The sequence below is a fragment of the Pseudomonas fluorescens genome (assembly GCF_003732425.1).
GTDB lineage: Bacteria > Pseudomonadota > Gammaproteobacteria > Pseudomonadales > Pseudomonadaceae > Aquipseudomonas > Aquipseudomonas fluorescens_BE.
Map to the genome: position 1 here is coordinate 139,602 of NZ_MOBX01000001.1, position 57,671 is coordinate 197,272.

Annotated in this window: 52 protein-coding genes (2 of these 52 cut by a window edge); 24 read left to right on the forward strand and 28 right to left on the reverse strand. The window is 60.4% G+C overall.

Features of this window, described 5'->3' with window-relative positions; genetic code table 11:
- Window positions 1-817, reverse strand: the 5' portion of a protein-coding gene (locus BK670_RS00710; RefSeq protein WP_123448234.1) for a DUF6515 family protein. The gene continues 248 nt to the left of window position 1, outside the view; the window shows 817 of its 1,065 coding nt (coding positions 1-817); it begins with the start codon at window positions 815-817; its stop codon lies beyond the left edge, outside the window.
- A gap of 448 nt (window positions 818-1,265) precedes the next feature.
- Between BK670_RS00710 and BK670_RS00715 the strand changes: the two genes are divergently transcribed.
- Complete coding sequence (locus tag BK670_RS00715; RefSeq protein ID WP_007909658.1) at window positions 1,266-1,745, forward strand: Lrp/AsnC family transcriptional regulator; 480 nt, start codon at window positions 1,266-1,268, stop codon at window positions 1,743-1,745.
- Between the two features lie 188 nt (window positions 1,746-1,933).
- Complete coding sequence (locus tag BK670_RS00720) at window positions 1,934-2,143, forward strand: DUF2788 domain-containing protein (protein ID WP_003228500.1); 210 nt, start codon at window positions 1,934-1,936, stop codon at window positions 2,141-2,143.
- Here the strand turns inward: BK670_RS00720 and BK670_RS00725 are convergent.
- The 4 genes from BK670_RS00725 to BK670_RS00740 form a co-directional block, all read right to left on the reverse strand.
- Window positions 2,138-2,773 (reverse strand): pseudouridine synthase, encoded by a 636-nt coding sequence (locus BK670_RS00725; protein ID WP_123448235.1) that lies wholly within the window; start codon window positions 2,771-2,773, stop codon window positions 2,138-2,140. The genes BK670_RS00720 and BK670_RS00725 overlap by 6 nt on opposite strands.
- A 72-nt stretch (window positions 2,774-2,845) precedes the next feature.
- Window positions 2,846-4,345, reverse strand: a complete 1,500-nt coding sequence (gene amn / locus BK670_RS00730; protein WP_185036711.1) for an AMP nucleosidase — start codon at window positions 4,343-4,345, stop codon at window positions 2,846-2,848.
- A gap of 170 nt (window positions 4,346-4,515) precedes the next feature.
- Window positions 4,516-6,165 carry an acyl-CoA dehydrogenase family protein gene (locus BK670_RS00735; protein WP_123448236.1) on the reverse strand — a complete coding sequence of 550 codons (1,650 nt, stop codon included), beginning with the start codon at window positions 6,163-6,165 and terminating at the stop codon, window positions 4,516-4,518.
- A gap of 95 nt (window positions 6,166-6,260) precedes the next feature.
- Window positions 6,261-8,615, reverse strand: a complete 2,355-nt coding sequence (locus tag BK670_RS00740; protein ID WP_123448237.1) for a hybrid sensor histidine kinase/response regulator — start codon at window positions 8,613-8,615, stop codon at window positions 6,261-6,263.
- A 444-nt stretch (window positions 8,616-9,059) separates the two neighbouring features.
- Between BK670_RS00740 and BK670_RS00745 the strand changes: the two genes are divergently transcribed.
- The 4 genes from BK670_RS00745 (at window position 9,060) to BK670_RS00760 (ending at window position 12,578) form a co-directional block, all read left to right on the forward strand.
- Window positions 9,060-9,857: a hydroxymethylpyrimidine/phosphomethylpyrimidine kinase gene (locus BK670_RS00745; RefSeq protein WP_007909650.1), complete on the forward strand. Its 798-nt coding sequence runs from the start codon at window positions 9,060-9,062 to the stop codon at window positions 9,855-9,857.
- Window positions 9,858-9,875: 18 nt separating this feature from the next.
- Window positions 9,876-10,499 (forward strand): thiamine phosphate synthase, encoded by a 624-nt coding sequence (gene thiE, locus BK670_RS00750; protein WP_123448238.1) that lies wholly within the window; start codon window positions 9,876-9,878, stop codon window positions 10,497-10,499.
- 15 nt (window positions 10,500-10,514) lie between these two features.
- Window positions 10,515-11,798, forward strand: coding sequence for a glutamate-1-semialdehyde 2,1-aminomutase (hemL, locus tag BK670_RS00755; RefSeq protein ID WP_123448239.1), 1,284 nt, complete (start codon window positions 10,515-10,517; stop codon window positions 11,796-11,798).
- A 225-nt stretch (window positions 11,799-12,023) separates the two neighbouring features.
- The gene (locus tag BK670_RS00760; RefSeq protein ID WP_003228518.1) at window positions 12,024-12,578 is read left to right on the forward strand and encodes a tetratricopeptide repeat protein; all 555 of its coding nucleotides are present in this window, start codon (window positions 12,024-12,026) and stop codon (window positions 12,576-12,578) included.
- A 166-nt stretch (window positions 12,579-12,744) separates the two neighbouring features.
- Here BK670_RS00760 and BK670_RS00765 read toward each other — a convergent pair whose 3' ends face one another.
- Entirely contained in the window at window positions 12,745-13,074 is a 330-nt protein-coding gene (locus BK670_RS00765) for a DUF1820 family protein (protein ID WP_003185742.1), read from the reverse strand.
- A 133-nt stretch (window positions 13,075-13,207) separates the two neighbouring features.
- On the opposite strand from BK670_RS00765, the gene miaB reads away from it, so the two are divergent.
- The 5 genes from miaB to lnt all read left to right on the forward strand — a co-directional run bounded on the left by miaB (window position 13,208) and on the right by lnt (window position 18,654).
- The gene (gene miaB, locus BK670_RS00770; protein WP_123448240.1) at window positions 13,208-14,536 is read left to right on the forward strand and encodes a tRNA (N6-isopentenyl adenosine(37)-C2)-methylthiotransferase MiaB; all 1,329 of its coding nucleotides are present in this window, start codon (window positions 13,208-13,210) and stop codon (window positions 14,534-14,536) included.
- Between the two features lie 246 nt (window positions 14,537-14,782).
- Window positions 14,783-15,781 (forward strand): PhoH family protein, encoded by a 999-nt coding sequence (locus BK670_RS00775; protein ID WP_123448241.1) that lies wholly within the window; start codon window positions 14,783-14,785, stop codon window positions 15,779-15,781.
- Window positions 15,774-16,268, forward strand: a complete 495-nt coding sequence (gene ybeY, locus BK670_RS00780; protein ID WP_123448242.1) for an rRNA maturation RNase YbeY — start codon at window positions 15,774-15,776, stop codon at window positions 16,266-16,268. The genes BK670_RS00775 and ybeY overlap by 8 nt, the downstream gene beginning before the upstream one ends.
- 5 nt (window positions 16,269-16,273) lie before the next feature.
- On the forward strand, window positions 16,274-17,113 hold the full coding sequence (locus BK670_RS00785; protein ID WP_007909641.1) for an HlyC/CorC family transporter: 840 nt from the start codon (window positions 16,274-16,276) through the stop codon (window positions 17,111-17,113).
- A 17-nt stretch (window positions 17,114-17,130) separates the two neighbouring features.
- Complete coding sequence (gene lnt, locus BK670_RS00790) at window positions 17,131-18,654, forward strand: apolipoprotein N-acyltransferase (RefSeq protein WP_123448243.1); 1,524 nt, start codon at window positions 17,131-17,133, stop codon at window positions 18,652-18,654.
- Window positions 18,655-18,833: 179 nt separating this feature from the next.
- Here the strand turns inward: lnt and BK670_RS00795 are convergent, their stop codons facing one another.
- A complete protein-coding gene (locus tag BK670_RS00795; protein ID WP_123448244.1) occupies window positions 18,834-19,595 on the reverse strand; it encodes a YdcF family protein in 762 nt (253 codons plus the stop codon).
- Between the two features lie 104 nt (window positions 19,596-19,699).
- Window positions 19,700-20,023 carry a hypothetical protein gene (locus BK670_RS00800; RefSeq protein WP_123448245.1) on the reverse strand — a complete coding sequence of 108 codons (324 nt, stop codon included), beginning with the start codon at window positions 20,021-20,023 and terminating at the stop codon, window positions 19,700-19,702.
- A 255-nt stretch (window positions 20,024-20,278) separates the two neighbouring features.
- Here BK670_RS00800 and leuS point away from each other — a divergent pair, with 255 nt between their 5' ends.
- The 5 genes from leuS (at window position 20,279) to BK670_RS00830 (ending at window position 26,410) form a co-directional block, all read left to right on the forward strand.
- Window positions 20,279-22,885: a leucine--tRNA ligase gene (leuS, locus tag BK670_RS00805; protein WP_123448246.1), complete on the forward strand. Its 2,607-nt coding sequence runs from the start codon at window positions 20,279-20,281 to the stop codon at window positions 22,883-22,885.
- A gap of 87 nt (window positions 22,886-22,972) precedes the next feature.
- The gene (locus tag BK670_RS00810; RefSeq protein ID WP_123448247.1) at window positions 22,973-23,578 is read left to right on the forward strand and encodes an LPS-assembly lipoprotein LptE; all 606 of its coding nucleotides are present in this window, start codon (window positions 22,973-22,975) and stop codon (window positions 23,576-23,578) included.
- A gap of 39 nt (window positions 23,579-23,617) precedes the next feature.
- Window positions 23,618-24,655: a DNA polymerase III subunit delta gene (gene holA / locus BK670_RS00815; RefSeq protein ID WP_123448248.1), complete on the forward strand. Its 1,038-nt coding sequence runs from the start codon at window positions 23,618-23,620 to the stop codon at window positions 24,653-24,655.
- A 207-nt stretch (window positions 24,656-24,862) separates the two neighbouring features.
- Complete coding sequence (arfA, locus tag BK670_RS00825) at window positions 24,863-25,027, forward strand: alternative ribosome rescue factor ArfA (protein ID WP_016986126.1); 165 nt, start codon at window positions 24,863-24,865, stop codon at window positions 25,025-25,027.
- 60 nt (window positions 25,028-25,087) lie between these two features.
- The gene (locus BK670_RS00830; protein WP_123448250.1) at window positions 25,088-26,410 is read left to right on the forward strand and encodes a lytic murein transglycosylase; all 1,323 of its coding nucleotides are present in this window, start codon (window positions 25,088-25,090) and stop codon (window positions 26,408-26,410) included.
- Window positions 26,411-26,536: 126 nt separating this feature from the next.
- Here BK670_RS00830 and BK670_RS00835 read toward each other — a convergent pair whose 3' ends face one another.
- From BK670_RS00835 to BK670_RS00895, 13 genes are all read right to left on the reverse strand, one after another.
- Window positions 26,537-27,487 (reverse strand): S66 peptidase family protein, encoded by a 951-nt coding sequence (locus tag BK670_RS00835; RefSeq protein WP_123448251.1) that lies wholly within the window; start codon window positions 27,485-27,487, stop codon window positions 26,537-26,539.
- 173 nt (window positions 27,488-27,660) lie between these two features.
- A complete protein-coding gene (gene lipA / locus BK670_RS00840; RefSeq protein WP_160768663.1) occupies window positions 27,661-28,659 on the reverse strand; it encodes a lipoyl synthase in 999 nt (332 codons plus the stop codon).
- A 25-nt stretch (window positions 28,660-28,684) separates the two neighbouring features.
- Window positions 28,685-29,332: a lipoyl(octanoyl) transferase LipB gene (lipB, locus tag BK670_RS00845; protein WP_123448252.1), complete on the reverse strand. Its 648-nt coding sequence runs from the start codon at window positions 29,330-29,332 to the stop codon at window positions 28,685-28,687.
- Window positions 29,332-29,607, reverse strand: coding sequence for a DUF493 domain-containing protein (locus BK670_RS00850; RefSeq protein ID WP_123448253.1), 276 nt, complete (start codon window positions 29,605-29,607; stop codon window positions 29,332-29,334). Before BK670_RS00850 ends, lipB begins: the two co-directional genes overlap by 1 nt.
- Before the next feature lie 85 nt (window positions 29,608-29,692).
- The gene (locus BK670_RS00855; protein WP_016986121.1) at window positions 29,693-30,850 is read right to left on the reverse strand and encodes a D-alanyl-D-alanine carboxypeptidase family protein; all 1,158 of its coding nucleotides are present in this window, start codon (window positions 30,848-30,850) and stop codon (window positions 29,693-29,695) included.
- Window positions 30,851-31,037: 187 nt separating this feature from the next.
- Window positions 31,038-32,048: a septal ring lytic transglycosylase RlpA family protein gene (locus tag BK670_RS00860; protein WP_123448254.1), complete on the reverse strand. Its 1,011-nt coding sequence runs from the start codon at window positions 32,046-32,048 to the stop codon at window positions 31,038-31,040.
- The gene (mltB, locus tag BK670_RS00865; RefSeq protein ID WP_123448255.1) at window positions 32,048-33,058 is read right to left on the reverse strand and encodes a lytic murein transglycosylase B; all 1,011 of its coding nucleotides are present in this window, start codon (window positions 33,056-33,058) and stop codon (window positions 32,048-32,050) included. Before mltB ends, BK670_RS00860 begins: the two co-directional genes overlap by 1 nt.
- A 17-nt stretch (window positions 33,059-33,075) precedes the next feature.
- Entirely contained in the window at window positions 33,076-34,179 is a 1,104-nt protein-coding gene (rodA, locus tag BK670_RS00870; RefSeq protein WP_052229404.1) for a rod shape-determining protein RodA, read from the reverse strand.
- A gap of 31 nt (window positions 34,180-34,210) precedes the next feature.
- Window positions 34,211-36,106, reverse strand: coding sequence for a penicillin-binding protein 2 (gene mrdA / locus BK670_RS00875; protein WP_123448256.1), 1,896 nt, complete (start codon window positions 36,104-36,106; stop codon window positions 34,211-34,213).
- A 10-nt stretch (window positions 36,107-36,116) separates the two neighbouring features.
- Complete coding sequence (gene rlmH / locus BK670_RS00880; protein WP_009051038.1) at window positions 36,117-36,584, reverse strand: 23S rRNA (pseudouridine(1915)-N(3))-methyltransferase RlmH; 468 nt, start codon at window positions 36,582-36,584, stop codon at window positions 36,117-36,119.
- A 9-nt stretch (window positions 36,585-36,593) separates the two neighbouring features.
- Window positions 36,594-37,088 carry a ribosome silencing factor gene (rsfS, locus tag BK670_RS00885; protein ID WP_016986117.1) on the reverse strand — a complete coding sequence of 165 codons (495 nt, stop codon included), beginning with the start codon at window positions 37,086-37,088 and terminating at the stop codon, window positions 36,594-36,596.
- Window positions 37,089-37,160: 72 nt separating this feature from the next.
- Window positions 37,161-37,883, reverse strand: coding sequence for a nicotinate-nucleotide adenylyltransferase (nadD, locus tag BK670_RS00890; RefSeq protein WP_123448257.1), 723 nt, complete (start codon window positions 37,881-37,883; stop codon window positions 37,161-37,163).
- Window positions 37,852-39,123 (reverse strand): glutamate-5-semialdehyde dehydrogenase, encoded by a 1,272-nt coding sequence (locus tag BK670_RS00895; RefSeq protein ID WP_123448320.1) that lies wholly within the window; start codon window positions 39,121-39,123, stop codon window positions 37,852-37,854. The genes nadD and BK670_RS00895 overlap by 32 nt, the downstream gene beginning before the upstream one ends.
- Window positions 39,124-39,300: 177 nt before the next feature.
- Here BK670_RS00895 and BK670_RS00900 point away from each other — a divergent pair, with 177 nt between their 5' ends.
- The 4 genes from BK670_RS00900 (at window position 39,301) to BK670_RS00915 (ending at window position 47,434) form a co-directional block, all read left to right on the forward strand.
- Window positions 39,301-39,996 carry a DNA-3-methyladenine glycosylase gene (locus BK670_RS00900; protein ID WP_123448258.1) on the forward strand — a complete coding sequence of 232 codons (696 nt, stop codon included), beginning with the start codon at window positions 39,301-39,303 and terminating at the stop codon, window positions 39,994-39,996.
- A gap of 69 nt (window positions 39,997-40,065) precedes the next feature.
- Entirely contained in the window at window positions 40,066-41,382 is a 1,317-nt protein-coding gene (locus BK670_RS00905) for a bifunctional DedA family/phosphatase PAP2 family protein (RefSeq protein ID WP_123448259.1), read from the forward strand.
- 553 nt (window positions 41,383-41,935) lie between these two features.
- Window positions 41,936-43,795, forward strand: coding sequence for a hypothetical protein (locus tag BK670_RS00910; protein ID WP_259697508.1), 1,860 nt, complete (start codon window positions 41,936-41,938; stop codon window positions 43,793-43,795).
- 117 nt (window positions 43,796-43,912) lie between these two features.
- A complete protein-coding gene (locus BK670_RS00915) occupies window positions 43,913-47,434 on the forward strand; it encodes a calcium-binding protein (protein WP_259697509.1) in 3,522 nt (1,173 codons plus the stop codon).
- Between the two features lie 136 nt (window positions 47,435-47,570).
- Here BK670_RS00915 and BK670_RS00920 read toward each other — a convergent pair whose 3' ends face one another.
- From BK670_RS00920 to BK670_RS00930, 3 genes are read right to left on the reverse strand one after another with little or no spacing between them, the layout of a single operon-like run.
- Window positions 47,571-48,161, reverse strand: a complete 591-nt coding sequence (locus BK670_RS00920; protein WP_123448260.1) for an LON peptidase substrate-binding domain-containing protein — start codon at window positions 48,159-48,161, stop codon at window positions 47,571-47,573.
- Window positions 48,162-48,171: 10 nt separating this feature from the next.
- On the reverse strand, window positions 48,172-48,888 hold the full coding sequence (locus tag BK670_RS00925) for an LrgB family protein (protein WP_007958637.1): 717 nt from the start codon (window positions 48,886-48,888) through the stop codon (window positions 48,172-48,174).
- A complete protein-coding gene (locus tag BK670_RS00930; RefSeq protein WP_123448261.1) occupies window positions 48,888-49,250 on the reverse strand; it encodes a CidA/LrgA family protein in 363 nt (120 codons plus the stop codon). Before BK670_RS00930 ends, BK670_RS00925 begins: the two co-directional genes overlap by 1 nt.
- Before the next feature lie 194 nt (window positions 49,251-49,444).
- Here BK670_RS00930 and BK670_RS00935 point away from each other — a divergent pair, with 194 nt between their 5' ends.
- From BK670_RS00935 to BK670_RS00945, 3 genes are all read left to right on the forward strand, one after another.
- The gene (locus BK670_RS00935; RefSeq protein ID WP_007909575.1) at window positions 49,445-49,900 is read left to right on the forward strand and encodes a MaoC family dehydratase; all 456 of its coding nucleotides are present in this window, start codon (window positions 49,445-49,447) and stop codon (window positions 49,898-49,900) included.
- Between the two features lie 112 nt (window positions 49,901-50,012).
- Window positions 50,013-51,740, forward strand: a complete 1,728-nt coding sequence (locus tag BK670_RS00940) for a C13 family peptidase (RefSeq protein WP_123448262.1) — start codon at window positions 50,013-50,015, stop codon at window positions 51,738-51,740.
- Between the two features lie 27 nt (window positions 51,741-51,767).
- Window positions 51,768-52,409 (forward strand): oxidoreductase, encoded by a 642-nt coding sequence (locus tag BK670_RS00945; protein ID WP_034153753.1) that lies wholly within the window; start codon window positions 51,768-51,770, stop codon window positions 52,407-52,409.
- 166 nt (window positions 52,410-52,575) lie between these two features.
- Here the strand turns inward: BK670_RS00945 and BK670_RS00950 are convergent, their stop codons facing one another.
- From BK670_RS00950 to BK670_RS00965, 4 genes are all read right to left on the reverse strand, one after another.
- On the reverse strand, window positions 52,576-52,860 hold the full coding sequence (locus BK670_RS00950; RefSeq protein WP_123448263.1) for a YceK/YidQ family lipoprotein: 285 nt from the start codon (window positions 52,858-52,860) through the stop codon (window positions 52,576-52,578).
- Entirely contained in the window at window positions 52,853-53,500 is a 648-nt protein-coding gene (ubiX, locus tag BK670_RS00955) for a flavin prenyltransferase UbiX (protein WP_007909567.1), read from the reverse strand. Before ubiX ends, BK670_RS00950 begins: the two co-directional genes overlap by 8 nt.
- Entirely contained in the window at window positions 53,497-54,846 is a 1,350-nt protein-coding gene (gene mpl / locus BK670_RS00960; RefSeq protein ID WP_007909560.1) for a UDP-N-acetylmuramate:L-alanyl-gamma-D-glutamyl-meso-diaminopimelate ligase, read from the reverse strand. Before mpl ends, ubiX begins: the two co-directional genes overlap by 4 nt.
- 369 nt (window positions 54,847-55,215) lie before the next feature.
- On the reverse strand, window positions 55,216-57,129 hold the full coding sequence (locus BK670_RS00965) for a sigma-54-dependent Fis family transcriptional regulator (protein WP_123448264.1): 1,914 nt from the start codon (window positions 57,127-57,129) through the stop codon (window positions 55,216-55,218).
- A 445-nt stretch (window positions 57,130-57,574) separates the two neighbouring features.
- Here BK670_RS00965 and exaC point away from each other — a divergent pair, with 445 nt between their 5' ends.
- A protein-coding gene (gene exaC, locus BK670_RS00970; protein ID WP_123448265.1) for an acetaldehyde dehydrogenase ExaC crosses the window boundary here: on the forward strand, window positions 57,575-57,671 show its 5' portion. It continues 1,424 nt past the right edge of the window; only the first 97 of its 1,521 coding nucleotides appear in the window; the start codon lies at window positions 57,575-57,577; the stop codon falls past the right edge of the window.

Sequence of the window (57,671 nt, forward strand, 5' to 3'; positions counted from 1 at the left end):
GCTCGACCACTACGTAATCCTGGGTAGATTCTTCATACGCATAGTAGGAACCGGCAGCGAGGAACAGCAGCGCACCGCCGATCCACACTTCACGGGCGTAGTCCGGCAGGTACTGGGTCCGAATCCCTCGTGGCGGCTGCACGACGATGTAGCGCGGACCTTGCGGGCGATACCAGTAACCGCCGGAATAGAAGTAATCCTGGCCGCGATACGGCACGCGGTATTCGCGATCCGGGAAACGGTCGATCACATGCCCCGGGCGATATTGCGGGCCTGGGCCCCAACCGTTGCCGTGCCCGTCCGGGCGGCCCGGCCAGCGGTTGTCGTTGGGCCGGTTGCCGGTTTGCCATTGCTGGTTGTGGTAACCATTCTGCGGGCGCTCGTCGCGGTAGTAACCCTGACGCGGTTCCTGAGTCTGGCGCACGGTGTCGGGCCGTGGCTGAATCGGCAAACTGTTGGCCGGCAGTTGTGGCGGCGGTGGCGGCTGGCGCACCGGGTTGGGGTTGTACGCCGGACGGTTCTGGTCGTGGTTTTGCCACTGACCGTTATTGTTGTGCTGTTGGCCGTTGTGCTCGAATTGGCGACTGTTATCGCCACGAATGATTTCGTTGTTCTGCGGCCGAGGCTGATTCTGCGGCGGCTGATTTTGCGGGCGCGGCTGATTGTTGCCGCCATGGCCCTGATTATTGCCCTGATGTTCCGGCCCGCGACCACCGCCGTTGGGGCTGCGGCTTTCGGGATCGTCGGCTAGCGCTTGTGCACCGACGCACACACACAGCAAACCAACACCGGCCAGCTGCCAGATGCGCGACTTCATGAAATTCCTCACTGCGGGTTAGGGCCTATCACTAAGACCGGGAACATACACATCCGGTTCTGCAACAGGTTATCAGTCACGCAACTTATTTATTGAGCAAGACATGCCTGTGCGCAAAAAACGCAGGCAAGAAAAAAGGGAGACCCGTCGGCCTCCCTTCTAGAGAACTTCGTCCTGGCTCGACGCTTTTGACGTCGGCTCACCTCACGCCGTCTTCTGGACAGTGTGCAGCTCGGGGGCCGGCACAACCCCGGTGGGGGTGGCGGCCCCGGCGGGCCTGATAGGGCGGGCCGCTGTGGACTGTGTTACCGAGCAGTGATTCTGGTGATAAGAATAGGCCTGCGGCCGCGACAGATGATTGCGAATATTGCTCAAATAAACACCACTTGCGCAATTTTTAACCCTGGATAGATAATCTGCCGCAATAGTTACAACCAAGGACAGATTGATGAGCAAACTCGACCGTTACGACCTGAGTATTTTGGCGGAATTGCAGCGCGACGCCCGCATCTCCAACCAGGAGCTGGCCGAGCGCATCGGTCTGTCGCCCTCCCCCTGCTCACGCCGGGTCAAGCAGCTGGAAGACGACGGGTACATTTCGCGCCAGGTGGCGTTGCTTGATCGCAAGATGCTCGGGCTGAGCCTGACCGCGTATGTGCTGATCGGCATGGACCGGCACACGCCGGAGCGTTTCGAGAACTTCGAAGCGGCGATTCGTACGTTGCCGCAGGTGCTGGAGTGCAGTCTGGTGACGGGGGTGGATGCTGACTATCAGTTGAAAGTGGTGGTGCCGGACATGGATCACTATCAGAAGCTGTTGCTGGGGCACCTGACCCGAATTGAAGGGGTGACCAGTGTGCGCTCAAGCTTTGTGCTGAATCAGGTGTTGAACAGTACTGAACTGCCGCTGACTCATTTGCGTAGCTGAAATCGCCTTCGCGAGCAGGCTCGCTCCCACAGGGAATGCATTTCAAATGTGGGAGCGAGCCTGCTCGCGAAGGGGCCGGCACAGGCGAGCAATGACTGCGGCACACCGACGCAGATCAATGCCCCACCCCGCGCCCTTGGCGTATACTCGCCGCGCCCTTTTAGCCCCATGCGCGCCGGAGAGACCCAATGGATCCAGCAGTATTCGAAGAGTGGATGATGACCGGTCTGGTCAGCATCCTGATCATTTTCATGGGTTTCATCGTCTGGGATCTGGCGAAGAAGTCCAAGGCCGGGCGCTTTGGCTCGTTCATTCTGTTCTTCGTGCTGGGCCTGGGCGTGGCTGCGTTCATCATCAAGAGTGTGGTGATCGGCCTGATCGAGTCCGGCGCTCTATAAGCGCGCCGGCACTTCCTTCCACTGGCCCTGATCAAGCCCCTCGATCGACCAATCACCAATTTTCACCCGCACCAGACGCAACGTCGGCAGGCCGACCGCTGCGGTCATGCGCCGTACCTGACGATTACGTCCTTCGCGAATTACCAACTCCAGCCATGAAGTCGGCACAGTCATGCGAAAGCGTACCGGCGGATTGCGCGGCCACAACTCGGGTTCATCCAGTTGCCGTGCTTCGGCAGGCAGAGTCATGCCGTCGTTCAGTTCTACACCTTCGCGCAAGCGCTGCAGTTGCTCGGCCGTCGGCACGCCCTCGACCTGCACCCAATAAGTCTTCGCCAGTTTGTGTTTCGGATCGGCGATACGCGCCTGCAACTGCCCGTCGTTGGTCAGCAACAACAACCCTTCACTGTCGCGATCAAGGCGTCCAGCCGGATAGATGCCGGGCACATCGATGAAATCCTTGAGTGTCGCCCGCCCTTCGCCGTCGCTGAATTGCGTCAGCACATCGAACGGTTTGTTGAACAGGATCAGCTTCGGCTCGGCCGGTGGTGCCTTGGCAACACGGCGCGGGGAAGAAGACTGAGGCTTCGCACCAGGACGGCGAGAAGGAGGATGCGGCGGACGAGACATAAGAGAGCAGACATTTAGCGATCAGGGCTGACAATGCTAGTGCCCTGACCGCCAAATGGCCACGACTAACCGTTAGCGGAACGGCGGCTCGTCGAAGCTGCGCAGTTTGCGCGAGTGCAGCGAGTTGAGTTCGGTGCGCAGCAGGTCCACCGCTTCTATACCGATCTTCAAGTGCTGGCTGACCGCGCGCTCATAGAAGGCGTTGGCCGAACCCGGCAGCTTGATTTCACTGTGCAGCGGTTTGTCCGAGACGCAGAGCAACGTGCCGTACGGCACCCGCAAGCGATAGCCCTGCGCGGCGATCGTGCCACTTTCCATGTCCACCGCGACAGCGCGGGACAGGTTGATCAACGGCCGCTCCTGCGCCCAACGCAATTCCCAGTTACGGTCGTCGTAGGTCAGCACGGTGCCAGTGCGCAGGCGTTTTTTCAGGTCATCGCCCTTCTCGCCAGTGACGTTCGCCGCAGCCTGTTGCAGCGCCATTTGCACTTCGGCCAGCGCCGGGATCGGAATGTTCGGCGGCACCACGCGATCGAGAATACCGTCGCGACGCATGTAGGCGTGGGCCAGCACATAGTCGCCGATGGTCTGCGACTGACGCAGGCCGCCGCAGTGACCGATCATCAGCCAGCAATGCGGACGCAGCACCGCCAGGTGGTCGGTGATGTTCTTGGCGTTGGACGGGCCGACGCCGATATTCACCAAGGTCACGCCGTGGCCATCGCTGGCGATCAGGTGATAGGCCGGCATCTGGTAACGGTGCCAGACCACACCGGCAGCAATCGCCGACGCTTCACCGTGATCCATGCCCTTCTCGATGATCACGTTGCCCGGCAAGACCATGCGCACGAAACGCGGGTCTTTGCGCAACTGCTCCAGGCCATGGACGATGAACTGGTCGACGTAGCGGTGATAGTTGGTCAGCAGAATCCACGGCTGCACATGACGCCAGTCGCTGCCGGTGTAGTGCACCAGACGGCGCAGGGAGAAATCCACGCGCGCGGCGTCGAACAACGCCAGCGGCAGCGGATCGGTGTTTTCCCAATCGTAGAGGCCGTCGGCGATGCCATCGGTGGCGGCGGACAGGTCAGTACTCGGGAACACCCGCGCCAGCACGGCAGCGGTGACGCCTGAGCCGGCCAGTTCATCGCCCTGCTCGACCACGTACGGATAGGGAATGTTTTGCTGGCTGACGCCGACTTCCACAGTCACGGTGAAGTCGTGCATCAACGGCACAAGCTGTTCGAGCAGGTATTTGCGGAACGCCGCCGGGTGGGTGACGGTGACGCTGTACGTGCCCGGCAGTTGCACCTTGGCATAAGCGCGGGTGGTCTGCGGGACTTCGCCCTGGCAATGATAGGTCAGACGCAGTTCGGGATAACGAAACAGAGCACGCTGCGCAGCGTCGGGTTCGACGCGATCCTTGAGGTAACGCTTGAGCGCCGAGTTCAGCGCAGTGGTGGCCCGCTCATGCAGCTCGGCCAGACGGTCCACGGCTTGTTCGGCGGTTTGAACAACAATAAACGCTTCGGTCACGATCAGCTTCCTGTGTTCTGACTTGCAGAGCTTCATCTTGCCTGCATCGTGGCGTCACGGGAACAGTGGCATGTTGGCAACCGCACAATATATGGGCCACCCCAATCCTTGTAGGAGCTGCCGAAGGCTGCGATCTTTTGATCTTGCTGTTTATAAGATCAAAAGATCGCAGCCTTCGGCAGCTCCTACAGGAGATTTGTGTGGGGTCAGAGGATTTGTGGGGTTGAGCGGGCGACGATGGCTTCGACGTCCAGTCCGCGCGGCAACGCGCCGTACACGCGGCCGCCACCGCTCAGACGGCTGGCAATGAAGGCATCGCTGACGGCTGAATTCCCCGCCTCCAACAGAAGCCTGGCCTGCAAACCGAGCGCGATGTCTTCAGTCAGTTGGCGCGCGCGGTACTGAATATCGCTGGTGTCCTTGAACTGCGCCTGCAACTGCTGAATATGCGCGGCCAGGCGTTTGTCGCCATGCCCGTCACCGAGTTCGCTGAACAACACGTCCAGCACGCCCGGCTCTTTCGACAACGCCCGCAGCACGTCGAGGCACTGCACATTCCCCGAACCTTCCCACGTCGAGTTCACCGGCGCTTCGCGATACAAGCGCGGCAGAATACTGTCCTCGACATACCCGGCGCCGCCCATGCATTCCGCCGCTTCGTTGATCATCCCCGGCGCACGCTTGCATATCCAATACTTGCCCACCGCCGTCACCAACCGCGCAAATTGCGCTTCGTGGCGATCATCCAGATGATCCAGCGCCTTGCCCATGCGCAAGCTCAGGGCCAGCGCGGCTTCGCTTTCCAGGGCCAGATCGGCCAGCACGTTCTGCATCAATGGCTGTTCGCTGAGCAGTTTGCCGCCGACCTTGCGGTGTGCGCAGTGGTGGCTGGCCTGGGTCAGCGCCTGGCGCATCAGCGCGCTGGAACCGACCATGCAATCGAAACGAGTCATGGCGACCATTTCGATAATGGTCGGCACGCCGCGCCCTTCCTCACCCACCATCCACGCCAGCGCACCACGGAACTCCACTTCGCTGGAGGCGTTGGACTGGTTGCCGAGCTTGTTTTTCAGGCGCTGGATGTAGAACTGATTACGCGTGTCGTCCGGACGATGCCGTGGCAGCAGGAAGCAACTCAAGCCCTTGTCGGTCTGCGCCAGCGTAAGGAACGCATCGCACATCGGCGCCGAGCAAAACCACTTGTGCCCGACCAGTTCATAGGCCTGACCCGGGCCGCTGGCGCCCACCGGGTAAGCCTTGGTGGTGTTGGCGCGCACGTCGGTGCCGCCCTGTTTCTCGGTCATGGCCATGCCGATGGTCACGCCGGCCTTGTGCGCCATGCCGACGTTGCGCGGGTCGTATTCGCTGGCGAGGACTTTCGGTAGCCACTGCTCAGCGATGTTCGCCTGCAAACGCAGGGCCGGCACACTGGCGAAGGTCATGGTCAACGGGCAACCGCTGCCGGCTTCGGCCTGGCTGTGCAGATAGCTCATGGACGCGCGGGCGACGTGAGCACCGTCCTGCGGATGAGTCCATGGCATCGATGTCAGACCATGTTCAATCGCGGTGCGCATCAGTTCGTGATAAGCGGGATGAAATTCCACCAGATCGATGCGATGGCCGTAACGATCATGACTGGCGAACACCGGTTTGTTCTGGTTGGCGAGGAACCCGGCATCCATCAACGGCCCACCAGCGAGCGCACCGTAAGCATCGATCCGCGACTCCGCCCACCCGGCACCAAAGCGCCGCGACCACTCCTGCAACGGCAGGTCGATGCGGTACAGGTTGGTGCCGTCCAGCGACGGTGGCTGGTTGGTGACTTCGTGGGTTTCGGCGAACTGATGCAGGTTCATGAAGGTGCTCCTTGGTCATCCAGAAGGTCAGTTAAGCACCGCCCCAGGATCGATCAAAGTGTCATATCCGCCGAATTTGCGGCGCTTTTACCCTATCAGCAGCACAGCACCCGGCGCTCCAGCGCGGACTGCAATTCTTCGAATTTCACCGGTTTGTTCAAGTAATCGATAGGCGCGCCAGGCGTGCATAGGTCCCGTTCGGTGGCCAGCGCCAGCATAAACACCGGCAGATTCGCGCAGCCCGGCAATGCATGAATCTGGCAGCACAACGCTGCGCCCTCCTGAGCAGGTAACTGGCAATCGATGAGCACTGCATCGAAGGTTTCACGCTGCAAACAATCCAGTGCCGCCACGCCGTTGTCGGCGGTGCGCACGCGAAAGCCGAGCTTGAGCAACATCCCGCGCATCACCAGTTGGTTGACGCTGTTGTCGTCTACCAGCAACACCGTGCAGTCGTGCGCCGCACGTACACAATCGTGCGAAGGCGCGGCGATCGGCGCAGATTCAACCGCCGGCAGTTCAAACTCAACGTCCAGTTGAAAACGGCTGCCCCGCCCGGGTTCGGAGCGATGAGTAAGCTTGCCGCCAAGCAGCTCGACCAACTGTCGGCAGATCGCCAGCCCCACGCCCAGTCCGCCGTATTCGCGGGTCATCGAACCGTCGAGCTGGAAGAAGCGCTGGTACATCGTCGCCTCGCCCAGATCGGTAAAACCGATGCCGGTGTCGATCACTGCAAACGACAGGGCCAAGCGATTGTCCGTCGACGGTTTGCCGGTCACGCGCAGCGCCAGACCACCGACGCGGGTGAACTTGATCGCGTTGTCCAGCAGGCACTCCAGGCATTGCGCGAGTTTGGCGCTGTCGCCGTGCAAGCGATCCGGCAGGGTCGGCAGCACCTCGACTTTGAAGTCCAGCGACTTGCTCGCCGCGTTGCCGTCGAACTGCACCCGTAGCGCTTCGACCACCGCACGCAGGCTGAAGCTGCCCGGCGAGGCCTTGAGCTTGCCGGCCTGCAATTCGGTGAGGGTGAGGATGCCGTTGACCATGCGCATCATGTCCCGCGCGGAACCGGCGGCGGTCTGCTGGTATTGCTCGAGCTCCGGATCCAGCTCGACGGTCTGCATCAGTTCCAGCGAACCGATCACACCGTTCATCGGCGTGCGCAATTCGTGGGTCAGGGTCGCGAGGAACTCGTCCTTGAGTTTGTTGCTGTGGGCCAGTTGCTGGTTGAGCACTTCGAGTTTCTGCCCGGCGTCGTACAACGTCTGCGCCTGTTGCTCACGCATCGCGTTGATCCGGTCCGCCAGTGCCAGCGACAGCAGCGCCACTTCGATGGCGGAGCCGATCTGGCTGGCATACATGGTCAGGAACACGTTGGGTAACAGGCCGAGCACCATCAGCGTATTGACGATGCCGCCAAGCAGAAAGGCCGACCAGGCAATGATGAAATAACGCGCCACTCGCAAGCCGCGCCACCAGGCCAGAATCCCGGCGGCGAAAATCACCACGGTGAAGGTCAGCGCCAGTATCGTCGCCAGGCGCAGCGACAACGCGTAACTGGTCATCAGCGACAAACCAACCACCAGCGCACCGAACGCGATCAATGCAATCAGCAAGCGATCGAGCCAGCAGCTATGGTTTTTGGTCTGCAGGAAACTGCGGGCGAACTGACTGCCGAACAGCCCCGCACAGCCGATGAAGAACGGCGTGGCGGCGTTAGCCCACCACGGATTGTCCGGCCAGAAATACTCCACCGCTGCACCGTTCACCGACAGTTGATAGAGGCCGAACGAGGCAATGTAGAAGATGTAATAGAGGTAACTGGTGTCGCGCACGCTCAAGTAGATGAACAGGTTGTAGACCAGCATCCCCAGCAGCACGCCATAAATGATGCCCAGCACATACAGGCGCACCGGCTGGTCTTCGAGGTACGCGGTGCTTGACCATAACGTCACCGGTGCCTGAATCGAGCCTTCACTGGCCAGTCGCAGGTACACGGTTTGCTGTTGATCCGGTTTGAATGAAAGGTCGAACAAATAGTTGTTCTGGCGAATCTCGCGACTGGCGAACGGCAAGGCATCGCCGGTTTGCCGGACGAGGCGGTAGTTGCCACTGGCGTCAGGCAGATAGAGGTCGAGATGGTCGAGCGGGGGATACGCCAGCTCCAGCAACCAGGTGCGCTGGGCGTCGGGATTGCTCGGACGATAATGCAGGTCGATCTTCAGCCAGAACGCCGAGCGCGAGTAACCGGCATTGAGCGTGGCTTTGTCGTGGGCTTTGAAATTACCGGCAGCGGCTTGCGCGCGAATATCGGCAATGCTCGCCTGACCGCTCGGGTCTTCGAACACTTGCAGCGACCGGCCCAGAGGGAGGCTCTGGGTAAATTCGTCGAATTCGACGGCGCTCGCCATGAGGGGCAAGCAGAACAACAACATCAGCAAATAGCGCATTGAAGCCCCAGCGTGGCTCGTCCGGTTGTGTCAGGAAGCCCCCCCATTCCCTTTGAGTAGACGTAAAACCGGTATTACCTGTTATTGGTTTGGATCCAGACTAGCATAGCCGTTGATGGCCATTGAGCACCATTGAAATTTTTCCTACAAAGGCTCTAGAACGGGCGTTCCAGAGCAAAGCAGCGGGCTAGAGCTGTTGGGTTGGTCAGGTTACGCGAAGCAAACTGCTCTTGTGGCGAGGGAGCTTGCTCCTGCTCGGCTGCGCAGCAGTCGTAAAATCCGGCGACGCGATAAATCATTGGGGCCGCTTCGCAGCCCATCGGGAGCAAGCTCCCTCACCACAAATGCGTTCCAACTGATGGCTGCAGTGTTGTCGGACAATCTATTGGCGAACGCTGACAGGACTGAACCCGAAAATCAGCTTTGGTGGTAAGCTCGCGCACCATGAATATCTACAGCTCCCGCCCCGTTGTCCTCTGTCTCTCCGGCCACGACCCCAGTGGTGGCGCCGGCTTGCAGGCAGATATCGAAGCCTTGCTCGCGCAGGGTTGCCATGCGGCTCCGGCCGTCACCGCCCTGACCGTGCAAGACACCGTCAACGTCACTGACTTCCGCGTCCTCGACCGTGAGTGGGTGTTGGCTCAAGCCAATGCCGTGCTCAACGACTCCGAAGTCGCAGCGGTCAAACTGGGCATGCTCGGTTCGCTGGAAATGGTCGACACCGTTGTCGAACTGCTCTCGGCGCACCCGCACTTGCCAGTGGTCTGCGACCCGGTGCTGCGTGCCGGCGGTGGTGGACGCCTGGGCAAGGACGAGGTCGGCTATGCGATGCGCGAGCGTCTGCTGCCGCTATCGATCATTGCCACCCCTAACCTTCCTGAGGCGCGCATCCTCGCCGAACTGCCGGAAGGCACCGCCGACGAGTGCGCTGAAAAACTCCTGCCGTTCGTCAAAAACCTGCTGATCACCGGCGGCCACGGCGACGAAACTGAAATTCATAATCGCGTGTATAGCCGCGACGGCCTGCGTGAAACCTTTATCTGCCAGCGTCTGCCGGGCAGTTATCATGGCTCCGGCTGCACACTGGCCAGCGCTTTGGCCGGTCGTCTGGCTCAGGGCGAACACCTGGCCAGCGCCGTGCGCAGTGCACTGGATTACACTTGGCGCACCCTGCGCGATGCCGAACAACTGGGCAAAGGCCAGTTCGTCCCGCGTCGCCTGCCGCTGGATTTCTGCTCGTAACGTCGTGAGGTCTGCCTGATGAAACTACGTGGCCTGTATGCCATTACCGACAGCCAATTGCTGGCCGGCAAGTTTCTGTCGTACGTGGAGGCGGCGCTGGAAGGCGGCGTCACCCTGCTGCAATATCGCGACAAAAGCAGTGACGAGGCCCGCCGTCTGCGCGAGGCCGAAGCGCTGCGCGATCTGTGCGAGCGCTACAAGACGCAGTTGATCATCAATGATGACGCTGAATTGGCCGCGCGCCTCAACGTCGGCGTGCACCTCGGCCAGACCGACGGCCCACTGTCGCCGACCCGCGCCCTGCTCGGTTCGAAAGCGATCATCGGTTCGACCTGCCACGCGCAAATTGCGCTGGCCGAACAAGCGGCCAAAGAGGGCGCGAGCTATGTCGCCTTCGGCCGCTTCTTCAATTCCAACACCAAGCCCGGCGCGCCGACCTGCAGCCTTGATCTGCTGGACGAGGCCAAACGCACGCTGCACCTGCCGATCTGCGCGATTGGCGGCATCACCCTCGACAACGCTGCCCCGCTGGTGGCCCATGGGGTCGACCTGCTCGCTGTGGTCCACGGCCTGTTTGGTGCCGAGAGCACCGCCGAAGTGACCCGCCGCGCCCGCGCGTTCAATGAATTACTGAAAATCTGATTTGAGAGCCCGATCATGTCTCGTTCCGAAACGCTGTTTGCCAATGCCCAGAAACACATTCCCGGAGGCGTGAACTCGCCGGTTCGCGCGTTCAAAAGCGTGGGCGGCACACCGCTGTTCTTCAAGCACGCTGAAGGCGCTTACGTCACCGACGAAGACGACAAGCGTTATGTCGATTACGTAGGTTCGTGGGGCCCGATGATCCTCGGCCACAGTCACCCGGACGTGCTCGACGCGGTGCGCAATCAGTTGCAACACGGCCTGTCGTACGGCGCGCCAACCGCGATGGAAACCGAGATGGCCGACCTGGTCTGCTCGCTGGTGCCATCGATGGACATGGTGCGCATGGTCAGCTCCGGCACCGAAGCGACCATGAGTGCAATCCGTCTGGCCCGTGGTTATACCGGCCGCGACAGCATCATCAAATTCGAAGGCTGCTACCACGGTCACTCCGACAGCCTGCTGGTCAAGGCCGGTTCCGGCGCATTGACCCAAGGCGTGCCGAGCTCGGCTGGTGTGCCAGCGGCATTCGCCAAACACACCCTGACCCTGCCGTTCAACGATATCGACGCGGTTGAGAAGATGCTCGCCGAAGTCGGTCAGGACGTAGCGTGCATTATTGTTGAGCCGGTTGCCGGCAACATGAACTGCGTGCCACCGGCACCAGGTTTCCTCGAAGGCCTGCGTTCGCTGTGCGACAAGCATGGCGTGGTGCTGATTTTCGACGAAGTGATGACCGGTTTCCGCGTCGCCCTCGGCGGTGCTCAGGCGTACTACGGCGTCAATCCTGACCTGACCACCTTCGGCAAGATCATCGGCGGCGGCATGCCGGTCGGTTGCTTCGGCGGCAAGCGTGAAATCATGGAGCGCATCGCGCCGCTGGGCCCGGTGTATCAGGCCGGCACCTTGTCGGGTAACCCGCTGGCGATGGCCGCCGGTCTGACCACTCTGCGCCTGATCAGCCGTCCGGGCTTCCACGCCGAACTGACCGACTACACCACGCGTCTGCTCGACGGCCTGCAACAGCGCGCCGATGCCGCTGGCATTCCGTTCGTGACCACCCAGGCTGGCGGCATGTTCGGTCTGTACTTCAGCGGCGCCGACGACATCGTCACCTTTGAAGACGTGATGGCTAGCGACGCTGCACTGTTCGGTCGCTTCTTCCACCTGATGCTGGAAGGTGGCGTATACCTGGCACCGAGCGCCTTCGAAGCCGGTTTCACCTCGATCGCTCATGGCGAAGCCGAGTTGCAACTGACCCTGGACGCTGCCGAGCGCGCCTTCGCCGCACTGAAATAATCGCCGCACCGCTGACGTTGGCTATCGCCAGCGTCAGCTTTCACCTACACCCACGCCGTTTTTCCAACCCTCCTGCTAAAAATCTCCCCTAAAGTGGGCGATATATTCCCCGCGCAGCAGAAAAACGAGTAAAGACTTTGTAAGGTTGGCCCTGCTTATTTCATAATGCGCGCTTATTGGATCCCTCGATGGGTCCGCGTGCCCTTCAGAGGTAAGTCGATTCCCATGAACCGCACCGGCCGCACCCTTGCCTTGGGCTGCCTGTTGCTCCTTCAGCCCCTGCTCGCGCATGCACAAGCAGGCGGCAACTCGTTGTTGATCCCGGCGATGGGTCGTTGCACCCTCAATACTCAGCCGCAAGACGTCACGCAGGCATTGGCCGCCTGCCAGAAAGCGGCGGACGAAGGGGATGCACAAGCGCAATACGAGTTGGGTGAGTTCTACTACGACGGCAAGAATGCGCCGCGCGACCTCAATCAAGCCCTGAGCTATTTCGAAAAAGCCTCGTTGCAAGGCCACGCTCAGGCGCAATTCAAACTCGGCACCATGTTCTTCCACGGTGAAGGCGTGCAGGCCAACAACATTCAGGCCTATATCGTGTTGAAGATGGCTGCGGTCAACGGCGCTGAAGATGCGCTGGACACGGCCGATGAAGTCTCCGAAAAAATGTCCCGCGAAGACCTCGAAACCGCGACTCAGGTGCTCGGGCAAATTTTCCGTAAATACCTGATGGAACTGCAGAGTGCCGATGGGCGTACGCCGTTCTCGCCATTGCCTTAAGGGCCTTTGTGGCGAGGGAGCTTGCTCCCGCTGGGGTGCGAAGCAGCCCTAAACGCTGCAATCGCGATCTGCCTGACACACTGCATTTCTCTGGTTTTACGACTGCTGCGCAGCCGAGCGGGAGCAAGCTCCCTCGCCACAAATCATTTCAAATCCAGATCAGGTTTTACTTCTCAGGCATCGGCATCGGAAACGGCATCACATTGCCGACCGCACCACGGGCTTCGCTGATTTTCGGGGTGCCCAGACGTTCCACCTCGTCGATGCGCACAATCGAATGCATCGGCACAAAGCTGCGCACCACGCCTTCGAACTGCGCCTTGAGCTTTTCTTCGCTCGGATCGACGACCACTTGCGTGCGCTCGCCAAAGACGAACTCTTCCACTTCCAGAAAACCCCACAGATCACTTTGATAGATCTGCTTGGCGTACATTTCGAACACCTGGCCCTGGTTGAGGAAAATCACCTTATAGATTGGAGCTTCGCGTTTGGTCATGGCGGGGGGATAACATCGGGGATAAAAATGAGGGCGCAAACTATAGCATAGCCACCGGACGCACAGCGGTAGGAACCTGAGGGCTTGTTCCCTATAATGCGCGGTTCTTCGAATCACGTGACGAACCTACTCCATGGCCAAGAAGCTTTACATCGAAACCCACGGTTGCCAGATGAACGAGTACGACAGCTCGCGCATGGTCGATCTGCTGGGCGAACATCAGGCCCTGGAAGTCACCGCGCGCGCGGAAGACGCCGACGTGATTCTGCTCAACACCTGCTCGATCCGCGAACGCGCCCAGGACCGGGTGTACTCGCAGCTCGGCCGCTGGCGCGAACTGAAACTGGCCAACCCGGACATGGTCATCGCCGTCGGCGGTTGCGTGGCCAGCCAGGAAGGCGCGGCGATCCGTGATCGCGCGCCGTACGTCGACGTCGTGTTCGGCCCGCAAACCCTCCACCGTCTGCCGGAAATGATCGACGCCGCGCGCATCAGCAAGCTGCCGCAGGTCGACGTGTCGTTCCCGGAAATCGAAAAATTCGACCATTTGCCCGAGCCGCGCATCGACGGCCCGAGTGCTTACGTATCGGTGATGGAAGGTTGCAGTAAGTACTGCACGTTCTGCGTGGTGCCTTACACCCGTGGCGAAGAAGTCAGCCGGCCGTTCGACGACGTGATCGCCGAGATCATCCACCTCGCCGAAAACGGTGTGCGTGAAGTCACCCTGCTGGGGCAGAACGTCAACGGCTATCGCGGCACCACCCATGATGGCCGCCTGGCCGATCTCGCCGAGCTGATCCGTGTGGTCGCTGCCGTCGATGGCATCGACCGCATCCGCTACACCACCTCGCACCCGCTGGAGTTTTCCGACAGCCTGATCCAGGCCCACGCCGAGGTACCGGAACTGGTGAAACATCTGCACTTGCCGGTGCAGTCGGGCTCCGACCGGATTCTCGCGGCGATGAAGCGCAACCACACGGCGCTGGAGTACAAATCCAAGCTGCGCAAACTGCGTGCGGCAGTGCCGGGCATCTGCATCAGTTCGGACTTCATCGTCGGCTTCCCCGGCGAGACCGAGAAAGACTTCGAACAGACCATGAAGCTGATTGCCGATGTCGGCTTCGACTTCTCCTACTCGTTCGTCTACAGCCAGCGCCCCGGCACGCCGGCGGCCGATCTGGCCGACGACACCCCGGAGGAGTTGAAGAAAGAACGCCTGAACGCCTTGCAACACCGCTTGAATCAGCAAGGCTTCGAAATCAGCCGACAAATGGTCGGTTCGATCCAGCGCATTCTGGTGACCGATTACTCGAAGAAAGACCCGGGCGAGCTGCAAGGGCGCACCGAGAATAATCGTATCGTCAACTTCCGCTGCGACAATCCAACCCTGATCGGCCAGTTCGCCGACGTTCACATTGATGCGGCACAACCGCACTCGCTGCGTGGCTCTTTAATTCAGTAACGCCAGTCGCAGATACCTTGTGGCGAGGGAGCTTGCTCCCGCTGGACTGCGCAGCAGGCCCAAAACAGGCACCCCAATCATCCAGAAAGATTAGGGTTGCCTGGCTTGGGAGCGCTTCGCACTCCCGCGGGAGCAAGCTCCCTCGCCACAGTTATCCAGTAAGACTGTTTTAAGAGCTTTCGCACCCAGGCCTCTGGCGTTATCCTTGATTTCATCTCAATTGCCCCAGGGCGGCTAAATACGACCTTGAACGCACCCATAGAACCACATCGTTTTATCCTCGAGCCTTTTGAGGCTCGCCGCTTCGCCAATCTGTGCGGGCAATTCGACGAGCATTTGCGCTTGATCGAACAGCGCCTGACCATCGAGATCCGCAACCGCGGAAACCAGTTCGAGTTGATCGGCGACCCCAAGCACACCACGTCTGCGGAAAACCTGCTGCGCCGCCTGTACCGCGAAACCAAGGGTACCGAGCTGTCGCCAGACTTGGTGCACCTGTTCCTGCAGGAATCGGCCGTGGTCGAGCTGGACAATCACGCCCCTGCCGAAGCGTCCGTCGCCCTGCGCACCAAGAAAGGCATGATTCGCCCACGCGGCTTGAATCAACTGCGCTATGTGAAGGAAATCCTCGGCAACGACATCAACTTCGGCATCGGCCCGGCCGGTACCGGCAAGACCTATCTGGCCGTGGCCTGCGCTGTCGATGCTCTGGAGCGCGAGCAGATCCGCCGCATCCTGCTGGTGCGTCCGGCGGTCGAGGCGGGTGAAAAACTCGGTTTCCTGCCCGGCGACCTGTCGCAGAAGATCGACCCGTACCTGCGCCCGCTTTACGACGCACTCTACGAGATGCTCGGCTTCGAATACGTGGCCAAACTGATCGAGCGCCAGGTGATCGAAGTTGCGCCGCTGGCTTACATGCGCGGCCGCACGCTGAACAACAGCTTCATCATTCTCGACGAAAGCCAGAACACCACCGTCGAACAGATGAAAATGTTCCTGACCCGGATCGGCTTCGGCTCCACCGCAGTCATCACCGGTGACATCACTCAGGTCGACCTGCCGCGTGGCACCAAGTCCGGCCTGCACCATGTGATCGAAGTGCTCAAAGACGTGCCGGGCATCAGCTTCACGCACTTCCAGCCTAAAGACGTCGTGCGCCATCCTTTGGTACAGCGGATCGTCGAGGCCTACGAGCGCTTCGAAAACCGTGACGAAGCACCCAAGGAAAACTCGCGCGATGCTTGAGCTGGATCTGCAAATCGCTACCGAAGCGAGCGCCCCGAGTGAAGCCGACTTCCGCCAATGGTGCGAACTGGCCCTGCGTCAGCGCACCGCCGATTCGGAAATGACCATTCGTCTGGTCGACGAGGAAGAAGGCCGCGAGCTCAATCACACCTGGCGCCACAAGGATTACGCGACCAACGTCCTGTCGTTCCCGGCGGAAGTGCCGGACGAGTTTCTCGACATCCCATTGCTGGGCGATCTGGTTATCTGCGTGGCCGTGGTCGAGCGCGAAGCCGCCGAACAAGGCAAGGAACTAAAGGCCCACTGGGCACATCTGGTCATTCACGGCTGCTTGCATCTGCTTGGTTACGACCATATAGATGACGAAGAAGCCGAAGAAATGGAAGCACTGGAACGCGAGTTGCTTGCTGAACTGGGCTATCCCGATCCGTACGCGGACGACGAACCCGAAACATCCCCTATCGTTACAACAAAGGATTCAGAGTAATCGCTATGAGCGAAGATCGATCGAGCAACGGGCAGAAGTCATGGCTGGGTAAACTGACCCAGGCTTTTGCCCACGAGCCGAAGAACCGCCAGGAGCTGCTAGAGCTGCTGCGTGATGCACATCAGAACAAACTGCTGGACAGCGAAGCGCTGGCCATCGTCGAAGGCGCCATTCAGGTGGCTGACCTGCAAGTACGCGACATCATGGTGCCGCGTTCGCAGATGATCAGCATCAAGGCGACCCAGACACCCCGTGAATTCCTCCCGGCCGTGGTCGACTCGGCCCACTCGCGCTATCCGGTGATCGGCGAAAGCCATGACGACGTGATGGGCGTGCTGCTGGCCAAGGACCTGCTGCCGCTGATCCTCAAGGAAAACGGCGACAGCTTCAACATCAAGGATCTGCTACGCCCGGCCACCTTCGTGCCGGAGTCCAAGCGCCTGAACGTGTTGCTGCGTGAATTCCGCGCCAACCACAACCACATGGCCATCGTCATTGACGAATACGGCGGCGTGGCCGGTCTGGTGACCATCGAAGACGTGCTGGAACAGATCGTCGGCGACATCGAAGACGAGCACGACGTCGAAGAAGACAGCTACATCAAGCCGCTGCCCAGCGGTGACTTCCTGATCAAGGCCCTGACGCCGATCGAGAACTTCAACGAGTTCTTCGACAGCGAATTCTCCGATGACGAGTTCGACACCGTCGGCGGCCTGGTGATGAGCGCGTTCGGGCACTTGCCAAAACGTAACGAAATCACTGAAATCGGCGCCTATCGCTTCCGCATCCTGAACGCCGACAGCCGTCGGATTCATTTGCTGCGACTGACCCCTATCGCCCGGTAAGAAATCTAAGGACTGAAATGCGCTGGACAACCCGTCCCGGCTGGCCCGGTAACCTGCTGGCCGTGGCGGCCGGTGCAATCACCACGTTCGCTCTGGCACCGTTCAACATCTGGCCGCTGGCCTTGCTGGCGGTCGGTTTGTTCTATGCCGGTTTGCGCGAGCTGAGCCCGCGTCAAGCGCTGGGCCGTGGCTGGTGCTTCGGTTTTGGCCTGTTTGGCGCCGGCACCAGCTGGATCTATTACAGCATCCACCATTTCGGCGGCGCTTCGGTGCTGTTGGCCGGGTTCCTGATGCTGCTGTTTACCGCAGCGATCGCGTTTTTCTTCGCCCTGCCCGCGTGGGTCTGGGCGCGCTGGTTGCGCCGCAACGAGGCTCCGCTGGCCGATGCCTTGGCATTTGCTGCGTTGTGGGTCGGTCAGGAGGCCTTTCGCGGCTGGTTCCTCACCGGGTTCCCGTGGCTCTACTCCGGTTACAGCCAACTCGACGGCCCGTTGTCTGGGCTCGCACCGGTCGGCGGCATGTGGCTGGTGTCTTTCGTTCTGGCGTTGACTGCGGCGCTGATTTACAACGCGCCGCGTCTGCTGCAAACCGGCCGCAAAGGCTTTATCGCTGCTGGCCTGGTGCTGTTGGTTGGGCCATGGGTCGCCGGCATTGCGCTCAAAGGTCATGCCTGGACCAGCCCGTCCGGCGCACCACTGAGCGTTGCCGCGATTCAGGGCAACGTCGCACAAAGCATGAAATGGGACCCGGCCGAACTCAATGCGCAGTTGGCCCTGTACCGCGACCTGAGTTTCCGCTCGAAACCGGTGGATCTGCTGATCTGGCCGGAGACCGCCGTGCCGGTATTGAAGGAGTCCGCAGAGGGCTACCTGAACATGATGGGCACCTTCGCCGCCGAGCGTAAATCGGCGCTGATCACTGGCGTACCGATCCGCGAAACCGTTCGCCATGAAAAACGCTTCTTCAACGGCATCACCGTGGTCGGCGAAGGCGATGGCACATACCTGAAGCAGAAACTGGTGCCCTTCGGCGAATACGTGCCGTTGCAGGATGTACTGCGCGGGCTGATCGCGTTCTTCGACCTGCCGATGTCCGACTTTGCCCGTGGCCCGGCCGATCAGGCGTTGTTGCAGGCCAAGGGGTATCAAATCGCACCGTTTATCTGCTACGAAGTGGTCTATCCGGAATTTGCCGCCAGCCTGTCAGCGCGCAGTGATCTGCTGCTGACGATCAGCAACGACACCTGGTTCGGCACTTCGATTGGCCCGCTGCAGCATTTGCAGATGGCACAGATGCGTGCACTGGAGGCCGGACGCTGGATGATCCGCGCGACCAACAACGGCGTGACCGGCCTGATCAACCCGTTCGGGCAGATCACCGAGCAGATTCCGCAGTTTGAACAGGGCATTCTGTACGGTGAAGTGGTGCCGATGCACAACCTGACGCCGTACCTGCAATGGCGTTCGTGGCCATTGATCATCGTGTGCTTGCTGTTGTTTGGCTGGGCACTGATGGCCAGCCGGATGTCGAAAACCCTCTAAGGGTTGGTCACTGACCTGTGGCGAGGGAGCTTGCTCCCGCTCGACTGCGCAGCAGTCGTAAAACCTGCAAACGCGATCTGCCAGACAGAATGCGCTTACAGGGTTTGGGTCCGCTGCGCAGACCAGCGGGAGCAAGCTCCCTCGCCACAACAGCCCTCTGCATTCAGACGGTCTGTGTGTCAGCGGTAAAACAGCGAATACCCCACCTGCCCCACCGCTTCGTTCAGCAATTGCCCGCTCTGCCAGATCGACTTGAACTCCGGCAGCCAGCCACCAAACGGCCTGGCGTTATCGGTACCGAGAAACCCGACCGGCGCTGGCACTACTTCAAATCCCGCCTGCTGAAAACTCCACACCGATCGCGGCATGTGCCAGGCCTGTGTCACGATTACCACACGCTTGATCCCCTGCGGCAGCAGGATATCGGCGGTGAACTTCGCGTTTTCCCACGTAGTGCGGCTCTGACCTTCCTGCCAACGCACCGTCACGCCAAAGTCGTCGTGCAGCGAATCCGCCATCAACTTCGCCTCGGTCGGCGGCGTACCGTAATGCAAGCCACCCGTGGTCAGAACCGGCAACCCGGACGCTTTGGCCAGTCGCGCGGCATAACGCTGACGCTCAAGCCCCACACCGGTCGGCTGATCCTCGCCCCAGGCCAGATCACCGCGTTCACGACCGGAGCCGAGCACCACAATCGCATCAGCGCGTTGCGCCAGCGTTGCCCACTCTCCACGAGCCAGCGGCGGTTCGCGCTCCAGCGCTTTGGCGCCCCACTGCACGACCACCGGCAGGCTCATCAACCACATTCCGCCAAAGCCGATGGCGAAACACACGCCAGCCAGGCGCGGCCGTGAACGGCGCAGCCACCATGCGGCCAGCAACAGCAGCAAAAGGATGCCGGGCGGCAATAAAAGTTGTTTGATGAAATAACGAAAAGGCATCGGGCATCTCCACAGATGCCCGAAGCCTAAAAGTGTTAATAAAGCGTTACAACCAATAGGTGGGATCCTGTTGAAAAAGATCCGGTTCTTGACCTGCCATGCGCTTACTTGGCCTGCACAGAGCGAACCTTGACGGTGTCTCTGCCGGGCGCCTTGTCCTTGAGCCAGATGACCTTGGCCGAATGTGCTGCATCGAGCTGCTTCACTGCCTGTGACAAGCATCCGTGCGTTTCACGTTCACTGCGATCCAGATAGGCCTTGACCAGTTTGAACTCGGCGGGGCTCAAGCCACGCAATTCCAGTTCCAGGGGGCGCTCGTCGCGCAGCCGGTCAGCGGTTTTTACAGCGTCCAGGGCCACACCCAGACGATCGATCAACCTCTCGTACAACTCGGGTTTCGTCACTTTTTTTTGCCGTTGCTCCACCATCCCTCACCTCATTGAAGATAAGACTCACTCCCCAGTTAGAGCTTAGCTTCGCTGCACAAACCGGCTGCACGCCGCGACCAACGGCCCTCGCCACAGATTTACCGGGACAAACAGCTGTAATCAGGGTTTCCCTAGGCCGAGCGCGGTCATGTATGCTACGGCGCTTCCTGTAATTCCACTTCCAGCTCGTCCGGGCCAACCCCGGCACCTGCGTTGAAGAGGATTAGGCCACCCCTATCCAGTACAAAAGTAGCCATGCACGAACAATATCAGCCCCGTGAAATCGAAGCCGCCGCCCAATCATTCTGGGACGAGCAAAAGTCCTTTGAAGTCAGTGAACAGCCAGGCAAGGAAACCTACTACTGCCTGTCGATGTTCCCTTACCCCAGCGGCAAGCTACACATGGGGCACGTGCGCAACTACACCATCGGCGACGTGATCTCCCGTTACCAGCGCATGCAAGGCAAAAACGTCCTGCAACCCATGGGTTGGGACGCCTTCGGCATGCCGGCGGAAAACGCCGCGATGAAGAACAACGTCGCGCCGGCCAAGTGGACCTACGAAAACATCGCCTACATGAAAACCCAGCTGCGCAGCCTGGGTCTGGCGGTCGACTGGTCGCGCGAAGTGACCACCTGCAAGCCGGATTACTACCGCTGGGAACAATGGCTGTTCACTCGCCTGTTCGAAAAAGGCGTGATCTACCGTAAAAACGGCACCGTGAACTGGGACCCGATCGACCAGACCGTTCTGGCCAACGAACAGGTGATCGACGGTCGCGGCTGGCGTTCCGGCGCGCTGATCGAAAAGCGCGAAATCCCGATGTACTACTTCAAGATCACCGCCTACGCGGATGAACTGCTGGAGAGCCTCGACGAGCTGACTGGCTGGCCTGAACAGGTCAAGACCATGCAGCGCAACTGGATCGGCAAATCCCGCGGCATGGAAGTGCAGTTCCCGTACAACGTCGACTCGATCGGCGAAGCCGGGACCCTGAAAGTCTTCACCACCCGTCCGGACACCCTGATGGGCGCGACGTATGTTGCCGTCGCTGCCGAACACCCGCTGGCCACTCAAGCCGCGCAGAACAACCCTGAGCTGCAAGCGTTCATCGCTGAATGCAAGGGCGGCAGCGTGGCTGAAGCCGACGTTGCCACGCAAGAGAAGAAAGGCCTGCCAACCGGCCTGTTCGTCGAGCACCCGCTGACCGGTGAGAAGCTCCCGGTGTGGGTCGCCAACTACGTGTTGATGCACTACGGCGACGGCGCAGTCATGGCAGTCCCGGCGCACGACGAGCGCGATTTCGAATTCGCTCACAAGTACAACCTGCCGGTGAAATCGGTGGTGCGTACCAGCTCCGGCGACAGCAACCCTGCCCCGTGGCAAGACGCCTACGGTGAACACGGTACGCTGATCAACTCTGGCGAGTTCGATGGCCTCGACTTCGCCGGCGCGTTCGACGCCATCGAAGTAGCCCTGATCAAGAAAGAACTGGGCGCCTCGCGCACTCAGTTCCGCCTGCGCGACTGGGGCATCAGCCGCCAGCGCTACTGGGGCTGCCCGATCCCGATCATCCACTGCGATGCGTGCGGTGACGTGCCGGTACCGGAAGATCAACTGCCTGTGGTCCTGCCGGAAGACGTGGTGCCGGACGGCGCCGGTTCGCCGCTGGCACGCATGCCCGAGTTCTACGAGTGCAGCTGCCCGAAATGCGGTCAGCCTGCCAAGCGTGAAACCGACACCATGGACACCTTCGTCGAGTCGTCGTGGTACTACGCCCGCTATGCCTCGCCGCACTTTGAAGGTGGTCTGGTGGAAAAATCCGCCGCCGATCACTGGCTGCCGGTCGACCAATACATCGGCGGTATCGAACACGCGATTCTGCACCTGCTTTACGCGCGCTTCTTCCACAAGCTGATGCGTGACGAAGGCTTGGTGAGCTCCAACGAGCCATTCAAGAACCTGCTGACCCAGGGCATGGTGATCGCCGAGACCTACTATCGTCGCGAAGCCAACGGTGCCTACACCTGGTTCAACCCGGCGGACGTAGAACTTGAGCGTGACAGCAAAGCCAAGGTCATCAGCGCCAAGCTGAAATCCGACGGCCTGCCGGTGGAAATCGGCGGCACCGAGAAGATGGCCAAGTCGAAGAACAACGGCGTTGACCCACAGTCGATGATCGACCAGTTCGGTGCCGACACTTGCCGTCTGTTCATGATGTTCGCTTCGCCGCCTGACATGAGCGCCGAATGGTCCGACTCCGGCGTTGAGGGTTCACACCGCTTCCTCAAGCGCGTCTGGCGTCTGGCTCAGGCCCACGTTACTCAGGGCCTGCCGGGTAAACTCGACATCGCCAGCCTGAATGATGAACAGAAAGTCGTGCGTCGCGCGATCCACCTGGCCATCAAACAGGCCAGCCACGACGTCGGCCAGAACCACAAATTCAACACCGCCATCGCTCAGGTGATGACGCTGATGAACGTGCTGGAAAAAGCGGCGCAAGGCACCGAGCAGGATCGTGCACTGGTTCACGAAGGTCTCGAAGCCGTGACACTGCTGCTGGCGCCGATCACCCCGCACATCAGCCACGAGTTGTGGAATCAACTGGGCCACGCCGGTCCGGTGATCGACGCTGGTTGGCCGGTGGTGGACGAATCCGCGCTGGTGCAGGACAGCCTGACTCTGGTCATCCAGGTCAACGGCAAACTGCGCGGCCAGATCGAAATGCCGGCCAGCGCGACTCGCGAAGAAATTGAAGCAGCAGCACGCGTCAACGAGAACGTGCTGCGCTTTGTCGATGGCCTGACGATTCGTAAAGTGATTGTTGTGCCGGGGAAACTGGTCAACATCGTCGCCAGCTAATTGGATCGGGCGTCAGGTTTGCCTGACGCCGAGTAAAGCCTTTCGGGCCGTACAGTCGGCCCACGTGGTTTCAAGGGGAGCAACACAATGATCAAACGCAATCTGCTGGTGATGGGCCTCGCAGTCCTGTTGAGCGCCTGCGGTTTCCAGCTGCGCGGCACCGGCACCAACGAACTGTCGATCAAGGAATTGGACCTGAGCGCCCGTAACGCCTACGGCGAAACAGTCACGCAAATGCGTCAGGTCCTGGAGTCGAGCGGCGTCAAGGTTTACAGCGGTGCGCCGTACAAGCTGTACCTGGCTGACCAACAGGAAAGCCAACGCATTCTCAGCTACGCCGGTGCTGGCCGTACGGGTGAATATCAGGTCAACACTGTCTTGAACTATGAGATCCGTGGCGACAAAAACCTGCAACTGCTGAATGACAAGCTTGAAGTGCAGAAAGTGTTTATCCACGACGGTAACAACCTCGTGGGTTCGGACCAGGAAGCCAATGACGCCCGTCGCGAAATCACCCGCGAGCTGGTTCAGCGCATGATGCTGCGCCTGCAACAGCTGACCCCTGGTCAACTGGAGCAACTGCAGCAAGCCGCCAACAACCGCGCCAAGGCTGAAGCCGACGCGCTCGAAGCGGCGCAAAAAGCTGAAGCGGAAACCCCGCGTCAGTCGCCGCTCGAAGTACCGCAGCAGTAAGACGTTCGGGGCGCTCAGGCGCCCCGTTCGACCTTTCTTATGAAGCTCGCTCCCGCCCAACTCGGTAAACACCTGCAAGGCGCTCTCGGCCCTGTCTACATCATCAGCGGCGATGACCCGCTACTGTGTCAGGAAGCTGCCGACACCATCCGCAGTGCTGCCCGCCAGCAAGGTTATGACGAACGCCAAGTCTTTGCGGCCGACGCCAATTTCGATTGGGGTACGTTGTTGCAAGCCGGCGCCAGCATGTCGCTATTCGCGGAAAAACGCCTGCTGGAACTGCGCCTGCCTTCGGGCAAACCCGGTGACAAAGGGGCTGCGGCGCTCATCGAATACTGCTCGCGCCCCGCTGAAGACACGGTTCTTCTGGTCAGCCTGCCCAAGCTTGACGGCAGCGCGCAGAAAACCAAGTGGGGCAAGGCGCTGGTGGAAGGCCAGCAGACCCAGTTCATCCAGATCTGGCCGGTAGACGCCAATCAGCTACCGAGCTGGATTCGTCAGCGCTTGTCTCAGGCCGGCTTGTCCGCGAGTCAGGATGCAGTCGAATTGATTGCCGCACGCGTCGAGGGCAACCTGCTCGCCGCCGCGCAGGAAATCGAGAAGCTCAAGTTGATGGCTGAAGGCGGGCAGATCACCGTCGAAACCGTGCAGGCCGCCGTGGCCGACAGTGCGCGATTCGACGTGTTTGGTTTGACTGATGCCGTGCTCAACGGCGAACCCGCCCATGCCATACGCATGCTTGAAGGCTTGCGCGGTGAAGGTGTTGAACCACCAGTGATTCTCTGGGCGCTGGCGCGGGAGCTGCGGCTGTTGGCCAACATCTCGTTGCAATACAGCCAGGGCACGCCGCTGGACAAGTGCTTCAGCCAGGCGAAGCCGCCGGTCTGGGACAAGCGCAAGCCGTTGATGAGCAAAGCCCTGCAACGTTACTCGGCGCAACGCTGGGCGCAGTTATTGCTTGAGGCGCAGCGTATCGATGCGCAAATCAAGGGGCAGGCTGCGGGTTCGCCGTGGATGAGCCTGAGCCGGCTGGCGTTGTTGATGGCTGGCCAACGCCTGACACTACCCGCCGAATAACCTGCTTTTGTGGCGAGGGAGCTTGCTCCCGCTGGGTTGCGAAGCGACCCCAAAATCGTCTGCTGCGCAGCCGAGCGGGAGCAAGCTCCCTCGCCACAATTGCATCCTCCGAAATATCGAAATTTCCTACGAATCATCGGGCTGGACAGACGCCCAACATCGGCAGATTATTTCCCGCGCAAAACCCACTCACTCAAGAGAACCCTCATGAGCAAAAAGCCATCGAAACATGGCCCCAACAAGGCCAAATCCATCGTCGCCCAGCCCCTGTTCCGCAGTCGCCAGGAACGACCAACCAAGGGTAAAGGCAGCTACCGCCGCGAAGCCTTCCAGTCTGACAGCTGGGAGGCTTCTTACTTTCTGGCCGCTTAAAGCGCAGTACCCCCCGCTCATGTTAAGGTCTGCACCTGATTCGTTTTCCTGGAACTGTGCATGCCCCTAAGTCTTTCCCGTCGTTGGCCTGTTCGCCAATTGATCGCTGCCTCCAGCTTCATTCTGCTTGTCGCCTGCGCGGAAAAACCGACCGCCGCCGATGCACAACCCCTTCAAGCCGCGCCCGTCGCCACGGCCCCAGCGATTATCCCGCCGGTAGTGCCGTCCGCCGACCCTCTTGATCTTCAACCGACCCAGACCTTTGCCGAATGGCAGGCCGGTTTCCGCAAGGACGCCCTGGCCGCGGGGATTCGCCCTGACCTGTTCGATCGCGCATTCGCAAATGTCAGCTTCGATGCCAGCGTGATTCGGGCCGACCGCAGTCAGCCGGAATTTTCCCGTCCAGTCTGGGAATACCTTGATGGCGCGCTCTCGCCACTGCGCGTGCGCAAAGGTCAGGCGCTGATTGCTCAATATGCCGACATCCTGCAAAGCATCGAACAGCGTTATGGCGTTGACCGTCAGGCGCTGGTGTCGGTGTGGGGCATGGAAAGCAACTTCGGCCAGTTCCAGGGCAGCAAATCGGTGATCAACTCGCTGGCTACCCTCGCTTACGAAGGCCGTCGCCCGGGCTTCGCTCATGCGCAATTGATCGCGGCGCTGCAGATCCTGCAACAGGGTGATATCACGCCGGAGAAGATGCTCGGCTCATGGGCCGGGGCCATGGGGCAGACCCAGTTCATTCCGACCACCTACAATACCCACGCCGTGGATTTTGACGGCGACGGCCGCCGCGATATCTGGGGCAGCCCGGCTGATGCATTGGCCTCGACTGCGCATTACCTACAAAGCTCCGGTTGGCAACGTGGTCAGCCGTGGGGTTTTGAAGTGCAGCTGCCGAGCGCTTTCAACTACACGCTGGCGGACGGTGCTATTCGCAAGAGCGTCGCTGAATGGCGTCAGCTGGGCGTAATCCTGCCTAACGGCGCTCAGGTGCCAGCCGGTTCGGAGCAATTGTCTGCTGCCCTGCTGCTGCCGGCGGGCTATCGTGGCCCGGCGTTCCTGATCCTCGACAACTTCCGGGCGATCCTCAAGTACAACAACTCCTCATCGTATGCCTTGGCGGTGAGCCTGTTGTCCGAGCGCTTCAACGGCGGCGGTTTGATCAATGGCACCTGGCCAAAGGATGATCTGCCTCTCAGCCGTACCGAGCGTATCGAACTGCAGACGCTGCTGAGCGCGCGCAATTACGATGCTGGCGCGGCAGACGGGATTATCGGCGCCAATACACGCAAGGCGATTCGCAGCGCCCAACAGTCGTTTGGCTGGCCGGCGGATGGTTATCCGACGCATAAACTGCTGGAAAGCCTGCGTAGCCAGTAGAACGACTGCCGTATGGCTGATATCGCTTTCGCGAGCAGGCTCGCTCCCACATTGGATCTCTGTCGTTCACAGAACCCATGCGGGAGCGAGCCTGCTCGCGAAGACTGACTATCAGGCAATAAGCCTTTAAGCCTTGATCACCACATCCTGCTCCAGCATCAATTCCTGCTTCCCCGCATCCAGCCGCACCAGCGCACCCATCGGCAGCGTCAGGTTAGGATCGCAATGCCCACTTCGCCACCCCGACAACACCGGAATCCGCAACGGCTCGAACGTCTGCTTGAGCAGGCGGTTCAATGCCGCGACATCCACCCCCGCCACGTCCCCGACCAGCACGCCACGCAGTTTGGTGAGCTTGCCGGCCAGACGCATCTGCGTCAGCAACCGGTCGATGCGATACAGCGGCTCGTTGATGTCTTCAATCAACAAAATAACCCCCTCGACATCAATCTCGTAGGGCGTGCCCAAAGTGGCGGCGATCATCGCCAGATTGCCGCCGAGCAACCGCCCGTGAGCGATGCCGGGTTCGACCGTAGTCAACGGATACGCCACCGGATGGCTCAGCACACTCCCCGCCTTCAATTGCCCGCGCAACATGGCGAAGAACGAAGTGACCGTCGGCGGCTCCTTGTCGCCCAACAGGTCCGCATTGAGCAGCGGCCCGTGAAAGGTCACGAACCCTGCGTAACGGCTGATGGCCAGGTGCAGCGCGGTGATATCGCTGTAGCCAACGAATGGCTTGGCATGACGGCTCAGCAGGTCATAGTCGATCCGGTCGAGCAAGCGCGGCGTGCCGTAGCCACCGCGCAGGCAAATGATGGCATCGACCTCGGGATCAGCGAACGCCGCGTGCAGGTCGCGCAGGCGCACGTCATCACTGCCGGCCAGATAGCCGTCCTTCTCGTAGACACCGGGAAACACCTTCAGCCCATAGCCACGGGCGCGCATCCATTGCACCGCCTTATCGGTGTCCAGAGCACCGGGCCCGGCGGGTGCAATAACGCCGATCAGCCCCTCTGATGGCAGTGCGGGCACAGCGCTGTGCGGGCAAAGTGTGTGAGTCGGTCGAACGGTCATCCTTGGATCTCCCTGTGAAGTCATGCACACACAGTAGTCAGGAACGGCGGCAAACAGAAGAGGGTCAGCCACGCCGTGGATTGAAGGAAAAATCAGCTGCGAAAGTAATCCGGGCAAAAAAATGCCCGCCGGGCGTTAAAGCCTCGGCGGGCATTTTTTCATTCAGCGCGGGATCAGGAACCCAGCAGTTCAGCCTTGACCAGCTTCGCCTGCTCATCGGCGTGGTACGACGAACGCACCAGCGGGCCCGAAGCGACATTCTTGAAGCCCATTTTGTAACCTTCCTCGGCAAACCAGGCGAAGGTGTCCGGGTGCACGAAACGCTGCACCGGCAAGTGGCTGCGCGACGGTTGCAGGTACTGACCGAGGGTCAGCATGTCGATATCGTGCTCACGCATGCGCTTCATCACTTCGATGACTTCTTCGTCGGTCTCGCCCAGACCCAGCATCAGGCCGGATTTGGTCGGAATGTGCGGCATCATCTGCTTGAAACGTTGCAGCAGGGTCAGCGACCACTGGTAATCCGAACCCGGACGCGCAGCCTTGTACAGACGCGGTACGGTTTCCAGGTTGTGGTTGAACACATCCGGCGGCTCGGCCGCGGTGATTTCCAGAGCGATGTCCATGCGGCCACGGTAATCCGGGACCAGGGTTTCCAGCTGCACGTTCGGCGACAGCTTGCGGATTTCGCGGATGCAGTCGGCAAAGTGCTGGGCACCGCCATCGCGCAGGTCGTCGCGGTCAACCGAGGTAATTACTACGTACTTGAGCTTGAGGTCGGCGATGGCGATGGCCAGGCTTTCCGGCTCGTTGACGTCCAGTGGTTTCGGACGACCGTGGCCGACGTCGCAGAACGGGCAACGACGGGTGCAGATGTCGCCCATGATCATGAACGTGGCGGTGCCGCCGGAGAAGCATTCGCCCAGGTTCGGGCAGGAGGCTTCTTCGCAGACGCTGTGCAGTTTGTGTTTGCGCAGCAGGCTCTTGATACGGTCGACTTCCGGGGAAACCGGGATGCGCACGCGAATCCAGTCAGGTTTCTTCGGCAGTTCGGTGGTCGGAATGATCTTTACCGGGATGCGTGCAACCTTCTCGGCGCCGCGCAGCTTGACGCCGGCTTCAACCTTGGGACGCGGGGCCGGGCGCTCGGTCACGTCGAGCGTCGGGATCATGGTTTGCACTGCATCAGTAGTCATATCAGTCGATTCCGCCCGTCAGGGTCGTCTGCTCAGCATAGTCGAGGTGTTTGACGAGCTGCGCGCGCAGCCGGGCACTTACCTCGGCAAATTCAATCGATCCTGCGTGGTCGCTCAGCTGGGTCATCGCCAGCCCGGCATAGCCGCAGGGATTAATCCGTCGAAACGGTTCCAGGTTCATATCCACGTTCAGGGCCAGGCCATGAAAGGAACAACCGTGGCGAATCCGCAAACCCAGAGAAGCGATTTTCGCTCCGTCGACGTATACGCCGGGAGCATCTGGCTTGGCCGCAGCGGTCACACCGTAGCTGGCCAACAGTTCAATCAGGCAAGCCTCCATACGGCTGACCAGATCGCGCACGCCGAAACCCAGCTTGCGCACGTCCAGCAGCAGGTAGGCGACCAACTGGCCGGGACCATGATAAGTCACCTGCCCGCCGCGATCGACCTGCACCACCGGGATATCGCCCGGCAGCAACAAGTGTTCGGCCTTGCCGGCCTGGCCCTGAGTGAACACCGGTGGGTGTTCGACGAACCAGATTTCGTCGGCGGCATCACTGCCGCGTTCGTTGGTGAAGCGTTGCATGGCATGCCAGACCGGCTCGTACGCCATCTGGCCGAGCTCACGAAAGCCCAGCGTGCCCGGCATCACAACACCATGTGCACGAAGCCGGTCGCACGCAGTTCGCTGTTGATGTTGTACAGCTGATCCTGATCGGTCGCGACGATGTGCAACTGAATGGTGGTGTATTTGCCGTTGCTGCTCGAACGCTCGTCGATGCGCTCATCATTGATGATGGCGTGCTTCAGGACGATCTCGATGATCTTGTCCTTGTTGCCAACACCCGTATCGCTGATCACCTTAATCGGATAATCAGTCTGCGGGAATTCGATCTTTGGCGCCTTTACTTCAGTATCGGTCATGGCGTAACGGCCTCTTGAGCGCAAGCCGTGATAACGCGCATGGCCCCGCACCGGATCGGGGCGGGGCCATGCAGGTCAACACTAATCAGTTGAACAAGCCGTAGAAGAATAGACGGATGCTATCCCACATGCGGCGGAAGATACCACCCTCCTCGACGCCATCCAGAGCGATCAGGTCAGCGCTGTGCACGACCTTGTCTTCCAGTTTGACTTCGACTTTACCGATCACGTCGCCCTTGGCGATTGGCGCGGTCAGTTGCGGGTTCATGGTCATGCTCGCAGCGAGCTTCTTCAGCTGGCCTTTTGGCAGGGTCATGGTCAGGTCTTCAGCCAGGCCGGCCTTGACTTGATTGGTGGTGCCTTTCCACACCGGAGCCTGAGCCAGTTCGGTGCCCTTCTGATAGAAGGTCTGGGTTTCGAAGAAGCGGAAGCCATAGGTCAGCAGTTTCTGAGTTTCAGCGGCGCGGGCCACTTCGCTGTTGGTGCCGAACACCACGGCGATCAGACGCTGGCCGTCACGTACAGCCGAGGACACCATGCAGTAGCCGGCTTCGTCGGTGTGACCGGTTTTCAGACCGTCAACGGTCTTGTCGCGCCACAGCAGCAGGTTGCGGTTAGGCTGCTTGATGCCGTTCCAGAAGAACTCTTTCTGCGAGTAGATCGCGTAGTGAGCCGGGTCTTCGTGGATGATCGCGCGGGCCAGGATCGCCATGTCATGAGCCGACGAGTAGTGCTCAGGGTTCGGCAGACCGGTCGGGTTCATGAAGTGGGTATTGGTCATGCCCAGATCGGTGACCGTCTTGTTCATCAGGTCGGCGAATGCGTCTTCGCTGCCGGCGATGTGCTCGGACAATGCGACGCTGGCGTCGTTACCGGACTGGATGATGATGCCATGCAGCAGATCGCTGACAGTTACCTGCGAGCCGACCTTGATGAACATGCGCGAACCGCCGGTACGCCAGGCGTTTTCGCTGACGGTCACCGGATCGTTTTCACCGATCTGGCCACGACGGATTTCCAGCGTAGCGATGTACGCGGTCATCAATTTGGTCAGGCTGGCCGGTGGCAGACGCTGGTCACCGTTGTTCTCGACCAGCACGTTGCCGCTGGCGGCATCCATGAGGACGTAGGCTTTGGCGGCCAGTTGCGGTGGCGACGGCATCATCTCGGCCGCGAAGGCGGCTGGCGAGAGGAGCAGCGGGACTAGCAGACACAGGCGTTTGGCAAAGGTGGTGATGTTCATCCGTCTCTCGAAATCGCTAATGGAAACTGTCCTTGCGGACAAAATTTAATCAGATGACTTTCTAACGAGCCATCGCGTGTTCAGTTGCTCACTCCAGTCACCCTTGCCGGGCTTTTGTTCTTCGACGAGCCAACAACCTGGTTCACCCCCCAATACCGCAAGTGAACCGTCAATCAAGTTCTACGTATTACTCGGTGACCACACTTGGCGAACCAAGGTTGGCCAGGCGCACGCTGTTCTGCACCTGGGCGATTTCACCCGGCGAGCCGATCGGCCCCAGGCGTACCCGGTGCAGGGTCTGCTGATTGCGCACGATCGAGCTGATGAACACCGGAGCGCTCACCATCCCGCTGAGCTTCGACCTCAGCAGTTCTGCAGCGTCCGGGTTGGCGAACGCGCCCACCTGCAGATACTGGCCAGACGCTGGTGCAGAAGCGTTTTTTTTTGCACTCATCGGCACTGGGACGGTGTCAGAGGCATGTTGCTGCGGCGGTGGCGTCCACTGCTCGACAGTGCCGGCCGAGGCCGTGATCACCGGGGCGCTATTCTGCGCGACTTGCGGCTCGTTGAGCATCAAAGGCGCCGGACGGCCCTTGGCGGCCCACCATTGCTGAGGATCGATGCCTTCGACCTTGACCCGCGCGGTGCCGATCTCGGCATAACCGAGCTTCTTCGCCGCGGCATAGGACAGGTCGATGATGCGGTCGGAATAGAACGGACCACGGTCATTGACCCGCAGGATCACGCTCTTGTTGTTGTCCAGGTTGGTCACCCGAACGTAACTTGGCAGTGGCAATGTCTTGTGCGCGGCACTCATACCGTAAAGGTCATAGACCTCGCCGTTCGCGGTGTTCTGACCGTGAAACTTGGTGCCGTACCAGGACGCCGTACCCGAAGCCACGTAGGTCTTCGATTCCTGCAGCGGGAAGTAGGTCTTGCCCAGCACGGTGTACGGGTTGGCCTTGTACGGACCGGTGTGCAGGGTCGGCGTGGCATCCGGGATGCGCGACACATCGACGTCCCACCACGGTGCGCCATCTTTGTGCGCACGGTTGATGTCCAGGCCCGGCTGCGCACGCACAGCGGTCGAGGAGGTTTTCTGAGTCGGCGAACGGCTGGTCGAACAACTGGCGACCAGCACCGCCAACGCAGCGAATGCCACCAGCTTCAGGGGTTTATTGTTAGGCAATGCCCGCATTACTTGACGCCCCGTGCTTGAACCAGCTGTTCAGACAGTTGATGTACGGCCATGGCGTACATCACGCTGCGGTTATAACGCGTGATCGCGTAGAAATTCTTCAGGCCCATCCAGTATTCAGGGCCGTTGTCGCCTTCGAGGCGAAATGCAGTAACCGGCATATCATCGCGCAGCGCATCATGACTTGACCAGCCCAGCGCTCGCAACTCTCCGACGGTTTTCGTCGGCTCGATGCCGGTAGTCAGGCCTTCATCGACCTGCTCGCCACGGACATCGGCGCGGCTGACCACCGGCTCACCGGCGACCCAGCCGTGACGCTTGAAATAGCTCGCGACGCTGCCGATCGCATCATCCGGGTTGTTCCAGATATTGATGTGGCCGTCACCGTCGAAATCCACCGCATAAGCGCGGAAGCTGCTTGGCATGAACTGCGGCAGGCCCATGGCCCCGGCGTACGAACCTTTAAGGGTCAATGGATCGACTTGCTCTTCGCGCGCCAGCAGCAGGAACTCACGCAATTCCTTGCGGAAAAATTCGGCACGGGGAGGATAGTCGAAACCGAGCGTGGACAAGGCATCGATCACCCGGTAATTACCGGTATTACGTCCGAAAAAGGTTTCAACGCCGATGATCGACACGATGACTTGTGCCGGCACGCCGTATTCCTGCTCGGCACGGGCCAGCGTGGCCTCGTGCTGACGCCAGAAGTCGACACCACGGGCGATGCGCGCGTCAGTGATGAACATCGGGCGATATTCTTTCCACTGTTTGACCCGCTCGGCAGGTTTGGAAATGGCGTCGAGAATCGCCTGTTTGCGTTGAGCCTCGCGGAACACCGCCATCAGTTGCTCACCGGCGAAACCGTAGTCGCGGGTCATTTCACCGACGAATTCGGCCACCTGCGGCGAGCCTTCGTATTCGCCGGCCAGCGCTTCCTGCACACTGCCCAGCAGGCCCATCAGGCCCACCAATGGCGCGCATCGAGTCGCCCAGCCACGCATAACTTGCATTGAACTCTTCACCTTATTCAAACCTGTGCGATCCACTTGCGATGGGTATGGATCGACATCAAAACCCCAAACGCTGACAGCAGCGTCACCAGCGAAGTTCCTCCGTAGCTAATGAACGGCAACGGCACCCCTACGACCGGCAACAGGCCACTGACCATACCGATGTTGACGAAAACGTAAACAAAAAACGTCATGGTCAACGCACCGGCGAGCAATTTGCCGAACAACGTCTGGGCCTGAGCGGTAATCACCAGCCCCCGGCCAATCAGCAACAGATAGATCAGCAGCAGTGCGCAGATGCCCACCAGACCGAACTCTTCGCCGAGTACGGCAATGATGAAGTCGGTGTGGCTTTCCGGCAGGAAGTCCAGGTGCGATTGGGTGCCGAGCAGCCAGCCCTTGCCGAATACGCCGCCGGAGCCGATGGCGGCTTTCGACTGAATGATGTTCCAGCCGGTGCCCAGCGGATCGCTTTCCGGGTCGAGGAAGGTCAGGATTCGCTGCTTCTGGTAGTCGTGCATGATGAAAAACCACATCGCCACCGACACCGGAATCGCCGCCGCCAATACGCTGAGAATCCAGCGCCAGCGCAGCCCGCCCATGAACAGCACAAATGCACCGCCGGCGAGAATCAGCAGCGAAGTACCGAGGTCAGGCTGGCGCACGATCAACACGAACGGCACACCGATCAGCATCAAACTGATGCCGACATGCTTGAGCTGCGGCGGCAGCGTACGCTTGGACAGATACCAGGCGATGGTCGCCGGCATCAGGATCTTCATGAATTCCGAAGGCTGGAAGCGGATCACCCCGGGGATGTTGATCCAGCGTGTGGCGCCCATGGCGTTGTGGCCCATGATGTCCACCACCATCAGCAACACCACGCCGATCACATAGCCCAGCGGCACCCAGCGCGCCATGAAACGCGGCTCGAACTGGGCGATGACAATCATCGACACCAGGCCGATGCCGAACGACGTGGCCTGTTTGGCCAGCAGGTCCCAGCTCTTGCCGCTCGCCGAATACAGCACGAACAGGCTGCCGGCGGCGAGAATCAGCAGCAGGATCAGCAGTGGGCCATCGATATGCAGTCTTTGCAGCAACGTCGCGCGGCGACGCATCACATCCTCACTGGAGAGCATGCGATCAAAGTTATTCATCACGGGCCGTAGCCTCCGCACTGATTGGGCTGGCGTATTCGGCCTTCAAACGTCCGTCCTGATCGAGCAGCCAGGCGTCCATGACCTGCCGCACTACGGGCGCAGCGACGCCGGAGCCGGACTCACCGTTCTCGACCATCACCGACACGACGATGCGTGGATCATCGGCCGGGGCAAAACCGACGAACAAGGCGTGGTCGCGGTGGCGCTCCTGAACCTTGGAGCGGTCGTACTTCTCACCCTGCTTGATCGCCACGACTTGCGCGGTACCCGACTTGCCGGCGATGCGGTATTGCGCGCCAATGGCGGCTTTGCGCGCGGTACCGCGAGCACCGTGCATCACCTGCTGCATACCGTGGTTGACCTTGGTCCAGTCCGACGGATCACGCAGGATGATGTCCGGCATCGGATTCTCGTCCACCGGTTTCACCCCTTCGAGGGATTTGGCCAGGTGCGGACGGTTCCACACGCCTTTGTTGGCCACCAGCGCGGTGGCCTGGGCCAGTTGCAGCGGGGTCGATTGCATATAGCCCTGGCCGATCCCGAGGATCAGGGTCTCGCCGGGGAACCACGCCTGCTTGCGCGTCGCTCGCTTCCACTCGCGGGACGGCATCAGGCCGGGGGATTCTTCGAACATGTCCAGCGAGACCTTTTGGCCGATGCCGAACTTGTTCATGTAGGACGACAACCGGTCGATGCCAAGCTTGTGAGCCAGGTCATAAAAGTAGGTGTCGTTGGACCGCATGATCGCCGTGTCGAGGTCGACGAAGCCATCACCGGTACGGTTCCAGTTACGGTATTTGTGGTCGTAGTTGGGCAGCATGTAATAGCCCGGGTCGAACACCCGGCTCGATGCCGTCACTACACCGGAATCGAGGCCAGCAATCGCCACCGCCGGTTTGATCGTCGAACCCGGCGGGTACAAACCGCGCAGTACGCGGTTGAACAGCGGCCGGTCAATCGAATCACGCAACTCGGCGTAGGCCTTGAAGCTGATCCCGGTGACGAACAGGTTCGGGTCGAAGCTCGGCTGACTGACCATCGCCAGCACTTCGCCGGTCTTCGGATCCAACGCAACCACTGCGCCACGACGCCCGCCCAATGCTGCCTCAGCGGCTTCCTGCAACTTGATGTCCAGGCTCAGAACGATGTCCTTGCCGGGAATCGGATCGGTGCGCTTGAGTACCCGCAGAACGCGGCCTCGGGCGTTGGTCTCGACTTCTTCGTAACCCACCTGGCCGTGCAATTCCGGCTCGTAGAAACGCTCGATGCCGGTTTTGCCGATGTGATGGGTGCCGCTGTAGTTGACCGGATCGAGGGTTTTCAGCTCTTTCTCGTTGATCCGCCCCATGTAACCGACCGAGTGCGCAAAATGCGCGCCCTGCGGGTAGTGGCGAACCAACTGCGCGACCACTTCCACGCCGGGCAAACGGAACTGGTTCACCGCGATGCGGGCGATCTGCTCCTCGGTCAGCTCGAACAAGATCGGCACCGGCTCGAACGGTCGGCGCCCCTGGCGCATGCGTTTCTCGAAAATCACCCGGTCCTCGGGCGTCAGCTCCAGCACTTCAACGATCACGTCGAGCACTTGCTGCCAGTCGCCGGAGCGCTCGCGGGTCATGCTCAGGCTGAAGCTCGGACGGTTGTCCGCCACCACCACGCCATTACGGTCGAAGATCAACCCGCGGGTCGGTGGAATCGGCTGCACATGGACACGGTTGTTTTCCGAGAGCGTCGAGTGGTACTCGTACTGGATCACCTGCAAGTAATACAGCCGCGCGATCAACACGCCGATCAGCAACATGATCGCAATGGCCCCGAACACGACGCGGCTACGCACCAGGCGTGCGTCCTTTTCGTGGTCCTTGATGCGGATCGGCTGAGACATGAGGGCTGGCTTACTTGTGGTAAGGGTGACCGGACAGCACGGTCCAGGCACGATACAACTGTTCGCCGATGAGGATCCGCACCAACGGGTGCGGCAACGTCAGCGGCGACAACGACCAGCGCTGGTCCGCGCGGGCACAGACTTCCGGTGCCAGCCCTTCCGGGCCACCGACCATGAAATTCACCGTGCGCGAATCCAGCCGCCAGCGGTCAAGTTCGACCGCCAGTTGTTCGGTGCTCCAGGGTTTGCCGTGGACTTCCAGCGTGACGATCCGCTCGTTCTGCCCGACCTTGGCCAGCATCGCTTCGCCTTCCTGGCGGATGAATCGGGCCACGTCGGCATTCTTGCCACGGGTATTGAGCGGTATTTCCACCAGTTCCAGCGCCAGCTCGGACGGAAGACGCTTGGCGTACTCATGCCAGCCTTCTTCCACCCACTTGGGCATGCGTGAACCGACGGCGATCAGGCGCAGTCGCACAGCAATCCCTTACAGCTGGTCTTTGTTGAGCTTGGTGAAATGCTCGTGGGTATTTTCCGGGCTGTGGTGCTTGGCGTCGGCCGCACGGCTCTGCTCGGCACCGGCCCACAGGCGCTCCAGGTCGTAGAACTGACGTGCCGAGGCGGTCATCATGTGCACGATCACCAGGTCCAGGTCCAGCAGCACCCAGTCACTGTCGCCCTTGCCTTCTTCGCCCAGCGGCTTGGCGCCCTGCTTTTTGACTTCTTCGCGAACCTTGTCGAGCATCGCGTTGATCTGGCGGTTGGAGGTACCGGTGGCGATGATCATGTAGTCAGTGATGCTCTGCTTGTCGCGAACATCGATGATCTGGATGTCTTGCGCCTTGACGTCTTCCAGGGCAGCCACAGCCAGCTTGACCAGTTCGTCGCCCTTCAGCGGCTCGTTGGTGTTGACCGGCTCAGGCAGCGGGGCGCTCTTGAATGTGCCTTTGCGCTTTACTTTGGTTTGGTCTTTGTCAGTCATATAAAACTCGTTTTGCTCATATATTCGGCGGCTTGGCGACACGTGGATTCGTATCAGTGAAGCACGCCTTGTTCAGTTCGACGCACGGTACAGACCGTGCGCATCGATGTAGGCCAGGACCGCGTCGGGCACCAGGAAACGTACCGACTTACCGCTGGCCAGCAGTTGACGGATCTGGGTGGCGGAAACCGCGAGCGGTGTCTGCCAGACGAATGCAATCTGTCCGCTCGGCCCTTTCAGGGCCAGCGGGTCGCTCACCGAACGCGCTGCCAGCAGGTTGCGCAAGGCATCCGGCGGTTCGCTGTCGGCGTCCGGGCGCTGTAGCACCAGGATGTGGCAATGCTGGAGCAACTCTTCCCAGCGGTGCCAAGTGGGCAGGCCGCAAAATGCGTCCCAGCCCAAAAGCAGAAAAACCTGGGTCTCGGCGGGCATTTCAGCGCGCATCGACTCCAGGGTATCAATGGTCCATGACGGCTTGTCCCGCTGCAATTCGCGGGCGTCCACCACCAGCGGCGGCATTCCGGCCACCGCACACTCGACCATCGCCAGCCGATCCTGCGCCGACACCTGTGGCGTACCGCGATGAGGCGGCCGCGCATTCGGCATCAAGCGCAACTCATCGAGCGCCAGCGCTTCGGCGACTTCCAGCCCACCGCGCAAATGGCCGATGTGCACCGGATCGAACGTTCCGCCCAGGACGCCGATACGGCGGGGGCGGGACTCGCTGCCGGTTTGCGGCGCTGTCAGGTCGAGGTCGGTCAAGTCAGACCGTCGCCTGGCCGCGCAACTGGCCATCACCGACCACGATGTACTTCTCACAGGTCAGCCCTTCGAGGCCCACCGGGCCGCGGGCGTGCAGCTTATCAGTAGAAATGCCGATCTCGGCACCCAATCCGTATTCAAATCCATCGGCAAAGCAGGTCGGCGTGTTGATCATCACCGATGCCGAGTCGACTTCCGCCACAAAGCGACGGGTGTCGGCGAGGTTTTCGCTGACAATCGAGTCGGTGTGATGGGAGCCGTAATGGTTGATGTGTTCGATGGCCTGATCCAGACCGTCGACGACGCGGATCGACAAAATCGGCGCCAGGTACTCGGTATTCCAGTCGTCTTCGCTGGCCGCCACGGCCTCGATGATCGCCCGGGTACGCTCGCAGCCGCGCAGTTCAACGCCTTTTTCGCGGAACTGCGCGGCCATCGATGGCAGGAAATCCTTGGCAACCGTCTGGTCGACCAGCAGCGTCTCCATCGCACCGCAGATGCCATAACGATAAGTCTTGGCATTGAAAGCAATGCGCTGGGCTTTCGGCAGATCGGCGTGGGCACTGACGTAGACGTGGCAGATGCCGTCCAGATGTTTGATCACCGGCACGCGGGCATCGCGGCTGATGCGCTCGATCAGGCCACGGCCACCGCGCGGCACGATGACATCGACGTACTCGGGCATGGTGATCATCGCGCCAACGGCGGCACGGTCTGTGGTTTCGACCACTTGCACCACGGCAGCCGGCAGTTCGGCCTCGGCCAGACCGCGCTGAATGCACGCGGCAATCGCCCGGTTGGAGTGAATCGCCTCGGAGCCGCCGCGCAGAATGGTCGCGTTGCCGGACTTCAGGCACAGGCTGGCAGCATCGATGGTCACGTTGGGACGGGACTCGTAGATGATCCCGATCACGCCCAGCGGCACGCGCATTTTGCCGACCTGAATGCCCGACGGACGGAAACTCATGTCGCGGATTGCACCGACCGGATCCGGCAGCGCGGCGACCTGACGCAAACCGACGATCATGCCGTCGATGCGCGCCGGGGTCAGTTCCAGACGTTCCAGCAAGGCAGGTTCCAGACCATTGGCACGACCGGCGGCCAGATCCAGCTCATTGGCTGCGGCAAGCTCGGCCCGCGCGGCATCCAGAGCATTGGCAGCAGCCTGCAAGGCGCGGTTTTTCTGCGCGGTGCTGGCACGGCCGATGACCCGGGAAGCTTCGCGGGCGGCGCGACCCAATCGGGTCATGTAGTCAAGAACGGACTCAGTCATGGTCTGCTGGGGTCTTGGCAAAGAGGAAAGCGGCAGATTATAGCTGTCGTGTCCCGGGACTAACAGCGGTGACGGGCGGATGGTCGAAATGAACGCGGATTCGCCGGCGTTCAGGCCCAATTAAGCCGCGCGTTGTTATCATCACGACCTCCTGAGCCTGGATAAACATTGCCTGCCATGTCCAACCTGACCGTTCGCAACCGCGCCGAACGCCTGCCGCTGGGGCTGCCGGACGCCTTTTTCGACCGAGATGCGCAAGTGCTGGCGCAAGATCTGCTCGGCAAAGTCATTCGCCACCGGGTTGGCGATCTGTGGCTGAGCGCGCGAATCATCGAAACCGAAGCCTATTACTGCGCAGAAAAAGGCAGTCACGCTTCGTTGGGCTACACAGAAAAACGTAAGGCTTTGTTTCTGGATGGCGGCCACATCTATATGTATTACGCCCGGGGCGGCGATTCGCTGAACTTCAGCGCGCAGGGACCCGGCAATGCAGTGCTGATCAAATCCGCCTATCCGTGGGTCGATGAAATCAGCGGGCCGGCGAGTCTGGCGCAGATGCTGCTGAACAACCCCGACGCCCAGGGACATCCACGCCCGTCGCAGAAGCTCTGCGCCGGGCAGACCTTGCTGTGCAAAGCGCTGGGTTTGAAAGTGCCGGTGTGGGACGCCAAGCGTTTCGATCATGAAGTACTGCTGGTGGAAGACACAGGGCCAGCACCTTTGCAAATCATTCAAACCACCCGACTGGGCATTCCCCATGGCCGAGACGAGCATCTGATGTACCGCTTTGTCGACGCGACCTATGCGCAATGGTGCACGCGGAACCCGCTGCGACGCGGTCAGGTCGAAGGCCGGGATTATTTCTTGCGGTAAACATATGCCACTGCAGGCTGCCGACGGCTGCGCCTGCACAGGGTTAATCAATGACTGGAGTTTTTCTGTATGGGCCCATGGGTCGATAGCGTGACCGGGTGGCTGGCGGCCAATCCACAGTGGCTGGCTGTGGCGGTGTTCATTGTTGCCTTTGTGGAGTGCCTGGCGATTGCCGGTTTGATCGTGCCGGGCACCGTGTTGCTGTTTGCGGTGGCCGTTCTGGCCGGCAGCGGTGCGCTGTCGCTGAGCGAAACCTTGTTGCTGGGCTTTCTCGGCGGGATCCTCGGTGACGTGATCTCGTACTTCCTCGGCCGGCATTTCCATCAGAACATTCGCCGCCTGCCGGGTCTGCGCCACCATCCGGAATGGATGGCCGGAGCCGAGACCTACTTCCAGCGTTACGGCATCGCCAGCCTGTTGGTCGGGCGCTTTATCGGCCCGCTGCGCCCGATGCTGCCAATGGTTGCCGGGATGTGCGACATGCCCTTCCCGCGCTTCGCCGTCGTCAGCCTGCTGGCGGCCGCTGGCTGGAGCCTGGCCTATCTGCTGCCAGGCTGGGCCACCGGCGCCGCGTTTCGCTTGCCATTGCCCGAGGGTTTCTGGCTTGAGGCCGGAATCGTCGCTGCCAGCATCGCGGCCATGGTTGGCATCAGCGCGAACAGCAGCTTGCGCCGTCACCGCCGGGCGACTCTGTGGATCAGCAGCATGAGCTTGTTGATTCTGCTGGGGCTGTTCATCGGCTATCCGTATTTGACGGCCCTCGACCAAGGCGTGATGACGCTGGTGCAGGAACATCGCCAACCACTGCTGGATGAAATCGCCGTCACCTTTACCCTGATCGGCGAGTTCCGCAACATGCTGATGTTCAGCATTCTGCTGACAGGCCTGCTGTTGCTGTGCCGCCAGTGGCGTCAGGCAATTTTTGCGGGAAGTACTTTGCTTTGCACGGCGCTGGCCAACACGGGGACCAAGCTGTTCTTCGCACGGGTTCGCCCGGAAGTACTGAGCGACCCGATTACCAGCTTCAGCATGCCCAGTGGCCATGCTTCTGGCTCATTCGCGCTGTTCCTGACCCTGGCCGTCCTCGCGGGTCGCGGCCAGCCACCCCGTATGCGATTGACCTGGTTGCTGGTCGGCTGTATTCCGGCTCTGGCGATCGCCCTCTCCCGGGTTTACCTGGGGGCGCACTGGCCGACCGATGTTCTGGCCGGCGCGATGCTGGCGACGTGCGTCTGTGCTGCAAGCCTGTGGCTGAATCAGCGTCAGGCCCCGCTCAACGCGATGCCCTTCAAAGTCTGGTGGCTGGTTCTGCCGGCACTGGTGGCACTGTTCAGTTTCTTCGCGCTGCGCCACCTGCCCCACACGCTGTTGCGTTACGCGTACTGAATACGCCTGCTTTTCTCTTTTCTCTAATCGCCACTCTTTAAGGATTATTCCGACAAGAGTGGCGCTATTCCCCTACGCCAGTTTTGTACCCTCCCGGTAATTATTCTTAGTTAAATAACACCAACTACCTACATATAAACCCCAACTAAAACCCAAGTTACATATTTGCCGCAACGCCGTGATCCCTCGCCAACTCCACGACAAAAAAATCATTTACATTGAACTCGCCAGCAACGTTCAACCCACAACATTGAAAAACAACCGACCGCCTCCGATCCACTTTTAAACCGAAACACACAAATACCCGTTTGCACTCAATCAGAAACTTCAAACGCCTATGAATCCAATCAACTCCGAGTAATCCATGAGCCCAAAAGTACCGCGCAAACCGTTTACTGTTTCGCCGCAACCCATCGATTCCATTACGCCACTTACGCGCCAGCCTGACTTCACTTCCACCCCCGCACACTGGCCTTTCGATCTCCGTGCTTCGACGCAACCGTCTCGCCCCCAGGCCACTCATCCAGTCGTCGATCAGCCCGTGCCAACCCCCTTGCACATCAGCGACATGCCGACACGGAGCATTGCCGGCCACGCGAACGAACATCCCGTGGATAAGTACTGGCTTCACGAACCATTCCTGCGCGGCATGCAATCTGCGAACGATGAGGGCTGGCGTTACATCGTCGGGCGCCGCTTCGTTGATGTCGAATACGAAGGAGGTCTGCGTACCGCGCACGTCGATCTGGATGACACACTCAACGTCTATCGATTGAAGCTGCTCAAAGACCGTCATGCCCGTGGGCCGGTCATCTACAAAAATGAAGGACGGCCAACCTGGCGTATGACTCCAGACGATCTTGCCATCACCCGCGTCCACCAGCACGCGCAAACGGCAGGAGAGCCTGCCACCAGGCGGCGCCCTGCCTTCACGGACGAAACGACTGATCACTCACCCACGGCGAAACAACCTCGGGTAATCGAGACGCCAACCTTCATCGACCCAAACCGCTACAGCCCATCGGTTCGCTCTCCGGATGCTCAGGGGTATTACGAACTTGAACCGCGACCGGGTTCATCGCGAACCGACACACTGTTCGCGTTCCGCGATCAACACGCCCGATGGATCCAGGTCACCCCGCCCGCTGCCGGGTTTGGCGCCCCCGCCACCCATTTGCAGCAATGGACCGATCATCAGATATGGCAGGCGTACGGCCTGGAAGGCCAGGACATCGCGCGATTCCGGATGGAGGCTCAGGTTGCAGGCAAACCGCCAGGTTGGGTCGAGCCGCGAGAGATGGCTAACGCGGTCGAGGCATTGCTGGGAAGCTCACTGCGCTGGCTGCATCCGTCCATGACGGCTACAGAACGCGAGACCTTCCTGCAGGCATACAACCTGCTGCCAAGCCAGTTGACCCGCTTGCAGCAGCACCTGAAAACCGAGTTGACGATGCCGGAGTGGGCAACGGTGCATAAGCGTCTGACACAGGACATCGGTAATCCGTATCGCCTCGACCAACTGAGTCGGGATGCCATCAGCGAACTGCATTTGAAACGCCATCCGCGACATGACTGGTACGACCCGGAACGCCTCTTGACCGCTGAACTGCGTGAAGCGCTGTTGGCGAAACTGGGTTACCTGCGCAACCGGCACAACTGCCTTTATCGAACCGACGTGCCGGCGCTGTTTCGCGGGGATGAACGCACACCGTTCGAATTGGCGAATGACGACACCATGCTGCCCCGCTACGCACACAGTCCCGGGGCCTCCACGCATAAACCGATGAGCGCCACGTTCAGCCTGAAGGAGGGGCAGATGTATGCCAGCGCACCGGACCCGGAATATCTGCGGTTCAACAGCCAGACCAACAAATACCCCGGCCGGCCTGCGGACGATGCATCGCCTGACAGCGATGCAGGCAACAGCAGCGACAGCAGCACGTCTTCCGACTGGTCGGATATCGCAAGTCCTGTAGCGATGGACCGGGAGCGCAACTACGAACGGATCCGGGAGCGCCAGACGCAAATGTTTATCTATGTGCTGGACACCCGCGGCCTGGAAGTGGTCCCCCATGAAGTGAACTATCTGTTCAACTCGTCCGCCCTCGCCGCGCCGACCACCCGGTTTCCCTCGGATGATCACGAAGGCCTGATTTCCGTCACCAGAAAAGGTCTGGACGCCAAGCGCGTCTGGTTGCTGGATTCAACCCTGAGCAAAGCGGCGAACGTTTACGACCTCCAGCAGCAGGCCGGCAGCAACGCCGAACGTATCGAAGCGGCAACCCACGCAGGCCGTGCCAACCATCATGAATACGATCGATTGATCGATGCCGTGCACGCGGCGGGTAAACCGATACTTAAACTTTCCGGCAACAAAGACGAGTTCGGCGACGACATCACCTGGCCTGAATGAATGCGCTTGAGCGCCTGTATTCGCAACAACTTCGCCTGTTTCAAGCAATCGCCTGGCTTTATTCAAACCGGTACGGAAACCGGGGCGGCATGACGCTTATCATTAAAGGATCAATTCATGGCAACAGTTATCGAACCAGCAATCGAAATACCCCTCTCTCCCACTCTCCAGGTAACACCGATCCATAGTTCGGCCAATACTGATGCACCTGTGGCCCGCAATATTGAAGCCACTCCCACACCTGCAAACGTAACAACGGACATACTCATCGACGGCGATGGCGTAAAAGCCACACTCAAATCCCTCGACAAACATTTCGGCCCCCTGCGCATCGGTGAAGTCTGGGTGAGCCGCGTGGAACTCAAGGCTCTGGGCGCCACGGTCAACGGCCAGGTTATCAGTGCGGCGAACGCCAGCATAAAAACACCGGACCAGGCCTTTCTGAACGCGCTCAACTTCAACTCGGCAACCGTCGAGACGCGCGTCAAGCATGCGGACATCGCCGACAGCGGGGTCGTGGCCACCCTCTTCTTTGAAATTGCCTGCAAACGTTCCGCCAACGCCTCGGCGCTGTTCGTCAGCGCCAGACCGCTGCCCCCCGACAGCGGCATGGATCGACTGAACCAACTGAGCCACGCGGCACAAACACTGGACATTCATCGCGTCGACTCGTTTGAGAATGCACCGGGCTGGGTCAGCAAATCCAAAAGCTACCTGATGAGTGGCGCCGGTGTAGGGTTGCAGGCGTTTGGTATCTACAGCGGCTATATGGCGATGATGGACGCCATCAAAAAAGGCGACACGCTGGAGGCGGTCTACCAGGGGGGGTCGATTGCTGCCGAATTCGGTTCTCTGATCATCGAACGCGGGCTGACCAAAACCGGCGAAGCGATGCTCAGAAACGGCTCGAAGGCGTTTGGGCGATTCCCGCTGACCTCGGCCGGCAAACACCTGAGTCGGGGTGCCGGCCTGTTTGCCAGTGCGATCACCCTGCCATTCGACATCAGCGATGCCGTGTCCTCGTTCAAGGCAGCCGCAGCGACCAGCGGCAAGGAGGCGCAGGACCACTACGTCGCCGGCGGTCTGAGTGTCGCCGGTGCGGGCATCAGCCTGGCGCTGGGCGCCGCGGCGCTGGCCGGGTTTGGCAGCGTCGCCGGCCCACTGGGCCTCGCCGCAGCGGCCATCCTCATCCTCGGGTCGATGATTTACCAGGCCGCGCGAGTGGTCGACGACATTGATGATTACATCGAACTGAGCGCCCATGAACGCTTGCGCTCCGGCTGGTTCGCTTTCACCGGCCAGGAGCTGGATCAAGAAGTGCTGGACCGCTTCAAAATCTCCAAGGCCTTCAGTGATTACACCAAGCAACGAGATGTCTCGGCCAAAGCCCTGCTGGAAGGTGCCTACAAGAACTTTGCGCAATATGTGGTCAACGGCAGCTTCAGTGTCGAACTCAAGCCCTTGAAAATCTGGCGATACCAATGGGACGAGCGCGCCGGAGAGCAAGCGTTCAAGCTCGACAGCGAAACAGTCATCATCGGCGGCGACGACATCATCGATGCCCACGACGGCATACCGACAAACCTCGCGGGCAGCGTCAAAGGTGCGCCCGGTGATGACAAAGGGGTGTTCTGGCGGCTCGATGACGGCAACGATCAGGTTGTCGGGGTCAATGACAAACCTAATTTCTTCAGCTATCGGGAGGGCACGAAGACCCTGACCGGGGGCAGCAAGGCCGATGAGTTTTACTTCGAAACCACCGCCAACATACTCAATCAGGTGACAGCGCCATCCAGGACCAGCACCCTCGATGGCGGCGAAGGCCCCGACACGCTGGCCTTTGAAGGCCGCCGCCCGGCCACCGATACGCGCCACATCGGTTACGACATCAATCTGCAGACCGGCAAGGTCGCCCTGCGCAGCCATGACCAGACCACGACTGCGATCGAGATCGCACACGTGCGCGCGATCGAAAACATCTCGACATTGCGCAATGGTGTCAGCCTGGTCACCGGGAGCAGCGAAGCCAATCGCATTTCGGCCAATGGCAATGATCACATCGCGGCCGGCCACGGCGACGACACCATTGCCATCCGCGGCGCCGATTGCCGTGTCGACGGAGGTCAGGGCCAGGATCGCTACTACATCGCCGATACCACAGCCATAACAACGATCATTGAAGACGGCGAGCAGTTGAGCGTCATCGAACTGGGCTGGCCCATCGAATGGATCCAGCGTTGGCAGATCGTCGGCACCTCACTGCTCGTCAGCTCCTTGCGTGGCCGCGACGGTGAAGACCCCGAGCATGTCCTGACGATCGAAAACACCTACCAATGGGTCGACGGTCAGCGCCACCTGAAAAATGGCCAATTGCTGTTCAAGACCCAGGACGGCTATGAACTGATGCCGGCCCTGCCTTCGCTCATGCAAGGGGCGCAGGCGCAGGATGTTGAAGTGGTCGTCAGCAGCATTGGCAAATCCGCTGCCACCGAGATTGTCAATGGCGGCACGGTTACGCTCGCGGAGCAGGGACCGAAGCGGCATTTTGTGGCACGCACCGACCGCAGAGTCGAATTCGTTGCCAGTCCCGGCCTGCCAGGCAGCTCCAGGGTCATCTACCTGGATTACAAGGATGAGGAAATGGCCGATGTGATCGTCAATTACCATGTCGAGAAGCGCGCGGGCGTATCGCTCAACTCTCACCTGTATTACAGCAACATCAATATCTCGCTGTTGCTTCCATCGAAAACAGTGACGTTCAAGGGGATCATCCAGGCTTCGACGCACGCCAACGGCTACAGTGGCCGGAACAGCCTCAAGGTCACGACTGCGCAGGTGACACAGGACATTGCCCTGGTGATGCAGGATGGCGTCTCTTACCGGCTGCAATTGCCCGCTCTGCCCTATCTGTCAGACGCCATGGAGCCGGGCAACAAGCTTCGCAAGGCAGCAGACTGCCTGAAGCCAAGGTATGGAGATTATCTGTTTTCCCGGCCAACGATTGCTCGCACCGTCGCGCTGCCAGCCACACCCAACCGGGTCGATATAGAAGCCGTATCCCACAATGGCATCTATGTTTTACAAGGCGAAAGCTCGACCTACGACATCTATCTGGCCAGCAACGTGATCATTCGCCTGATGACGCCCGGTGCCACTGCAAAAACGAACAATGCCTCCACCTGGAGTCTGTTCACCGCGCGGATGAGCGAGGCAATCGGCCGCGACGACATCAAGCTCGAGTCCGAGCGCCTGTGGGTGGGCAGCGCCTTGATCGAGTTGCCGACCATAGAAGATGACGTGCCCGTCGAATCGGTGAGCGTTGTGACCCGCTCCGGCAACATTTATGAGGCCGCGTTGCTGTTTGAAGTGCTGCAACTTTACCTGATCAACGCACAAAGCTATTCGAGTCTCGATAGCCTGCTGGCCGACATCCGCCTGCACCGGCAACGCAATGAGCTGGCCGCCAGAGTCATTGTCCAGAACCTTGGCACAACTACGAAAACGAACGACAGGGTGTATTACAACTCGATAAAAGACTATTGGGGATTCGACAACGATCCGTCCTTGCAGATCAAACCCGAAGACCTCGTCATAGCACCGGCCGCCATCGCCTCCCTGGACCCGAGCGAACCTGCTTGATGCCCAGCGCCCCGATGTGATGTTCATCATTACATCGGGGTCTGATCCGTAGGGGGCCTGATGAAGCGTTCCAGTGACTCATGCTCAAGAAAAGCGCAAACACTGCGAGCGTGTCGCGGGGTGTGTCGAGGTGCAATTATGCGAACAACTCACCCTGCAACTCATCGAGCAACGCCTGGATCGCGTCGAGTCGCTGTTGCGGGTCATCGAGTTGCAACAGATCGATTTTGTCTTCTTCAGTGAAAGGCAACAGATAGGCCAATTGATTGGCCAAGGACTGCTGTCCCAGCGCCTCTGTACCCATGTTCAGCGCCTCGACCATCGGATGCTCCGCCAATGCCTTGAGCAGCGCCACCAAGTCGGCATCTTCATCCTGCAACGGTTGCTCCGGCTCCTCGTCCAGCCACTCGACATCGGCGATGATCAATTGATCGCGCTGCACTTCGGTGCGCAACACGCTGAAGCGTCGACCGCCTTGCACCCGAATCCCCAGCAGACCATTGTCCTGCTGCTGGAAATCGGTGATCCGCGCCTCACAGCCAACCAAGGCAAAACCTTCAGGCGCAACACCCACCTCATGGCCATCAAGGATGCATACCACGCCGAAACCGCCGCCCTGTTTCATGCAGCGGCCGATCATGTCCAGATAGCGCGCCTCGAAGATCTGCAGGTCGAGGTTGCAGCCGGGAAACAGCACTGTGTTGAGCGGAAAAAGCGGCAGACTCATAGACATTTCCTTACACCACCATCGACACCGCCAACGGCAGGAACACCGCCGTGGCCACGCCCATCAGACTCATTGCCAGCGCCGCGAAGGCGCCGCACTCATCACTTTCCTGCAACGCCACCGAGGTGCCGACCGCATGCGCGGTCATGCCCAGCGCCATACCGCGCGCCTCGGGGCTGTGCACACCGAGACGAGTCAGCAGCGCCGGGCCGAAGATCGCGCCGATCACCCCGGTGATCAGCACGAACACCGCCGCCAGCGCCGCGACGCCACCGATCTGTTCGGCCACCAGCATCGCGATCGGCGAGGTCACCGACTTCGGCGCCATGGTCATCAGAATCATGTGATCAGCACCAAACCACCAGCCCAGCGCCACACCCATGCCCGTCGCGACCACGCCGCCTATCACCAGCGTAGTAAAAATCGGCCAGAACAATTGACGGATGCGTCGCAGATTCAAGTACAGCGGCACCGCCAGCGCCACCGTTGCCGGGCCGAGCAGAATGCTGAGGATCTCGGTGCTCTTGCGGTACTCGGCGTAAGTCAGGCCGCAGCCGACCAGCACGCCGATCACCAACAGCATGGAGACCAGCACCGGTTGCAGAAAGATCCAGCGGGTTTTCTCGAACGCCGCCAGCACCAGTTGATAAGCACCGAGGGTGATGCCGATACCAAACAGCGGATGATGAATGACTGAAGCCCAGGCACCCTGCCAGTCGAAAAGCATCAGGACTCCTCCGACGTGGGTGCGTGCCGTTTGACCAGGCGCTGCATCAGTACCCCGGCGAACGCCATCGACAGCAGCAGCGACAACACCAGCGCCCCGACAATCGCCCAGAAATCCGCAGCAATCGCCGTGGCGTAGACCATCACGCCGACGGCGGGCGGTACCAGCAGCAATGGCAGATAGCGCAGCAGGCTGCCGGCCGCGAGGTTCAACGGTTCGCCGACTTCACCGCGAATGATCAGGAAGACCAGCAACAGCAGCAGACCGATGATCGGCCCCGGCAGCACCGGCAACAGCAAATGATTGAACGCCGTGCCGAGCAATTGAAACAGCACCAGCAGGGTCAGGCCACGTAGCAACATCCGACATCTCCGTCTTACTTTTCGCCCAGCAGAGGCTCGGCATTATAAGCACGCCTGCGCTATGGATCGGCATTCGCCAAAAGCATGGTCGGTTGACCGGAGCAAATCGCCATGATGATCTACAGTGGTTCGCAGGGCGGTCAAATCCCCCACCTGAAAAACTATAAAACCCGATGAACCCAAGGAGAGTCTCAATGCCCTATGTTCCCGTTGCAGAGCTCAAAGATTATGTCGGCAAGGAACTCGGACGTTCCGAATGGCTCACCATCGATCAGGAACGCATCAACCTGTTCGCCGAAGCCACCGGTGATTATCAGTTCATTCACGTCGACCCGGTCAAAGCCGCGCAAACGCCATTTGGCAGCACCATTGCCCACGGTTTCCTGTCGTTGTCGCTGATCCCGAAATTGATGGAAGACATCCTGATCCTGCCGCAGGGCGTGAAGATGGTGGTCAACTACGGTCTGGACAGCGTGCGTTTCATCCAGCCAGTGAAGGTCAATTCCAAGGTCCGCCTGAAGGTCGATCTGGGTGAAGTGACCGAGAAAAAACCGGGCCAGTGGCTGCTCAAAGCCACCGCGACACTGGAGATAGAAGGCTCGGACAAACCGGCCTATATCGCCGAGCCACTGTCGCTCTGCTTCGTCTGATGGTTCTGGATGCGAAGCAGCGCACGCTGTTTCGCGTCAACACTGTTTTTACCGGCTGCATTAGGTCACATAGCTGCGGCATACTCGGTCGCCTAATTGCCCGGATCCCGCTATGCGCTCACTTGCTCGTCTTGCACCCCTTGCCTTGACCCTGATGCTCACCGCGTGCGGCGACGGCGAATCGCTGTTGCCCCCGGATGCGCGCCTGCCCGACGGCGGACGCTATCGCGGTGAACTGGTCGATGGCTTGCTGCAAGGTCAGGGCCGCGTCGACTACCCCAACGGCAGCTGGTATGCCGGGCAGTTCGACAAGGGTCAGTGGCATGGTCAGGGCGAATGGCACGGCAGCAACGGCGAAGTCTATCGCGGCCAGTTCCAGCAAGGCCTGTTCGACGGTCAGGGCAGCCTGACCACCAACGCCAGCAGCTACACCGGCGGCTTCAAACAGGGACGCCGCGAAGGCGAAGGCACCCTGAAAGAAAACGCCATGACCTACCGTGGCGAATTCAAGTCTGACCAATATTCCGGGCTCGGCCGCCTGGAAATGGATGACGGCAGCTCCTATCAAGGCCAGTTCGCTCACGGTAAACCCAACGGTGAAGGCCAGCGCGGCGATGCCAGCGGCAACTCGTTCAGCGGGCATTTCGTCAACGGTCAGCTGGAAGGCAACGGCACGTTCAACAGCGCCGACGGCGATATCTACGTCGGAGGCTTCAAGAACAATCAACTGCACGGCAAAGGTCGCTACGAAAACGCCGACGGCGACGTCTGGCTCGGCCAGTTCAAGGAAGGCGCGCTGACCGGCAAAGGCGAACTGAACGGTGCCGACGGCAGCCACTACATCGGCGCTTTCAGCGACTGGCGCTTCAGCGGCCAGGGCCGATTGAACCTGCCTGACGGCAGCTTCTATATCGGCGGCTTCGACAACGACAGCTACGCCGGACGCGGCACCCTGGTGCTCACCGATGGCAGCGTGATGAGCGGCACCTGGATCAACGGCCAGCGCGTGCGCGATGCTGACGGCAAGTTGCTGCCCGATACGCTCGAACTCGGTTTGCTCGCTCAGGGCCGTCTGCTCGATGACGCGCTGGCGGCCATCCCTGCTTCGACCCCGGCGGTCGAGTTGTACACGTTGACCCTCGGTGGCGACGGCAAGCAAAGCGTGTTCCTGCGCGAATCCGACTACGTCGCCAACATGCTCAACACGCGCTTCGGCGCTTATGGCCAGGTCCGTCTGGTCAACCACCGCGACCACCTCAGCGACCGGCCGATGGCCACCCGCGAAAACCTGCGTCGTGCCGCGCAAACGCTGGCCGAACGCAGCGGCCCGGAAGACCTGCTGTTCATCTACCTGACCAGCCACGGCACCGCCGAACATGAACTGGTGCTCGACCAGCCGCGCATGGAACTGGCCGACCTGCCCGCCGACGAACTCGCCGCCGTGCTGGCACCGCTGAAAAACCGTGACAAGATCATCGTGATTTCGTCGTGCTACTCCGGCGGTTTCATCCCGGCGCTGAAAGACGAACGCACGCTGATCATGACCGCCTCGCGCGCTGATCGCGTGTCCTTCGGCTGCTCGGAAGAAGCCAACTTCACCTACTTCGGCGATGCGCTGTTCGCCCAGGCCCTGAACCAGACCGATGATCTGGAGCAAGCCTTCAAACTGGCCAAGGCCACCGTCGCCGAGCGTGAACTGGCGGATAATTTCGAAGCGTCGGAGCCGCAGATCTGGGCACCGAAAACCGTGCTGTCGCACTGGCAACTGCTACGCAAACAGCAAGCGAGAAAAGCATTGCAAAGTGCTGCGTTGAACGACGGAGCGACAAAGAGCAACTAAGCTGAACAGTATCAAGGGAGAGACACTATGTACTTGACGCCTCAGCACGTATTGCTTGCCGGAGCCACCGGGTTGACCGGTGAACATCTACTCGACCGTTTGCTCAACGAGCCAACGATTTCTCGCGTGCTCGCCCCTTCCCGTCGGCCATTGGCCGAACATCCGCATCTTGAAAACCCGGTGGGCGATCCGCAGGCGTTTCTGCCGCAGCTCAGTGGCCGCGTCGACATCGCCTATTGCTGCCTCGGCACCACCATCAAACAGGCCGGTTCGGAAGCGGCGTTTCGCGCCGTGGATCTGGACATGGTGGTGGCGTTTGCCAAACGCGCGCGGGAGATGGGCGCGCGGCACCTGATCGTGATCAGTGCGATCGGCGCGGATCCGAAGTCTTCGGTTTTTTACAACCGGGTCAAAGGCGAAATGGAGCAGGCCTTGCGTGCGCAGGACTGGCCGCAACTGACCATTTGCCGGCCGTCGTTGTTGCTGGGTGAACGCACGGAGCCACGCTTGGCCGAACAGTTGGCCGGGCCGTTGTCGAAGCTGATTCCGGGTAAATACCGGGGCATCGAAGCGTGCCAATTGGCGCGGGCGATGTGGCGGCTGGCGCTGGAAGAGCAGGATGGCGTGCGGGTGATCGAGTCGGATGAGCTGCGCAAGCTCGGCAAATAACTGCGGGATTTTGTGGCGAGGGAGCTTGCTCCCGCTCGACTGCGCAGCAGTCGCAAATCCTGAGCATGCGGTATATCTGATCTGATGGACCGCGTCGTCGGGTTTGGGGCCGCTTCGCAGCCCAGCGGGAGCAAGCTCCCTCGCCACAGGAGTGCACAGCACTCCCCTACAATCCACCAGTCGCCTGAAAACTCACGCCAATCACCGTCAGCAATGACAACGGCAACAACAGCGTATCGAGCAACGCACTCGCCGGCAGATCCACACCCGGATAACTCGGCGCCTCAGCCCCGAACCGGTCCATCGCGCAGCACCCGCCATTCAGCGCATACAAATCCAGCCGCGTCCCGGAGTACACCACCGGCGCCCCCGGTTTGGCCGCATCCAGCGTGCGCGCCGTCGCACACCCGGTCAGCATCAACGCCAACCCGATCGCCAGCAGCTTATTCATCACTGCTCAGATGATGCTCACCCCAACGCGGCAGCATGTCCTGGGGAATGCCAAGCAGATTGAGGATCCGCGCCACAACGAAATCGATCAAATCATCAATGGTTTGCGGCTGGTGATAAAAGCCCGGCGAGGCTGGCAGAATCGTCACGCCCATGTTCGACAGCTTGAGCATGTGCTCCAGATGAATGCTCGAATACGGCGCTTCACGCGGCACCAGAATCAACTGGCGACGCTCTTTCAAAGTGACATCAGCCGCGCGCTCGATCAGGTTATTGCAGGCACCCGTGGCAATCGCCGATAGCGTGCCCGTAGAGCACGGCACCACGACCATCGCCGCCGGAGCGCCCGACCCCGAGGCCACCGGCGACATCCAGTCTTCCTTGCCGTACACGCGGATCTGCCCGGCGGCGGCCCCGGTGTATTCGGTCAGGAAGGCCTGCATCATCTGCGGCTTGGGCGGCAGCGTGACATCGGTCTCGGTAGCCATGACCAGTTGCGCAGCTTTCGAGATCAGGAAGTGCACTTCGCGATCTTCCCGCACCAGGCAATCGAGCAGGCGCAAGCCGTACTGCGCGCCGGACGCGCCGGTCATCGCCAGCGTGATGCGTTCGGGGCCATTGCTCTCAAAGCGAGTGTTCATTGCAGCGCCTCGGCGAGTTTGCCGTGCAGGCCGCCGAAGCCGCCATTGCTCATGATCACCACGTGCGTGCCGGGCTGCGCCTGGCTTTTCACACGCTCGATGATGCCTTCCAGCGAGTCGCTGACAATCGACGGCACCGTGCACAGCGCGGCGGTGCCGGCCAGGTCCCAGCCGAGGTTGGCCGGGGCGTACCAGATCACTTGATCGGCATCGACCACGCTGTCGGGCAAACCGTCACGGTGCGCGCCGAGCTTCATCGAATTGGAGCGCGGTTCGATGATCGCGATCAGCGGTGCGTCGCCGATGCGTTTGCGCAAGCCGTCGAGGGTGGTGGCAATTGCAGTCGGGTGGTGGGCGAAGTCGTCGTAGATGGTAATGCCGCGTACTTCGGCGACTTTCTCCATGCGGCGTTTGACGTTCTTGAACGCGCTCAGGCCAGCGATGCCCATCGACGGCACCACGCCAACATGACGAGCAGCGGCCAGTGCGGCCAAGGCGTTGGCGACGTTGTGCTGACCGGTCAACTCCCATTCGACGGTGCCTTGCGACACACCTTCGAACATCACTTCGAATGCCGAACCGTCTTCGCTCAGCAGTTTGACCTGCCACTGACCGCCGGCACCGGTGGTTTGCACCGGGGTCCAGCAGCCCATTTCGATCACACGCTGCAAGGCCGGCTCGGTGGTCGGGTGGATGACCAGACCTTCACTCGGAATGGTCCGCACCAAGTGATGGAACTGCCGTTCGATCGCCGGCAGATCGGGGAAGATGTCGGCGTGATCAAACTCAAGGTTATTCAGGATCGCAGTGCGCGGACGATAGTGCACGAACTTCGAGCGCTTGTCGAAGAAGGCGCTGTCGTATTCGTCGGCCTCGATCACGAAGAATGGCGTGCCGCCCAGGCGAGCAGATACCGAGAAGTTCTGCGGCACGCCGCCAATCAGGAAGCCCGGGCTCATGCCGGCATGTTCCAGTACCCAGGCGAGCATGCTGCTGGTGGTGGTCTTGCCGTGCGTACCGGCAACCGCCAATACCCAGCGACCTTGCAGCACATGGTCAGCCAGCCACTGCGGGCCGGACACATACGGCAGACCTTTGTTCAGCACATATTCCACCGCCGGGTTGCCGCGGGACATGGCGTTGCCGATCACCACCAGATCCGGTGCCGGATCGAGTTGCGCCGGGTCATAACCCTGCGTCAGCTGAATGCCTTGGGCTTCCAGCTGTGTGCTCATCGGTGGATAGACGTTGGCGTCAGAGCCGGTCACGTGATGGCCCAGCTCTTTGGCCAACACCGCCATCGAGCCCATGAAAGTCCCGCAGATACCCAGAATATGAATGTGCATAGTCGACCTCGTAAAACATGGCCGCAGGTTAGCTTAGGGAGGGGGAAATCGCACTCTTTAGGTGAGGGGCGGGACTGGTTGGCCGCAGTATCTCGGTTCGGCAGCTAATTGTCGCCCCTCACCCCAGCCCTCTCCCGAGGGAGAGGGAGCCGATCTCGGTTGCTTTCAAATCCTGAGTTCGGCTCAATATTTCAGGTCGGCGTAAATCGCCAAAACACCTCGATCAGTCCCCTTTCCCCCAGGGAGATGGAGCCGATCTTGGTTGCCTTCAAATCCTGAGTTCGGCTCGATATTTCAGGTCGGTGTAGATCAGTAGACCGACTCGGTCAGTCCCCTCTCCCTCCGGGAGAGGGATAGGGTGAGGGCCTTCTAACTGACTCGCCGCTCAATCCCATGCTTACGCAGCTTCCTGTAAAGAGTGTTGCGGCTGACACCTAGTTGCTGCGCCGTTTGGGTCATGTGCCAGCGGGTTTGCTCCAGCGTATTGAGCAGAGCCAACCGCTCGGCATCTTCCAGTGGATGCTCGCAAGACTCGACTGGTGAAATGACTGGCCGCCCCTGCCGAATCATCACCGGCAAATCCTCCAGCCCGATCCGCCCTTCATCACACAACGCCGCCAGCGTGCGCAGCACATTGCGCAACTGGCGCACGTTGCCCGGCCAGTTGAAGGCCAGCAACGCTTGGCGCGCCGGTTCGTCGATCAGGATCGTTTCGCCGCCCGCCTCCTCGGCGAGCAGGAAATCCAGCAACTGCGATTTATCACTGCGGGCGCGTAACGCCGGCAACGCCACTTCCAGGCCGTTGAGCCGGTAATACAAATCCTCGCGGAAGCTGCCATCCGCAACCCGTTCCAACAGATTACGGTGGGTGGCGCTGATGATTCGCACGTTGACTGATTCCGGCTCGCCACCGATCGGCACCACTTGCCGGTCCTCAAGCACGCGCAACAAACGAGTTTGCAACGCCAAAGGCATGTCACCGATTTCATCAAGGAACAACGTACCGCCATCGGCCTGCTGCAACTTGCCGCGCATACCGTCCTTGCGCGCGCCGGTGAAGCTGCCGCCGCGATAGCCGAACAGTTCGCTTTCGATCAGGCTTTCAGGAATGGCCGCGCAGTTGAGCGCGACAAAGGCTTTGTTCGAACGCTGGCTGGCCTGGTGCACAGCCTTGGCGAAGGCTTCCTTGCCGGAGCCGGTTTCGCCATTGATCAGCAACGGCACATCACGCTCGAAGACGCGCAGGGCTTTGCGGAAATCCGCCTGCAAGGCCTCATCACCGAGACAAATGCCCGCCAAGCGCGCAGGTGCCGGAATGACCGGCGCGGGCATGATCGGCGTTGGTCTGCGCGACTCTCCGCGCAACACGGCAAACAGCTGCCGGCCGTCCCGAGTGCGCAACGGCCAACTGGCGCTGGCATGGGCACTCGCGCGGCCAAGCAACTCATCCAGTGAACAATCGAAAAACGCCTCGACCGGTTTACCCAGTAAGCCGCCACGAATATGCCCGAGCAAATTCAACGCACTCTGGTTGACCGCACTGATCCGCCCTTCGCCGTCAAACGCCAGCAAGCCTTCGCTGAACAACCCGACCGATTCGGCCTGCAGATGAAAGCGCAGCAACCATTGGTTATCGAAACAGCGCAGGAAGTAGCAACTCTCGATCATCTTCGCCGAGAGGTTGACCAGCGCCATGGTGTGAAACTGGCTTTGCCGCGAGACATCGTGGCGCGCCGAGGACACGTCGAGTACCGCCAGCAGCTCACCGTGCGGGTCGAACACCGGGCTGGCAGAACAGGTCAGGCCGGTGTGACGGCCGCGAAAGTGTTCATCTTGATGAATGGTCAGCGCCTGCCGTTCAACCAGGCAGGTGCCGATGCCGTTGGTGCCTTCGCAGGCTTCGCTCCAGTCGGCGCCGAGCCAGAGGCCGGCACGTTCGAAAATCTTGCGTTCGGCGGGCGCGGTGACGCAGTTGAGGATCACCCCGCGCGCGTCGGTCAGCAGCACCGCGTGGCCGGCGCCGGAGAGTTGTTGATGCAGGCTGCTCATTTCATTGCCGGCGATCTGCAACACTTGTTGCAGGCGTTCGCGGCTTTCCAGTACGCGCCCGTGTTCGAGCACGGTCGGCGCCATGGTCAGAGCCGGGTCGAGGTGATAGTCCTCCAGACAGCGCAGCCACGAACGAGCAATCGACGGATCGGCACCGGGACCGTGCAGGTGCGGTTTGCCCTGGGTCACGGTGAGCACCTGTTGGGCATGGCGACTCAAATGGTTGTCGTGCATTTCTTATTGTTCTCCCCGAAAGCCATACTCCGGCATTCGGAGTTGGCACCACCTTGTGGCGAGGGAGCTTGCTCCCGCTCGAGTGCGCAGCGCTCGCCAAAGTTCATGATCGGTGACATTTTGGGGCCGCTTCGCAGCCCAGCGGGAGCAAGCTCCCTCGCCACAGAAGAGCGCTCTGCGGCAATTTGACGCCCAGCATCCTCCAGCCGCCCCGGCATTGCAATGCTGGCAAGACCGGTCAGTCACCGGCTGTGCCGAAAGCGGTACAAACTGTCACTCGACCTGTACCGAAACCGTCACAGGCGCAATCCACTCGTCCGACATAAACCGCCCAACCCCTTGATTTACAGGCCCTGCACGGCAGTGGCCCGACCTTTGCTCTACGCTTATAGCAAGCGCACTTGCGCGTTTCTCTAATAAGTACAAAGCCAAGGAGAACATCATCATGCGTTACGCTCACCCCGGTACTGAAGGCGCCAAAGTCTCGTTCAAGAGCAAGTACGGTAACTACATCGGCGGCGAGTTCGTCGCGCCTGTCAAAG

Coding starts and splice junctions, on each gene's coding strand:
- BK670_RS00715 (WP_007909658.1), top strand. CDS start 1,266: ATGAGCAAACTCGACCGTTACGACCTGAGTATTTTGGCGGAATTGCAG.
- BK670_RS00720 (WP_003228500.1), top strand. CDS start 1,934: ATGGATCCAGCAGTATTCGAAGAGTGGATGATGACCGGTCTGGTCAGC.
- BK670_RS00725 (WP_123448235.1), bottom strand. CDS start 2,773: ATGTCTCGTCCGCCGCATCCTCCTTCTCGCCGTCCTGGTGCGAAGCCT.
- amn (WP_185036711.1), bottom strand. CDS start 4,345: ATGAAGCTCTGCAAGTCAGAACACAGGAAGCTGATCGTGACCGAAGCG.
- BK670_RS00735 (WP_123448236.1), bottom strand. CDS start 6,165: ATGAACCTGCATCAGTTCGCCGAAACCCACGAAGTCACCAACCAGCCA.
- BK670_RS00740 (WP_123448237.1), bottom strand. CDS start 8,615: ATGCGCTATTTGCTGATGTTGTTGTTCTGCTTGCCCCTCATGGCGAGC.
- BK670_RS00745 (WP_007909650.1), top strand. CDS start 9,060: ATGAATATCTACAGCTCCCGCCCCGTTGTCCTCTGTCTCTCCGGCCAC.
- thiE (WP_123448238.1), top strand. CDS start 9,876: ATGAAACTACGTGGCCTGTATGCCATTACCGACAGCCAATTGCTGGCC.
- hemL (WP_123448239.1), top strand. CDS start 10,515: ATGTCTCGTTCCGAAACGCTGTTTGCCAATGCCCAGAAACACATTCCC.
- BK670_RS00760 (WP_003228518.1), top strand. CDS start 12,024: ATGAACCGCACCGGCCGCACCCTTGCCTTGGGCTGCCTGTTGCTCCTT.
- BK670_RS00765 (WP_003185742.1), bottom strand. CDS start 13,074: ATGACCAAACGCGAAGCTCCAATCTATAAGGTGATTTTCCTCAACCAG.
- miaB (WP_123448240.1), top strand. CDS start 13,208: ATGGCCAAGAAGCTTTACATCGAAACCCACGGTTGCCAGATGAACGAG.
- ybeY (WP_123448242.1), top strand. CDS start 15,774: ATGCTTGAGCTGGATCTGCAAATCGCTACCGAAGCGAGCGCCCCGAGT.
- BK670_RS00785 (WP_007909641.1), top strand. CDS start 16,274: ATGAGCGAAGATCGATCGAGCAACGGGCAGAAGTCATGGCTGGGTAAA.
- lnt (WP_123448243.1), top strand. CDS start 17,131: ATGCGCTGGACAACCCGTCCCGGCTGGCCCGGTAACCTGCTGGCCGTG.
- BK670_RS00795 (WP_123448244.1), bottom strand. CDS start 19,595: ATGCCTTTTCGTTATTTCATCAAACAACTTTTATTGCCGCCCGGCATC.
- BK670_RS00800 (WP_123448245.1), bottom strand. CDS start 20,023: ATGGTGGAGCAACGGCAAAAAAAAGTGACGAAACCCGAGTTGTACGAG.
- leuS (WP_123448246.1), top strand. CDS start 20,279: ATGCACGAACAATATCAGCCCCGTGAAATCGAAGCCGCCGCCCAATCA.
- BK670_RS00810 (WP_123448247.1), top strand. CDS start 22,973: ATGATCAAACGCAATCTGCTGGTGATGGGCCTCGCAGTCCTGTTGAGC.
- holA (WP_123448248.1), top strand. CDS start 23,618: ATGAAGCTCGCTCCCGCCCAACTCGGTAAACACCTGCAAGGCGCTCTC.
- arfA (WP_016986126.1), top strand. CDS start 24,863: ATGAGCAAAAAGCCATCGAAACATGGCCCCAACAAGGCCAAATCCATC.
- BK670_RS00830 (WP_123448250.1), top strand. CDS start 25,088: ATGCCCCTAAGTCTTTCCCGTCGTTGGCCTGTTCGCCAATTGATCGCT.
- BK670_RS00835 (WP_123448251.1), bottom strand. CDS start 27,487: ATGACCGTTCGACCGACTCACACACTTTGCCCGCACAGCGCTGTGCCC.
- lipA (WP_160768663.1), bottom strand. CDS start 28,659: ATGATCCCGACGCTCGACGTGACCGAGCGCCCGGCCCCGCGTCCCAAG.
- lipB (WP_123448252.1), bottom strand. CDS start 29,332: ATGCCGGGCACGCTGGGCTTTCGTGAGCTCGGCCAGATGGCGTACGAG.
- BK670_RS00850 (WP_123448253.1), bottom strand. CDS start 29,607: ATGACCGATACTGAAGTAAAGGCGCCAAAGATCGAATTCCCGCAGACT.
- BK670_RS00855 (WP_016986121.1), bottom strand. CDS start 30,850: ATGAACATCACCACCTTTGCCAAACGCCTGTGTCTGCTAGTCCCGCTG.
- BK670_RS00860 (WP_123448254.1), bottom strand. CDS start 32,048: ATGCGGGCATTGCCTAACAATAAACCCCTGAAGCTGGTGGCATTCGCT.
- mltB (WP_123448255.1), bottom strand. CDS start 33,058: ATGCAAGTTATGCGTGGCTGGGCGACTCGATGCGCGCCATTGGTGGGC.
- rodA (WP_052229404.1), bottom strand. CDS start 34,179: ATGCGTCGCCGCGCGACGTTGCTGCAAAGACTGCATATCGATGGCCCA.
- mrdA (WP_123448256.1), bottom strand. CDS start 36,106: ATGTCTCAGCCGATCCGCATCAAGGACCACGAAAAGGACGCACGCCTG.
- rsfS (WP_016986117.1), bottom strand. CDS start 37,088: ATGACTGACAAAGACCAAACCAAAGTAAAGCGCAAAGGCACATTCAAG.
- nadD (WP_123448257.1), bottom strand. CDS start 37,883: ATGGCCAGTTGCGCGGCCAGGCGACGGTCTGACTTGACCGACCTCGAC.
- BK670_RS00895 (WP_123448320.1), bottom strand. CDS start 39,123: ATGACTGAGTCCGTTCTTGACTACATGACCCGATTGGGTCGCGCCGCC.
- BK670_RS00900 (WP_123448258.1), top strand. CDS start 39,301: ATGTCCAACCTGACCGTTCGCAACCGCGCCGAACGCCTGCCGCTGGGG.
- BK670_RS00905 (WP_123448259.1), top strand. CDS start 40,066: ATGGGCCCATGGGTCGATAGCGTGACCGGGTGGCTGGCGGCCAATCCA.
- BK670_RS00915 (WP_259697509.1), top strand. CDS start 43,913: ATGGCAACAGTTATCGAACCAGCAATCGAAATACCCCTCTCTCCCACT.
- BK670_RS00920 (WP_123448260.1), bottom strand. CDS start 48,161: ATGAGTCTGCCGCTTTTTCCGCTCAACACAGTGCTGTTTCCCGGCTGC.
- BK670_RS00925 (WP_007958637.1), bottom strand. CDS start 48,888: ATGCTTTTCGACTGGCAGGGTGCCTGGGCTTCAGTCATTCATCATCCG.
- BK670_RS00930 (WP_123448261.1), bottom strand. CDS start 49,250: ATGTTGCTACGTGGCCTGACCCTGCTGGTGCTGTTTCAATTGCTCGGC.
- BK670_RS00935 (WP_007909575.1), top strand. CDS start 49,445: ATGCCCTATGTTCCCGTTGCAGAGCTCAAAGATTATGTCGGCAAGGAA.
- BK670_RS00940 (WP_123448262.1), top strand. CDS start 50,013: ATGCGCTCACTTGCTCGTCTTGCACCCCTTGCCTTGACCCTGATGCTC.
- BK670_RS00945 (WP_034153753.1), top strand. CDS start 51,768: ATGTACTTGACGCCTCAGCACGTATTGCTTGCCGGAGCCACCGGGTTG.
- BK670_RS00950 (WP_123448263.1), bottom strand. CDS start 52,860: ATGAATAAGCTGCTGGCGATCGGGTTGGCGTTGATGCTGACCGGGTGT.
- ubiX (WP_007909567.1), bottom strand. CDS start 53,500: ATGAACACTCGCTTTGAGAGCAATGGCCCCGAACGCATCACGCTGGCG.
- mpl (WP_007909560.1), bottom strand. CDS start 54,846: ATGCACATTCATATTCTGGGTATCTGCGGGACTTTCATGGGCTCGATG.
- BK670_RS00965 (WP_123448264.1), bottom strand. CDS start 57,129: ATGCACGACAACCATTTGAGTCGCCATGCCCAACAGGTGCTCACCGTG.